Below are 42,671 nucleotides of genomic sequence, written 5' to 3' on the forward strand. Positions count from 1 at the left end.
AGTTGCGGATGCCGCTCCAGTCGCTCAAGCAGCGCTTCGTCTTCGGTTCGTCTCGGCATCGTCGGCTCCTTGTTTCAGCAATTTACCGCTCAATCCTAGCAAACAACATCAGTACTGTTCGCACCCGGCAGCGCCGCCGGGTGCGGCGACGCCTTGGGAGGTGCGCTCAGACCAGGGTCACAGGCCCATGATCGTCGCAATGGTCGCCATGCGGGTGATGCAGGCGCCCGTCCACGATGTAGTCCACGTGATCGCCGTGCGGGACGGCCTCGTGGTCGCAGCCGGGGCCGTGGATATGGCCACTGTCGCAACAGGCGGTGATGCGGTGGTCGCAGCCGTCGGGGTTGGTCTCGCTAACCTCGATGACGTGCTCATCGTAGTGCGTCTTGCCGTCCACCGTGTGCGGATGGTGCAGGTGGCCGTCGTGCAGGTAGTCCACGTGGTCGCCGTGGCGAACGGGCTGGTGGCCGCAGCCGGGGCCGTGCTCGTGGTCATGATGCGGATGGGTCTTGCAAGGCTCGGTCATTGCTCAGGCTCCCAGGGTCTGGTGCTTGGACAGGTGTCATGCCGGGGCCGGACGCAGGTGCTGGGCCCGGCGATCACTTTGATGAATCGACCTATTGGGACCTGTTCTTGATAAGCGCCCGCGGGGGAGCGGCCCCCGGTGCCCAGAGGTCGTTGCCCACACGTCGGTGCGAGCCGGCCCGGCATACACACCCGACAAGCCTAGACCAAGGCACAGACGGCTGCGCTGTCTGCGGTCAAGTGGGTCGGCAGCCGTTCAGGATCAGCCGCCCTGAAGACGCTCGATGCGCTGCTCCAGCGCCTTGATGGCCGCGTCCCGCTCGGCGCGCAGTGCCTCCAGGTCCCGGCGCAGCCGGCCGGGGTCCAGGTCCCCAGGGCCTCTGTCGCCGGCGTCTCTGTTGCCGGAGTCTCCGTCGCCAGTGTCTGGGTTGCCGGGCGCGTTTGCGGTGAGGGCGCGGCTCGCCCGTGCGAGCAGCGCCTGTGCCCCTTCGGCGTCGCCCTGGGCGTCGGCGAGGCTGGCCGCGAAGATGTCGAGCCCGGCGGGAACCGCCTGGCGTTGCTGCGGCGCAAGACGCGCGAGGTAGGGGGCGTCGGCCACGGGCGCCGCCGCCAGCACACTGCGGAAGAAGTCGATCAGCGGCTCACCGACGAGCCAGCCGCGGCGGCCGGCCGCCTCGGCGCGCTGGGCGCGGGCCGCACTGAACTGGAGTCGGGGGCGATCGTCCGTGTTGAGCGGATAGCCCGCCAGCAGGTCGGCGGCGCGGCCGAGGTTGCCGGCGTAGTAGAGCAATAAGGGCGGGGTGTCGGGATCGGGCAGGACCGAGTCCTGTGGTCCCCGCGCATCGCCGGCGACGGCGTCGGCGCGCAGCGCCCGCGCCCGGCGCAGCACCGCGGCGGGCTCCAGCGGCGCGGCATCCAGGCGGCCGACCAGGGCGACGATGGGTCCCTCCGGCAGAAAGTCGCCGCGCCAGAGGGTCACGTGCGGAAAGACGGCCGTGAAGGTCCGCGCGATGCTGCCGAGCTCCTGCGCCGTCACCTGATACAAGGGCACCCACTGGGCGAACAGCCCGCCCGGCGCCAAGCGCTCGGCGACGTGCTGGAAATGCTCCAGGGAGTAGAGCGCCGCGTTGCCGCGCTTCCAGGGCACGAACAGGTCACCGATGATCACGTCATAGGCTTCATCCGTGGCGCCCAAGTGGTGGCGGCCGTCTTCTGCCAGCAGCCTGACCTGCGGGTCCTCGAACAGCCCGTTCGCATAGGGCCGGAAGTACTCGGCGGCCAGGTCGATGACGTCGCCGAGCAGCTCCGCCACCACCACCTCCTTGACCGGGTGCGCCAGGGCCGCGCCGGCGGTGATGCCGGTGCCCATGCCGAGGAAGAACACCCGGTCCGGCGCCGGATGCAGCAGCAGCGGGAAGTGCGCCTGGCGCTGCTGAAGGCCATGCCCGCGGGTGCTGCCCAGGGTGTAGTGATTGTCCACCTTGATGCCGAGGTGCTCGCCGCGGCGCACGACGGCCACGGTGCCGGCGCCGCCCTCGCGTGCTTCCAGCAGGGTCTCGGCACGCTGCACCGAGTCCGTGCGCACCACCGGCAGCCGGCCTGCATCCAGCGCCGAGAGCAGCAGCAGAAAGCCCAGCACCGGCGCCAGTACCAGCATTGGCGCAAGCCAGGGCCGTGCGCATAAGCCCGCCGCGGCGGGGGCGACCGCCAGGGTCGTCAGCAGCATCGCCGCGGCCAGGTAGAGCCCCGCCAGCCATTGGATGGCGCGCCACAGGCCGAGCCATTCGAGCAGCAGGAAGCCCGCCGCCAGCGAGCCCAGGATGGCGCCCAGCGTGTTCAGCGCCAGCAGGCCGCCAACCTGCTCGCCGGGGCTGCGCGCGCCGGCCTCCGCCGCCTTCCATAGGTACGGGAACACCACGCCGAGCACCAGTGTGGGGCCGGCGAGGATGGCCACGGCAGCCAGGCCGAGGGTGCGCAGGTAGTCGGGCCAATCGCGGCCGGCACCGAGGTAGCCAAGCCCGTCGGTCAGCCAGAAGAACAGCTGCGGCGTGAGCGCCACCAGCAGCGCCGCGCCACACAGCAGCCCAACCAGGGTCGGCACCACCGGCAGCCGTCGCCGCGCCAGCCAGCCGGCGACGAACGACCCGGCGGCCAGGGCAAGCAGGAAGACCACCAGGATGACGGCGTAGCTGTAGACAGAGTTTTGCAGCACCTGCGCGAACATCCGCGTCCACAGCACCTCCAGCGCCAGCGCGACGAAACCGGACAAGAACGCGAGCCCGCGCAGCCAGGCCTGTGGTAGCGCCTCCGCAGCTAGGGCGACCGCCGGCACCTGGGGCGGAGATGCCTGCACCCCCTCGAGCATCTGTGCCGAGCCCCGGCCACCCAGCCACCAGGCGCTCAGCGCGATGCCGCCGGCGAGCGCCAACGCCAGCAGGTAGCTGCCGTCGTAGCCCAAAATCGGTGGCAGCAGAAAGGCGGCACTCAGGGCGCCGATGGCCGCGCCCGCGGTGTTCACGCCATAGAGCAGCGGCACCAGGCGCCCGAGCGCCGCGGGGTGGCGCACCAGCCAGGCGCTCAGCACCGGCAGGGTGCCGCCCATAAACAAGGCGGCCGGCGACAACAGCACCAGCGCGAGCAGCAGCTTGATGCCCACCAGCAGGCCCGGCGCCGGCTCGGCCAGGTGGCTGTAGAGCGTGCCGTACTGGGCGGCGAAGGCCGGCGCCAGCAGAAAGTAGCCGAGTCCTGCCACCAGGACGCCCACCTCCAGAAGCGCGTAGGAGCGCAGCGGCCGGGTGATGCGGCGGCTGCGCCGGCCCCAGTAGGCGCTGCCGGCGGCGAGCCCCAGAAAGAAGGCCGCCAGGGTGGCGGCGGCCGCCTGTGCCGTCGCCCCGAACAGCAGCGACAGCTCGCGCATCCACACCACTTGCAGCACCAGCGCGCTGAAGCCCGAAAGGAAGAACAGCCCGAAGACGGTGACCATCGCGCCGCGCCTGATGTCTCGCATTTGCTACATGCAGCATTTTGGTTAAGTATGGTATAACATCCTAGCAAGACTTCAGCCTGAGCGATCCCCCGACGCGTGTCCCAAGGCGCCACCTCCGCCGTCCTGCCCAGCTTCCGGCGTCGCCAGCAACCGCTTGCGGGCCTGTTGCTGGCCTGCGTCTTGCTGCTGGCACAGACGTTGCTGGCCGCCCATGGCATCGAGCACCTGGCGCATGCGGACGAGGACCTGTGCGAGGTCTGCCTGGCCGGTGCGCCCCTGGGTGCCGCACTCGCTGCGGCCCCACTCGACAGCGCGCCCGACGCCATCCCGCCCGTGCGGCAGGCGAGCAAGCTCACCCGCCCTGCTCTCCAAGCGCCCTTCAATCTTCACCCCGCCCGGGCGCCCCCCAAGCCGACCCGCGCTGAGCCCAGCCTGTGAGCCCAGCCTGCGAGCCCAGCCTGCGGCGGCGCTGAGCCGCTGCCGCAGGCCCCCTGAGACCAGTCGAACGCCATCGTGCCGGCGCCCGCAGACGCCGTGCCGGCGCGGTGGGTGGCGTCTTTTCCATTGGAGTGCACAATGAACCAGTCCGTCACGCGGGCCGCCCTGCTCGGCGCCCTGCTCACCCCGGCCGCCGCGGTCACCGCCGGCGATGCCGACATCGACGCGCTGCGCGCAGAGCTCGAAGCCATGCGCAGCCAGTACGAAGGCCGTATCCGGGCGCTGGAGTCGCGCCTGTCCGACGCCGAGCAGGCCGCCGACGTGGCGCGCCAGGCGGCGGGTGCCGATGCCCTGTCGCTGCCCATGACGGCACCGCGGGTGCTGCGCAGCCAAAGCCAGGCCTCCGGCCAGGTGCCCGCCGGCAGCCGCAGCGCCGGGCTGTTCGACGCCGTGACCTCGGGCACGGCCTTCAACCCGCAGATCTCGGTGATCCTGGACGGCAACTACTACCAGGACGACACCGAGGACGGGAACGGCGCCGCACTGGTGGGCGAGGCTTTGCAGGCCGGCGGTGGCGGCCATGCCCATGACCACGGTGCGGGTGGACACGACCACGGCGATGGCGGCCACGCCCATGCCGTGGCAGAGCCCGGATTCAACCTGCGCTCGGCGGAGCTCTATTTCAGCGCCACTGTTGACCCGTATTTCGATGCAGCGAGCTATATCACCATCAGTGGCGACGGCGATGTCACCCTGGAAGAGGCCTACTTCCAGACCCGTTCCCTCCCCTATGGCCTGCGGGTCAAGGGCGGCAAATTCCTGAGTGACTTCGGCTATGCCAACAACCAGCACCCACACCAGTGGGACTTCGTCGACCAGAACCTGCCCTATCTGAATCTGCTGGGGTTCCACGGTATTCAGGACACGGGTGTGCAGCTCACCTGGCTGCCGGAGCTGCCCGTTTACACCCTGCTCGGCGCCGAGGCGCTGCAGGGCGACCAGGAGGTCTTCGGCGCCACCCTCGGCGACACCGACCAGACCGAGCTCAACTTGGGCGACACGGACTCGGGGCCGCGGCTGTTCACCGCCTTCGCGAAGGTCGCGCCCGAGATCGGCCGCAACCATGCGCTGCAGATCGGCGTGTCCTACGCGCATGCCACCCAGCATCAGGCCGTGCACGAGCACACCCATGCCGTGCATGAGCATGAGCATGACGAGCATGACCACGGGCACGACGAGCATGAGCACGAGCACGAGCACGAGGCCGAGCATGCCCACGCGGACGAGCATGCCCACGACGAGCATCACGACGACATGCATGACCACGGCGACGGCATCACGGAGGAATTGCACCGGGCTGGCCTCGCCGGCGATGCGGACCTCTGGGGCATCGATCTGGTGTACAAGTACGACGCCCCCGGCGCCTACGGCCAGGGCGATGCCACCTTCCAGACCGAATACCTGCGCTCCAGCAAAGACCTGACGGTGCGCTCCAGCGCGCACCCCGAGCGCATCGGCAGCAACCGCACCTTCACCACCGACGGCCTCTATGCCCAGGCCACCTACGGCTTCCTGCCCAAGTGGAAGGCTGGGCTGCGCTACGACGTGCTCGGCCTCACCAACGAGGTGAGCGGCGGGCGCAGCGACAGCTTCGGCAGCTCCGAGCGCTGGACGGCCAATGTCACCTGGAGCCTCTCGGAGTTCTCGCAGCTGCGGGCGCAATACGCCTACAACGACATCCTCGTGGGGGAAGGCGACCATGGGGAAGAGCGGGAGCAGTTCAGCGCCTTCTACCTGCAATTCCTGATGAGCTTGGGGAGTCATGGGGCGCATGAGTTTTGAGTACGGAGTACGGAGTACGGAGTACGGAGTACGGAGTGCGGAGTACGGGATGCGCAGTGCGGGGTGCGCGGTGCGCGGTGCGCGGTGCGCGGTGTGCGGTGCGCGGTGCGCGGTGCGGGGCGCGGAATGGGTGCTCGGCTTGGTTGGGACCGAGTGCCTTTGCTTGGCCTGATGTGACTTTGGTGTGACGGAGGTTAGTGATGAGACGACTTTTGACTGGGTTATGGGCTGGCCTGGCGCTGCTGGCGGCGCCGGTGCTGGCCTTGGACGTGGTGGCCACGAGCCCGAGCATGGGGGCGTTGGTGCGGGCGGTGGCGCCGCAGGCGCAGCTGACGGTGCTGGCGGGGCCTGATCGGGACCTGCACGCCCTCCAGGCCAAGCCCAGCATGATCCGGGCGTTGCGCAGTGCGGATCTACTGGTGGCCGTGGGCGCCGAGCTGGAGATGGGCTGGCTGCCGGCGGCGTCGTCGAGCGCCGCCAACCCGGACATCCTGCCGGGGCGCGAGGGGTACTTCGAGGCCGCCGCGCAGGTGCCCCTGCTGGACGTCGGCGGCCCGGCGGATCGGGCCATGGGCGACGTGCATCCGGCGGGCAACCCGCACGTGGACCTGGACCCGGTGCGCATGGCCCAGGTTGCCGAGGCGCTGGGGGCGCGCATGGCCCGGCTGCATCCGGGCAATGCCGCGAGCTACCGCGCCAATGCCCGGCGCTTCGCCAAGGCCGTCGAGCAACGCCTGCCGCAATGGCAGGCCGAGCTTGCGGACGCCCCCGGCGCCGTGCTCTATCACCGCGACGCCATCTATCTGCTGGAGCGCTTCGAGGTGCCCTTGCTCGGCACCATCGAGCCGGTGCCGGGCGTGCCGCCGAGCGGGCGGGACCTGCGGGCGCTGGCCGGCAAGCTCCGCGGCGGCGAGGGCATCATCATCCATGCGCCCTACCAGTCGCCGAAGGGCCCGCGCAAGCTGGGCCGGGAGCTGGGCTGGCCGGTGGAGACCCTGCCGCTGTCGCCGCCGGTGAGCGCCGACGGCGACGGCTATCTGCGCCACATCGACCGCTGGGTGAGCGCCGTTGCCAGTGCATGAATCGCTGGCGCCCGATCCGCTGTCGCCGGGGCCGGCGTCTGCCGGTGGAGCGCCGCCGGAGGCCGTGCTCCAGCTGGAGGCATTGGTCGCCGGCTGGCGGCGGCCGGTGGTGGGGCCGGTGTCGCTCGCGCTCGGCCGCGGCGAGGTGGTGGGACTCTGGGGCGCGAACGGCAGCGGCAAGTCCACGCTGCTCGCCGCCATCGCAGGGCAGGCGCACCGCTTCGACGGCCGGCTCCGGCTGGCGGGCGGCACGGGCGTCGCGGTGCAGCCACAGGCACCGGTTCGCCTCGACCCGCTGCCGGTGACAGGCAACGAGCTTCTCACCGTCGCCGGCGCGGACCCGCACGCCGCCGGCCTGCCGCCGACCCTGGCGGCGCTGCTGCCGCAGCGTCTCGACCGCATCAGCGGCGGCCAGCACCAGCTGCTCTGTGTCTGGGCGGCACTCGCCGGCCCCGCAGGCTTGGTGCTGCTGGACGAGCCCACCAACAATCTGGACCCGATCCACACCGCGGTGCTGGCCGAGATGCTCGCCCACCGGCGAGCGGACCGGGCGGTGCTGCTGGTGAGCCACGAGCGCGCTTTCCTGGAGGCCCATTGCAGCCGCATCCTGGCGCTGGACGCAGGCGGCGCACTGGCCGCGGAGCACCGGCCCGCGGCGCCGTTGACGGCAGGCGATGGCGAATGGACCTGAGCGCCCTCACCGACCCGATCTTTCTGCTGCCATTTCTGGTGGGCCTGCTCTTGGCAGGCGTACTGCCGCTGCTGGGGGCCCTGCTGATGCTGCGGGACGAATGGCTCGCGGCGCTCGGCTACGCCCACCTCGCCGCCGCCGGCGCCCTGCTCGGGCTCGCTGCCGGCGCGCCCGCCGTGGTGGGCGGCCTCGCCGCCGCGGCGGGCGGTGCCGTCGCCAAGGGGGCCGGCGGCGCCCGCGGCAATGCCGTCTACGGCTTCATGATCCTCGGCGGCTGGGCCGCACTGCTGCTCATCGGCGCCAACACAGCCCTGGGCGAGCAGCTCGGCCATGCCCTGATCGAGGGTCAGCTCTACTTCGCCGGGCCCGCCGATCTGACGGCAGCCCTCGCGCTGGCGCTGGCGGCGGCCATCGCCCTGCCCTGGCTGATCCCGCGCCTGCTGCGCGCCCGGCTGCTGCCGCAGCACGATGCGGCCAACCGCTTGCCGGCGCGGCGCTGGCACCTGGGCTTTGACCTACTGGCGGCGTCCGGCATGGCGGCGGGCACCGCGAGCATGGGGCTGATGGCCGCCTTCGCGCTGGTGCTGGTGCCGGCCTGGATCAGCTTTCGTGTCGCGGCAAGCTGGCGCTCGAGTCTAGTGTGGTGCACGATGCTCGGCTGCATCTGCTATGCCGTCGCTTTCGCAGGCGCGCTGGTGCTGGACCAGCCCTTCTCGCCGGTGCTCGTGGCGGTATTGTTGGCCGCCGCCGCAGGGACCGCCGCCACCCGGCACCGCGCGCTGCCTCTGCGGCACGGCCAGCGCCCGCAGCGCGGCGCCCCCAACCCATGAGCCAACCCTGACAACGGAGATCTCCAGACCATGACCTCAGCCACCTTGCGCTTTCGCGGCCTGCTGCTGCTCCTGATGGCAGCCTTGCTCCTTGCATGCGCAACCGTCAACGCTGCGGACGAGGCAGCCGACGGTGCACCGCTGTTTATCAACCTGATCACCGATGATCCACACCGCGCACACATGGCGCTGCATTTCGGTCAAAAGCAGCTGGAGCTCGGGCATCCGCTCACCGTGTTCCTAAATGATCGGGGGGTGCTCATTGCGGCCGAGCAGGGCGCCGAGCGCTTTGGCCTGCACCAGGAGATCATCGGCGAGCTGGTCACCGCCGGCGCCAAGGTCATCGTCTGCCCCATGTGCATGAAGCACTACGGCGTCGCCGAGGTGGACCTGCTGGACGGGCTGGCCGTGGGCAACCCAAAGCTCACCGGCGGTGCGCTGTTCGCACCCGATACGCGCACCCTCACTTGGTGAGCCTGGGGTAAGCGCACAATCGGCCGGCGCCGCTGCCGGGGCTGAAAGCCCGCAGCGGCATTGCCGGCCCCTTGCAGCACCCCGACGGCGTCTCTAGCATCTCGGGCTGACCCACCACCCGAGGTGCTGCCATGTCCTTCGACCCAACCCAGGCGCCCGTCGTCTTCGGCGAGGCGCTGTTCGATTGCTTTCCGGACGGCAGCGAGGTGCTCGGCGGCGCGCCTTTCAATGTCGCCTGGCACCTGGCCGCCTTCGGCGCGGCACCGGTCTTCGTCAGCCGCGTGGGCGAAGACCCGCTCGGCGCCCGCATCGAGGCGGCCATGCAGCGGCTGGGCATGACCACGGTCGGCCTGCAGCGGGACCCTGCCCATTCCACTGGTACCGTGCAGGTCAAGCTCGAAGGCGGCGAGCCCTCCTACGACATCGTCGCCGGCAGCGCCTACGATTTCATCGATGCCGGCGCCCTACCGACGCCGCCGACGGGCGGCCTGCTTTACCACGGCACCCTGGCGCTGCGCAATGCTGACTCGGCGGCGGCGCTGGGGCGCTTGCGCGCCGACACCAATGCCGTGTTCCTGGACGTTAACCTACGCCCGCCCTGGTGGTCCCTCGAGCAAGTGCAAACCCTATTGAGCGCTGCGCGCTGGGCGAAGCTGAACACCGACGAGCTGGCATTGCTCGCGCCCAACGGCGACAGCCCGGAGTCCCAGGCCGAAGCGCTGATGCAGCGCCACGCCCTGGAGCGGGTCTACGCCACCCTGGGCGCAGCCGGCGCCTTTGCGCTCACCGCCGACGGCACCCTGGAGCGGATCAGCCCCGGGACCGGCATCGAGGTGGTGGACGCGGTCGGCGCCGGAGACGGCTTCGCGGCCGTGCTCATCCTGGGCCTGCTGCGGGGCTGGACCCTGGGGGACACCCTGGAGCGCGCCCAGACCTTTGCATCCGCCATCGTCGCCCGCCGCGGGGCCACCATCGACGACCCCGACTTCTACGCCGGCTTTTTGGATCTTTGGAGCGTAGCCTAGTCGCCGACTCGGTCATCCCTCGACCCGGCATCGTTGTCGGTATCGGCCCTGCACAGAACCGCGAATACGACAACGACAACGAGCCGAGCCTGCCACCACCCCCCTTGCGGCCGCGTCCCGGCAGTGGAGCCGCGGTGCCCGCGGCACCGCGCGCGGCGGGGCATGGGCTCGGCGGCAACCTCAACACGAGCTCCAGTGATGGAAACCGAAGTTCCCAACGCCCGCATCCCGGCCCTGGCGACCTTCCTGCAAGAGCACCGCAGCCAGGCGCACCGGGTGCTGCACCACATTATCGGCCTGAGCCGGCCCTTTTTGCTGCGCAGCGACCTGACGGACGCCATCGACGACCTCTGCGCGGATGACCCAGCGCTGGCGGACACCGCACTGGCCCGCGCGCTGCACCAGTGCGAGGAGGCAGCCATCGATGCCTCCTGGATCTATCTGGCGCTGCGCCGCCGCGTGGCGCGCTGGGACTATCTGCGCATCCACCTGGAGGCCATGGACCTGCAGCAGGTCAGCGTCGGCGAGTATCTGGGCTTCAAGGAGCACCTGGCCACCGGCGGGCACGAGGACCCCTTCGGCCTGGAGATCGACCTCGCGCCCTTCTACCGGGACCAGTACAAGCTCAAAGAGTCCAGCTCCATCGGCCGCGGGGTGGAGTTCCTCAACCGCCGCCTTTCCAGCCGGCTGTTCGAGGAGATCGGCAAGGGCGATCAGCGCCTGCTTAGCTTCCTGCGCATGCACAGCTACCGCGGCCAGCAGCTGATGCTGAACGACAGCATCATGAGCGTCGCCGAGCTGCGCAATGCCCTGCGCCAGATGCTGATTCCGCTGCGCCGGCGACCCACGCACACCCCCTACGAGGACGTCGCGGCGGACCTGCGCAGCCACGGCTTCGAAGCCGGGTGGGGCGCGGACGTGGAGCGTATCCGCGACACCATGGGGCTACTGCTGGACATCCTGGAGGCGCCGTCGCCGCGGGCGCTGGAGGAATTCCTGGGCCGGGTGCCCATGATCTTCTCCATCGCCATCCTGTCGCCGCACGGCTGGCTCGGGCAGTCGAACGTGCTGGGGCGCCCGGACACCGGCGGCCAGGTGGTCTACATCCTGGACCAGGTGCGCGCCCTGGAGCGGGAGATGCACCGCCGCCTCGCCGAGCAGGGCATCGACATCGAGCCTCGGGTCATCGTGCTCACGCGCCTGATCCCGGAGGCCGAGGGCACCCTCTGCAACCAGCGCCTGGAGCCCATCGCCGGCACCCGTAACGCGGCCATCCTGCGGGTACCCTTCCGCAACGAGGCCGGCGAAGAAATGCAGCATTGGATCTCGCGGTTTCGCATCTGGCCTTACCTGGAGCGCTATGCCTTGGACGCCGAGCGCGACCTGCTGGCCGAGCTGGGCGGGCGGCCGGATCTGATCATCGGCAATTATTCTGACGGCAACCTGGTGGCGTCCTTGATGTCGCAGCGGCTCAACGTGAGTCAGTGCAACATCGCTCATGCCCTGGAGAAGACCAAGTACCTGTACTCGGACCTGTATTGGCGCGACAACGAGGACCGCTACCATTTCTCCGCCCAGTTCACCGCGGACCTGATCGCGATGAACACCGCGGATTTCATCATCACCAGCACCTACCAGGAGATCGCCGGCACCGACGACAGCGTCGGCCAGTACGAGAGCTACGCCCGCTTCACCATGCCGGGTCTGTTCCGGGTGGTCGCCGGCGTCGATGTCTATGACCCCAAGTTCAACATCGTCTCGCCCGGCGCCAACGAGGACATCTATTTCCCTTACCTCGATGCCGAGCGGCGGCTCTCGCACCTGCAGCCGGAGATCGAGGAGCTGATCTACGGCGGCGAGCGCCCGGGCGAGACCCGCGGCATGCTGGCCGGCAGGGACAAGCCGCTGCTGTTTACCATGGCGCGGCTGGACCGCATCAAGAACCTCACCGGGCTGGTGGATTGGTACGGACGCTCACCGGCGCTGCGAGAGCAGGTGGACCTGGTGGTGGTGGGCGGCCACGTGGAGGCTGCAAGCTCCGGCGACGACGAGGAGCGCGAGCAGATCGGCATCATGCACCACCTCATGGGCGAGCATGGGCTGGACGGACAGGTGCGCTGGCTCGGCATCCATCTGGAGAAGCAGCTCGCCGGCGAGCTGTATCGTTACATCGCCGACCGTCGCGGCGCTTTCGTGCAGCCGGCCCTGTTCGAGGCCTTCGGGCTGACGGTCATCGAGGCCATGAGCTGCGGCGTGCCCACTTTCGCCACCTGCTTCGGCGGACCCCAGGAAATCATCGAAGACGGTATCTCGGGCTTCCACATCGACCCCAACCACGGCGACGCCTCCGCCGAGACCATCGCGGCCTTCTTTCGCCGCTGTGCCGAGGAGCCGGAGTACTGGAGCCGGCTCTCCGACGCCGCCCTCGGCCGCGTGGAGGCCCACTATACCTGGCGGCGCTATGCCGAGCGCATGATGACCCTGGCCCGGGTCTACGGCTTCTGGAAATACGTCACCGACCTGGAGCGCGCCGAAACGCGCCGCTATCTGGAGATGCTCTACGGGCTCCAGTACCGCCCGCTGGCGGCGGCCATGGAGGGCTGAGCCCGAAAACATGGGTTAGGCGCACGCGCTACACTGAAGTCGTGTATCACCAGTGGAGGCGACTATGGCCAACTTAACCATCAGCGTCGCGGGCGACGTCCTGAAACGCGCCCGGATGCGGGCCTTGCAGGAAGATACGTCGGTCAATGCGGTGTTAGCCGGGTATTTGCAGGACTACGCACGCGCGGACGACGTGCGTCGCGATCGGCTGGAGGCCCTTGAGCGCATCATCGCCTTGGCTGATCAGGCCAACACCGGCAGCGGCGGTCGCAGCTGGACGCGGGACGGCTTGGTGGTGGAGACGGCTCTTGCGGAGGGCGCCGGGCGGCTTGTCTCCGAGGACCTGCACGATGGCTGGCAAGTCGAGGGTATGCGCGTATGGAACCCGTTCCGGTGACACCCCACCGCCAGCAGACCAGCGAATTTTCGAGATCTTCTACGGGCTGAAGGACCAGCCGCCAGAAGGCGGCCATGGAGGGCTGAAGCCGCGGGGCGTCAGCCAGGTGCCGCTGCCTCCGGCGCCCGTGCCCGCAGCAGCGCATCGGCGCGGTAGAGGCCGATCAAGGTCTTGGCGTCGGTGATGGTGCCATCGGTGCAGCGCGCCAGCGCGTCCACCAGCGGCAGCCAGTGCACTTCGATGACCTCGTCCGCCTCGTGACCCAGATCGACCTCGCTCAAGCCCCGCGCCAAAAACAGGTGGATCACCTCGGCGAAGACGCCGGGCGAGGAATGCATGCGCCCGAGGGAGTCCCAGCTCACAGCCACCAGGCCGGCCTCCTCCGCCAGCTCACGCTCGGCGGTGGCCGCCGGCGGCTCGCCGAGGTCGATCTTGCCCGCCGGCAGCTCCCACAGCCAGCCGCCGGCCACATGCCGGTACTGACGCAGCAGGCAGACCCGGCCGCGGTCGTCGATGGCCACCGCGGCGGCGCCGCCGGGGTGTCGGATCACCTCCAGCTCCACGTCACGGCCGGTCGGCAGGCGCACCCGCTCCAGGCCCACGTCCACGACCTTGCCCTGGAACACGGTGCGGCGCTCGTCCTCGGCGGCGAGGTCGGTCACTGGGGAATCGATGGGCGCCATGGGGACCTCCTGCGTCCCGTTGGAGACGGATGCGAGCCGAAAGCCCATGCTACCAGCCTACGGCGTCCGGGAGTGGCGATGTTGGCACGACGCCGGCCTGGTCGCGTGCGTCATGGGCCACCGGTGTCATGCGCTTGGGGCGATGATCCAAACGGAAGCGCTCGCCGGGCCGGGCGATGCGCAGCCCCTGGGCGGCCAGCTCCCGGCCGGCCTCCGGCGACTCGTAATGGTAGAGCACCATGCGCGCGAGCTGCTCCGGCTTGTACTCCCGCCGCAGGTCTTCAAGCCCGGTGTGCGACGGATTGCCGTGCAGGGCGCAGTCGTGAAAGATCCATTCCCCGCGGGCGGCATGGCGGTTCAGGATCTCCGGTATGGGGCGGGTGTCGCCGCTGTAGAGAAACAAGCCTTCCAGCGCCAGTCCGAACGCCGACATGTGCTGATGGTGGCGCACCGGGAAGACCGTGAGCTGCAGCTGGCGGTGCCAGAAGCATTCCGACACGGGCACCAACTGGAACACGTCCCAGAAGTTGCTGCCGCCCTCGGCCAGGAGGTTCGGATAATCCGCTAAGCGGCGCTGCAGCGTCGGAATCAGCGCCACCGGTACATACAGCTTCACCGGCGCAACAGCGGGGCCGGTGGCGAGCTTGTAGTAGAGCCCCTCGAGTCCGCCGACATGATCCAGGTGCGCATGGGTGATGAACACCGCGGGCGGCAGCCGACGGTAGGCCGTGGTGAAGGCGTCGAGCGTCGCCGGGCCGCAGTCGATGAGCAGCGCCGGGGCGCCGTCCATTTCCAGCACGGCGGCGGAGGAGCCGAGCGAGAGGGCGCGGGCATTGCCCACGCCGAGAAAGTGCAAAGCGAGGTCCGTCATGGGTTGAAACAGCTTGCGGCGGCGGCCGCGGTTAGCCGCATCGACGGCGACTGCCATCGGGCGGCGAAAGAGTGCGTGCACCAACGGCAGCGCCCAAAGTCTGGTGAGATGGGGTCCGCGGCGGCGCTTTGCGCGGGGTCCCACCCTGTGACCGCCTCGGTGCTTGCGAGTGCCCGGCCGGAAGCCCGCGGGGCAGGCGGATGCCGCAGCCCGCGGGCGGACTCCGGATATGGGTGCGCAGCATACCGGTTGAGGATGACATGGAGATTGCGGCGCCCATGCGCATCCGTCCCGGCGCAAGCAGCCCAGCCACGGCGGCGGGCGACTCCCGCGACCGGGCGTCATGGACGATAGTGCTGCGCGCGCCCAGCTATTCAACACGGGACCTGGTCTGCGTGTGGCCCCTGGCGCGGACATCCGTCATCCGAGGCCGCGCGCATCGCAGCCGCCGTCATCCGGGGCGGGGTATCGCCGCGCCCCCCGGGGAGGCGTCTCGACAGGGCCTATGGGCGGCGTTCATCATGGCCGAGCTGTGCGGCAGGTAACCTATTCGTAACCGCCCGGCAATAAACTCCGCGGCCAAACGGCAGCAGCTTGTACGGGAGCGATATGGCCACGGTACTCATCGTCGATGACGAGCCCGATATCCGGGAATTGATGCGCTTCGCGCTGGAAGAAGGCGGCTTTCGCGTGCTGGAGGCAGGGCACGCCGACGAGGCGCGCAAGCTGCTCAGCGAGCATCCGGACCTGGTGCTGCTGGACTGGATGCTGCCGGGGCGCTCCGGCCTAGAGCTGGCGGAGCAGCTCAAGCAGAATCCGAAAACCCGCAGCATGCCCATCATCATGATCTCGGCACGCGGCGAAGAGGAAGACCGCGTGAAGGGTCTGGACACCGGTGCCGACGATTACATCACGAAGCCCTTCTCGCCGCGGGAAATGGTCGCCCGGGTCAATGCAGTGCTCCGGCGCGCCAGACCCGGAGAGATCGCCGACGAGATCGAGATCGCCGGCCTGACCATCGACAACGTCAGCCACCGTGTCAGCGCCGGTGGCAAGACCATCGACATCGCACCCACGGAGTACCGCTTGCTGCACTTTTTCATGACCCATGCCGACCGTGCCTTCAGCCGCTCGCAGCTGTTGGACCAGGTTTGGGGCGACCGGGTGTACGTTGAGGAGCGCACGGTAGACGTGCATGTGCGCCGTCTACGCAAGGCGCTGGAGCAAACCGGTCACGAAAACCTGCTGCAGACGGTGCGCGGCGTCGGCTATCGGTTCTCGAGCAAGTGACCACGGTGCCCACTCCCACGGTGGCCACTCCCACGGTGGCCACTCCCAGAGCAGCGCGCCCGGGCGTACCACCTCCGGCGCTCGCCCGACTTCGGGGGCAGCGCTGACATGCGCGCCGACGCCGTCGGCTTCGAGCTGGCCGTGCTGCTCACCGGCGGTGCACTCGCCGGGCTATTGCACCTAGGCGGCCTGCCCCTGGCAGAGGCGCTATTGCTGGTGCTCACGGCCTATCTGCTTCGGCACCTGTATCTGCTGTGGCGGCTGGCGCGGTTCATCCGCCGTCAGCACCGCCTCGCGCCACCCTTCCCCTTCGGTCTGTGGGGAGAGCTGTACCGCGCCGTGGGGCGGTATCAGCAGCGCTCCCGTAAGAACCGCAAGCGCCACCTGCGCTTCCAGCGCCGCTTCCGCGAAGCCGCGAATTCCGTGCCGGACGCCTTGGTGGTGCTCAGCAAGAGCCAGCGCATCGAATGGGCCAATCCCGCCGCCGCGGCACTCCTGGGCGTGCATTGGCCCGCCCACGAGGGGCGGCTACTGACCGACGTCTGTGCGCAAAACGGTCTGGGTGATTACTTGGACGCCGGCGACTACGCTCGGCCGCTGGAAGTGGCTGCCGACCACGACCAGTCCATCATGATGTCCGTGCGCGTGGCGCCGTTTGGCGAGCGCAAGCGCCAGCGCCTGGTGGTGGGCCGTGACATCACCAAGGTGTTCCACCTGAACATGATCCGCCGCGATTTCGTGGCCAATGCCTCCCACGAGCTGCGCACGCCACTGACGGTCATCGCAGGCTTCGTCGAGAATCTCGCCAGCTCCGCGCTCACACCGGAGATCCACAGGCGCCCGCTGTCGCTGATGGAGAATCAGACCAACCGCATGCGCACCATCATCGAGGACCTGCTGACCCTCTCACGGCTGGAGCTCGAAGATACGGCGAGCAACCTGGAGCCCGTGAACATACCGCAGGAGATCGAACAGGTGGTGGCGGATGCCCGCACCCTGAGTGCAGGCGATCACGCGATCGCGCTGGACCTCGACCGCGACCTGATGCTGATCGGCAACCAGTCAGAGCTGCGCAGCGCCATCTCGAACCTCGTCTTCAACGCCGTCAAGCATACGGCCGCCGGCAGCAAAGTGCGCGTCCTGTGGCACGACGAGCCGGGCGGGCCTGTGTTTCAAGTCGCGGATGACGGGCCCGGCATCGCCCCCGAGCACATTCCCCGTATCACCGAGCGCTTCTACCGTGTGGACAAGGCGCGCTCCCGAGCCTCCGGCGGCACTGGCCTCGGCCTCGCCATCGTCAAGCATGTCCTGAGTCATCACGACGCCTTGCTCAGCATCGCCAGCGATCCCGGCCAGGGAACCACCTTCACCTGCCGCTTCCCGCAGGAGAGCCGCCTGCGCCGGCACGATCAGCTGCCGCAAGCGCCGGCGCTGCGCTCGGGCTGACAGCCCGGCGCCGCGACGGCGCAGCCCTTGCCGCCGCCAGCCCCCGAGTGGCTCAGCTGCTTGCCCAGTCGTTGGTCTTCCTAGCCGGCGGCCTGTGCCGGCGTCAGGGCCTTGATGGACAGCGCGTGCAGCTCGCCGCTGGCGATCTGCGGCTTCACGGTGTCCATCACGAGCCGTTGTTTCTTGATGGGCGTGAGGCCGTCGAAGGCATCGCTGACCACGACGGCCTCGAAGTGGGCTCCGTCACCGGTCACGGTGACCTCGGCGCCCGGCAGTCCGGCGCGGATGAGGTTTGCAACTGCTTCTGGCTCCATGGGATTGCTCTCTCGTTGTCGTTGGGACGACGCTGCGCACGCCGTCGCCGTGAGCGCCTCAACATGGGGCAACCCCGGCTCGGGTCCAACCGATAGCCGCTCAGGCTCGCCGCAGCGACCGCCGGGTGCCGGCAGGGGCTCCCGAGCAGCCGCTCCGTGGCGATGGCGACATGCTGGTGCGCGCGGCGATGCCCATGCGGCTCGCCGGCAGAGGGTTGAGGGAAACGCCGATGCATTGGCGTTTCCCTAGTGGGGCAGGACTTCCGACCATTTTCAGCGACGCAAGTCGTCGGCAAATGCAGGAGTCCGGAAAACCGCCCCGTTCGGGCACGAGTCGGGCCGGTTCAATTTTTGGGCTAGGCGAGGCCGATCAATCGGTATGCCCTTTAGGCGGGCGACGCTGTGAGAGCGGCGCCCGCGCAGACGACGCACCCCGAGGACGCGCCCCGACGACGCATCCCAGCGCCGATCAGTCCTTCATCGCCTGCAGGTAGTTGGCCTTGAACGCCTCGCGATCATCCTTGACAGAAGGATCATAGCCCTGCGCCGTCATTTTCTCTTTCATCCACTTCGGCAGCACGCCGCGCACATAGACATTGCTCGGGTTTTCCGGGTCCACATAGCGCGTGTAGCTGCGATTGCCCTTCTTGGCGCCGCCGCCTGCCCGCTTACGCTTGGGTGCCACCAGCTCCAGGATTTCTTCGGTGTCGTAGCCGCGGCTATCGATCATCTCCCGGATCTCGTGCGCGAGCTCCGCTTTGGCCTCGTGCCAGCGTTGGTACAAGGCCTTCTCCAGATCGACCTTGTTCTGCTCGACTTGCTGCAACTGTGCCTGCAGCTCATCGACACTCAAATTCTTATATTCCAAGACAAACCTCCAAGGTTAGGGATTCAGGCCCAAACAGGGCCTAGAGTGGGCATGGTGCGCGGTAGGCCTGCAGCCGGCGGGGTGTTAGAAATCCCGCGCGGACTGGCCCGCATAGCAGCGCAAGTCAAATGCGGCAGCGATGGGTATCATCATCGCGTGCACGCCTTCGCGCGACAGCGTGCGATTGACACTCCGCAATGACGCCCTACCCGCATTCGGCGCCCGTCGGCAGCGGCGGGCGTCAATGCACAACAAGGCATGAGTAGAGGAGAGGCCTCGGCCTGACGGGGAAGGCCCGGGCAGAGCGCCAGCCATCATCCTCTCGCGGTGGTCCGCTGCGCATGCGTGCATACCGGCACTTCGCACATTGTCTACACGTCGAGACTTTATAGCACAGCAAAAAAAAGTCAATAGCCGATACAGAAATTAATAGCGTCGTGGCCGAACCGGCGCTCAATCATCGCGATTGGATTTTCAATACAAAGGCGCAAAGAGCCCAGAGAATACTGCGCCGAAGGTCACGACAGGAAGCTCAATGCGACGGCGGCCCACCAAGCCGTCGCCGGCGGCGCGCCTGCCTGCTCAGTTGAATCGGCGCCGCATGCGAGTCGAGGCGGCCACATGATTGTCAAAGCCCGGCGGGCGTCGAGCTCGGTACGGCGCTCAGAGGAGAAACAGCGTGGCCAAACCCAGAAAGGCGAGGAAGCCCACCACATCCGTGACGGTTGTGAGGATCACACCACCTGCAAGCGCCGGATCGATACCCAGGCGATCCAGCAGCAGCGGCAGCAGAGCGCCGGAGATGGTAGCCGCCAGCAGGTTGATGGTGATGGCGACGGCAATGATCAAGGCGAGATCGATACTGCCGAACCACAGCCAGGCGATAGCGGCCACCACGAGGGCCCAGGCGGCGCTATTGATCAGCGAGACCGCCAGCTCTTTGCCGAGTAGCCAGCGCATATTCGTCGCGCTGAGATGGCCGAGCGCGATGCCGCGAATGGCGAGCGTCAGCGTCTGTGTACCGGCGATGCCTCCCATGCTCGCCACCACCGGCATCAGCACCGCCAGGGCCACCACCTGCTGGATGGTGGCCTCGAAGCGGCCGATCACCCAAGCGGCGAGAAAGGCCGTCAGCAGATTGACGCCGAGCCACAGTGCGCGGCGGCGCGCGCTCAGCAGCACCGGCGCGAACATGTCTTCGGTCTCGCTCAGACCCGCCTGGCCCATGAACTGATGCTCGGCCTCTTCACGGATGAGGTCCATGACATCGTCCACTGTGACCCGCCCCAGGACCTGGCCATCTTCGTCCACCACCGGCGCGGAGACCAGGTCAAGGTGCTCGAAGCGACTCGCGACATCGCGTGCGTCGAGTGTCGCCACCATGGGCTGAACCTGCAGCGTCATGACCTCGGCGACGGAATCGTCCGGGTCATTGGTGATCAGATCCGTCAGGTATAGGACGCCGAGATAACGGCCCTGGCGATTGACGACGATGAGGTTGTCGGTGAGATCGGGCAGACCCTCCTTCAGTCGGCGCAGATAGCGCATCACCACGTCCAGGGTCACCTCCGGGCGGACGGTGACCATGTCGGTATTCATCAAGCCGCCGGCGGTGTCTTCCGGAAAGGCCAGCGCCGTCTCCAGACGCTCGCGCCGCTGCTCGTCCAGGGAGCTCAGCACCTCACGGGTGATGGTGGCAGGCAGATCCTGCACCAGGTCCGCGAGGTCGTCCGTCTCCAAGCCATCCAGCGCCGCGAGAATGCGGCTCGGGGCCATGTCCCGCAGCAGCTCGTCGCGCAGGTCGTCATTGAGGTAGAGCAGCACCTCGCCCTCGACCTCGTCATCCACCATGCCCCAGACGACTTTGCGCTGCTGCGGCGGCAGCGACTGCAGCACATGCGCCATTTCCGACGGGTGCAGCGCATTGAGCATGCGCGTCGCCTTCACCACGGAGCCGGATTTGAGCACCGCGTGCAAGGCATCGAGGCGATCCGCCTCTGGGTCGGGCATGGCTTCGGCGTTCATGGCGGCTCCGACGGCGGGCAGCGTTGGGGCCACGGTTGCACGCAAGCGCTCCCGCAGCCGAGCCGAGCAGTTTAGCAGCCGGGAGGGTGCCGCCGCAGGCTGGCCCGAGCGACGCGCCGGGAGGGATCGATCAGTCGCGCATACAGGCTTCCAGCTGCTCCAGCAGGGCCTGCGCGGGCATCTCGTCGAGCTGGTCGAGCATGCTGGCGACCGCTTGCGTCAATGCCCCGACATCACAATGGCGCACGCGGTCCTTGACCTCCAGCAGCGAGCCGGGCTGCATGCTGAGCTCCCGAAGACCGAGTCCGAGCAGCAGGGGCGTGAAGCGGGGCTCACCGGCCATCTCCCCGCACATGCTCACCCGCGTGCGCGTGCTCGCAGCGGCATCGATGATGTGCTTGATGAGCCGGATCACCGCCGGATGCAGGGGGTCGAAGAGGTAGCTGACGGTGTCGTCCACACGGTCGATGGCGAGCGTGTACTGAATCAAGTCGTTGGTGCCGATGGACAGGAAGTCGAGCCGCTTTGCCAGTGCCCCCGCCATCAACGCCGCCGCGGGCACCTCGATCATGCCGCCCACGGGCATCAGGGGGTCATAGGCGAGGCCATCACGGCGCATCTGGCGGCGCGCTTCATTGATCAGGCCGAGCACGGCGTTGACCTCGGCCATGCCTGAGATCATCGGGATCATCAGCCGCACCGGGCCGTGGGCGGACGACCGCAGAATGGCCCGCAGCTGCGGCAGAAAAAGCGCCGGCTCCTGCAGGCACAGGCGAATGGCGCGCAGGCCAAGCGCGGGGTTGCTGCGCGCAGGGCGGAAGTTGGTGTCCGGGATCTGCTTGTCTGCGCCCAGATCCAGGGTGCGGATCGTCAGCGGAATCCCGTCGAGTCCGCGAATGATGCCGAGGTAGGTCTCGAGATGCTCCTCTTCGTCCGGCAGTGCATCGCGGTTCATGTACAGGAATTCGGTTCGGTAGAGACCGACTCCGGCGGCGCCGTTGTCGCGGGCGCCGGCAACGTCCTCGGGCAGCTCCAGGTTCGCCAGCAGCACCACGGGCACGCCGTCGCGGCTGGCGGAGGGCTTGCGCACCAGCCGGCGCAGCTCGCGGCGATGGGCATCGAAGCTCGCAAGACGCCCCCGGTAATGCTCCAGGATGGCCGGCTCCAGCTCTGTGAGCACCGTGCCGGTCTCGGCGTCCACCACCAGGAGCTCGCCCTGGCGCAAACGCTGCACCGCATGATGGACACCCATCACGGCGGGAATGTCCAGGCTGCGGGCCAGGATAGCGGTGTGGGACATGGGCCCGCCGTGCTCGACGACGAAGGCCGCCACACCGCGGTGGCGCAGCAAAATGGTGTCGGCCGGGGTGAGATCCTCGGCGACGATGACCCGGCCGGCAACGTCGGCATCGGCGAGCACGTCGGTGTCGGCCTCGGCGCCGAGGAACGCCTGAATCTGGCGTACCACGTGGTCCACGTCGTCCCGGCGCGTGCGCAGGTAGGCGTCCTCCATGCGGTCGAAGATCGCCACCAGCGTGTCGCGCTGTGATTGCAGCGCCCAGCTGGCGTTCACCGAGCGCTCCTTGATCAGGTCGCGGGTGGCGTCCACCAGCGCCGAGTCGGTCATCATGAGCAGATGCGCATCGATGAATTCGGCGATGTGCTTGGGGGTGCCGGCCGGGATCTGCCCGCGAATCCCTTCCAAGTGGCGCCGTGCACAGGCCAGGGCCGCGTCCAGCCGCTCCAGCTCCTTGGGTACTTCGTGGGCCGGAATCTCCGCCGGTGCCAGCGACGGCTCGCGACTGAGCAGGAAGGCGTCGCCAATGGCGACCGGCCGCGAGCCGTCGATGCCGACACCGTGCAGCGAGAGGGTCATTCCGCCTCTCCAAAGCGCTCGGCCACCAGCTGCGTCAACGCCTCCACGGCGGCCGCCTCGTCGGTGCCGTTCACTTCCAGGCGAATGCTGGTGCCGCAGGCGGCGGCGAGGGTCATGATGCCCATGATGCTCTTGCCATTGACCCGACGGCCGTTGCGCTCAACGGCGATATCGCTCTCGAACGCACCCGCGCATTTCACGAATCTCGCCGCCGCGCGCGCGTGCAGACCCAAGCGGTTCACAATCTCGAGGTCTTTGCAGATCATGGCAACTCAGGTGTGACCGGTGGGACCGCAGCCGCCCGCGCGCGCCTGCGTGGGTGCTGTGCAGCCGGCAGACGGGCACTCCAAGACCCCGTCACGGGCACCGCTCAAGGCCTTATCTGCGATTGCGTCGAGCGACAGCTCGGGGTAATTGAGCACGCGCACCAGCATCGGCAGGTTGACCCCGCTCAGGATGCGCGTATGGCCCTGGTCGCACAAGCCCGCGGCAATATTGGCGGGGGTGGAGCCGAAGAGATCCGTCAATACCAGCACGCCGTCTCCGGCGTCCAGTGAGCGGGCGCAATCCCGGGCCTGCGCACCCATGCGCTCGGGGTCATCGCCATTACCAATGGCCATGGCCTCGGCGCGCAACGGACAGCAGCCGAGCATACGGGTGGCGGCGGCGAGCAGCTCCGCACCGATGCCGGCATGGGTGATGATCAACAGACCGACGCTCACGGCAGCTCCCGGTGGCGCACCAGCACGCGGTGGCCGTTAGCGCCGAGGTGCTCCCCCAAGGTCTCCACAACATAGACCGAGCGGTGCTGTCCGCCGGTGCAGCCCACGGCAATGGTGAGATAACTGCGCCCATCGGTCTCGAAGCTCGGGATCCAGCGGTCCAAGAAGTGCTGCAGATCCGCGCACATCTCACTGACTTCCGGGGCGCGCGCCAGAAACTCGATCACGGGGGCATCCCGACCCGTCAGCGGGCGCAGCGCTTCCTGCCAGTGCGGGTTCGGCAAGCAGCGCACGTCGAAGACGAAGTCCACGCCTTCCGGCACGCCGTTCTTGAAGCCGAAAGACTGCAGCAGCACCGATGCCTGCACGGCGCCGCCGAGGCGCTCGCGGATCAGGTCCCGCAGCTCGTGCACGTTCGTGTGGGTGGTATCGATGCGGATTTCGGCGATGCGCCCCAACGGCTCCAGCAGCTCGCATTCGCGCTCGATGGCCTCGGCCAGGGAGAGCCCGCCGCCGGTGAGCGGATGCTTGCGCCGGGTCTCGCTGAAGCGTTTGATCAACGTGTGGGTATCCGCGTGCAGGAAGATGACGCGACAGTCGATCCCCTGCTCGCGCAGCTCCTCGGTGAGCCGCGGCAGATCCGCGAGGAAATCCGGCTGATTGCGGGCGTCGATGCCGACGGCAGCGCCGTGACGCGTCTCGGCGCTGGTCCCGAGGGGAGTGCGCTGCAATCCGAGCGCGAGCTCACGCAGCAGGAATAGCGGCAGATTGTCGATGCAGTAGTAGCCGAGGTCTTCGAGCGTGCGCAACGCGACGGTCTTGCCGGCACCCGACAGGCCACTGACGATCAGTAGATCCATGATTGCGCACAGGATGCTCGTGGTGACAGGTGGCTGGTGCCCGCCCTCGGACTGTCGCACTCACCGACTGCTGGCGATGGCCCTGGCCTGGCGGTCTTCCAAGTCCACGCCCGCATCATAACCGCGGATGCGCAGGATCTGGTTACGCACCGCGGTCTCCAACAGCACCGCCAGATTACGCCCGGGCGCCACCGGCAAGGTGATTTCCGGCACTGCCACGCCGAGGATGGTGCGGGTGGACAGGCTGCCCCGGAGCCGGTCGATGCTCGCCAGGCCATCGTTATCGAAAGACCGCATATGGACGATCAGGTTCAGTGTCTCGTGCTGGCGCACGGCCCCTTCGCCGAACATAGCCCGTACGTTGAGCACGCCGAGTCCGCGCACTTCCAAAAAGTCCCGCAGCAACGCTGGACAGCTGCCCTCCAGTACCTCGGGCGCAATGCGCGCGAGCTCCGGGGCATCGTCGGCGATGAGCCGATGACCGCGGGCGATCATCTCCAGCGCCAGCTCGCTCTTGCCGACGCCGGCATCGCCGGTGAGCAGCACCCCCAGCCCGAGCACTTCCAGCAGCACCCCATGCACCGTCGTGCGCTCGGCCAGCGCATGGGTCAGAAAGTACTGCAAACGGTCGACGATCTCCGCATCGCGGGCCGCAGAGCCGAGCAGCGGCGTGCCCGTGCGCTCCGCGTAGGCGAAGAACACGGGGTCCGGGGTGATGTCCGAGGCGAAGATCACCGCCGCCGGCCGCGCCGAAAACAGCCGCTCGATGGTCTCATCGTAAGCGGGCTTACTGAGATCCGAAAGATGCAGCATCTCCGCCTCACCGAGCACCTGCAGGCGGTTCGGGTGAATGCAGTTGAGCGAGCCCACGAGGCTCTGCGCCGTCTGTCCGCCCTGCTCGCTCAGCAGCGGACAGGACTGCGCCGGCGGCGGTGTCAGCCAGCGCAGCTTGAGGCGCGGACCGATGTGCTCGACCAAGCCTTGCAGGGAGTGGACGGGATTCATGCCACAGACCACCTGAAAGAGGGCATGTACGGCGGCAGTTAGGCGGTGAGAACCCGCTCGCGAAACACCGCGAGCACGTCGGCATCATCGGTGGCCGCGCGCAAGGCCTCGCGCACGGCGGCGTCGTCGAAGGCGGAGGCCAGGGTGGCCAAGAGCTGCAGGTGCTGCTCGTCGGTGGCGTCCGGCACCAGCAAGCCGAACGCCAGATCCACCGGCCGGTCGTCGATGGCATCGAAAGCGACGGCGTCGCGCAGCTGCACGAAGGCGCCGACGGGCGCATGGATGCCGTGCATGCGCGCATGCGGCAGCGCGATACCCTGACCCAGCCCCGTGCTGCCGAGGCGCTCGCGCTCCAGCAGCCGATCGAACACATGCGTGCTCGACAGCAGCCCGTCGCCGTCCGCCAGCAGCGCCGCCAAGGTCTCGAGCAGGCGTTTCTTGCTCGTGACCTCGCAACCGCTCAGTACCCTCGACTGTGTAATCAGATCGGCAGGCACCATGGCCCCGGAACCCCGCGCGTGCTCGTTGTCTGGTTGTTGGTCTTCATCATGACAGCGCTGTGCCCTTGCGGCCAATGGCGCCGCGGCAGCGGCGCCTGCGCCTTGTGGCGGCAAAAAACCGGAGCAGGCGGTGCCTGGCTCCGGTGCGGCTGAAGCTCGCAGGGCCGCTCGGTGGCGCTGCAATCAGCTCGGCTGCTCTTCGTCTGCCGGCGGCTCCGGCTCCATCGCGGCCTTGGCGTTGTTGTTGCCCCGATGATTCTGCCGCTTTTCCTTGTACTTGATCACCTGCCGGTCGAGCTTGTCGATCAACCCGTCGATGGCTGCGTACATGTCCTCGTGCACGGCATCGGCGAAGACGTTGCCACCGTTGACATGGATGGTCGCCTCCGCCTTCTGCCGCAGCTTCTCGACACTGAGGATGACATGGACATTGATCACGTCGTCGAAGTGCCGCGCGAGACGGTCGAACTTGGTGTCGACATAATCCTTCAGCGGCTCGGTGATATCGACGTGATGGCCAGTCAGGTTGATTTGCATAGCGTCACTCCAGTGTTACGGGCGCCACACTCGGGAGGGTGAAAACCGGATCTCCCGATCCGGCAGAGGTGGGCGCAGAGCAGTCCCGCGCCGCGCGCTGCGATGCAGCCGCGGCCTTGGACGATGCTCGAAGGGCGCTCACCGATCCCCGTACCCGAGGCTCTCATGCCAGGCGCTTGCGCTCGTTGGACGGTGGAATACCCATCGCCTCACGGTACTTGGCGACCGTGCGCCGTGCGACATTGATGCCCTGCTCCGTGAGGATACCGGCGATCTTGTTGTCGCTGAGCGGCTTGCTCGGTGTCTCGGCGGCGACGAGCTTGCGGATGAAGGCGCGGATGGCCGTCGACGAGCACTCACCGCCGGAGGCGGTGTTCACGTGGCTCGAGAAGAAATATTTGAACTCGAAGGTCCCGCGTGGTGTGTGCATATATTTTTGCGTCGTCACCCGCGATACCGTGGACTCGTGCAGCTCCAGGGAATCCGCCACATCCCGCAGCACCAGCGGCTTCATGGCCTCTTCCCCATACTCGAAGAAATTTTGCTGCAATTCCACGATCTTCGTCGCAACCCGCAGTACCGTATCGTTACGGCTCGCCAAGCTTTTGATGAACCAGCGGGCCTCCTGGAGGTGCGTCTTCAGGCAGGTATTGTCCGGGCCATCATCGGCCCGGCGGATCAGCTTCAGGTAGCCCGGGTTCACCCTAAGTCTAGGCGTTGTTTCCGGGTTCAGCTCGACCGTCCAGCTGCCCTGGCGTTTTTGCACCACCACGTCCGGGATCACGTACTCCGGGCGCACATCGGCCACCAGCGAGCCGGGGCGGGGATGCAGGGAGCGAATCAGCGCCAGCGCCTCGCGCAGCGCGTCCGACGCGAGCTTGGTGTGCCGACGCAGATCTTCGAGGTCGTTGCGCGATAACGCATTGAAATGACTCTCGCAGATGGCGATGGCCTCGTCGCGGTAAGGCTGCTCCGGCGGCAAGTAGCGCAGCTGCAACAGCAGACACTCGCGCAGGGAGCGCGCGCCGATGCCGGGCGGATCCAAGGCCTGGATGCGGTGCAGCACGGCTTCCACCTCGTCCGCTTCCACGGCCTCGTCGCCGATGGCGTCCGGATCGGCGACGGCGTCGACGAGGTCGTCGATCTCCGCGCGCAGGTAGCCGTTGGCATCGATGGCGTCCAGCAGCGCGTCGGCGATGACACGGTCGCGGGGCGCGAGTCGCGAGAGGTTCAGCTGCCACTCCAGGTGGTCGTGCAAGGTCTGCGGGCGCGAGTGCTGGGCGAAGGGGTCGAGCTCGGCGCCGCCGTCGGCGCCGGCCCCGCTGCTAGTCGCACCCGTACCTGCGCTGCTGGCGATATAGCTGTCGTAGGTGTCGCTCCAGGAGCTGTCAACGGGCAAGTCGTCGGGCATCGAGGACTGCTCGGGGCGCACTTCGCTGTCCACCTGCGCATCCTGGCCACGGCGGCTGGTCTCTAGCTCGGCGTTGTCGACCTCGGCGTCCGCCTCATCGGCGGATTCCAGCATCAGGTTGGACTCCAACGCCTCCTGGATCTCCCGCTGAAGATCGAGCGTGGACAGTTGGAGGAGCTTGATCGCCTGCTGCAGCTGCGGCGTCATCGTCAGCTGCTGGCCGAGGCGGAGTTGGATCGTCTGTTTCATCGCACCCGGTGCGGGGGGTGGTATGGGAATTGAATGCTCTTTGGGATTCTAGCCGAATCGCGGTCTTCGATCTTGGCGCACGGCTGCCACAGCGTCCAGCGCCAACGCGGGCGTCCCATGACACCTATCAGCCCGTGCCCGCAAACGGCAACCATCCGTCGGGTCATGCCGCGAACTTGCCGCGAAACGGCTCAAAGCCGGAAATCCTCGCCGAGGTAGACCGCGCGGACACGCTTGTTCTGCAACAGCTCGTCCGGGGTGCCGTCGGCGATGACCGTACCTTCGCTGATGATGTACGCACGATCGCAGATATCCAGGGTCTCGCGGACATTGTGGTCGGTGATGAGCACACCGATGTTGCGCCGGCGCAGGTGGGTAATGATGGCCTTGATGTCGCCGACGGCGATGGGATCGACGCCCGCGAAGGGCTCGTCCAAGAGCATGACCTTGGGCTCTACGGCCAGGGCACGGGCGATCTCCAACCGCCGGCGCTCGCCGCCCGACAGACTCATGGCCAGCGAGCCGGCCACATGAGCGATGCCGAGCTCGTCGAGCAACTGCTCACAGCGCGCGCGCCGGGCGTCACGGCCGAGGTCGCCCCGACTCTCCAGCACGGCGAGCAGGTTATCCCGGGCCGTGAGCTTGCGGAACACCGAGGGCTCCTGCGCCAGATAGCTCAGGCCGCGGCGGGCGCGGGCATGCATGGGCCGCAGGGTGATGTCTTCACCGTCGAGCAGGATGCGCCCGGCGTCCGCCGGCACCAGGCCGACAATCATGTAGAAGCTCGTCGTCTTACCGGCGCCATTCGGACCGAGCAGCCCCACGACGCCGCCGGCATCCACACCCAGACTCACGTCATTGACCACCTGGCGGCGCCGATAGCGCTTCGCCAAACCTTCCGCGCGCAGGGTGGTCATTGATCGCCGCTGTCGTCTCCGGACTGGCCCTCCCCCTGGGGCTCGATGCGGATCTTCACACGCTCGCGCCCGCGGGCGCTGCTGCCTGCCGTGAGCCGGTCGGTGAGACGATTGTAGACGATGCGATCGCTCCGGAACCGGTCCTCGCCTTGGATCAGCTCGGCCTCGTCGATGAGGGTGATCTCTTCACTGACGGCCTCGTACTCCATGCGCAGCGCCCGCGCCCGCACCTCTTGCGGGTCGTCTTCGAGCAGCTGACGATAGCGCACGGGGTTGCCGATGGCGATGATCTTGCGCGGCTGGCGGTTCGGCTGGTGATGCACCAGCACCTCGTCCGCCCAAATGCGCATGCTGCCCTGCTGCACCTCGACATTGCCGATATAGAGGCTGATGGACTGCTTCTCGTCGAGCTCCGCGGCATCCGCTTCGACGAACATGGGCTGCTCGCTGTCGGAGTCGAGCGCGAGCAGCGGCCGTGCCGCCAGCAGCAGCGCCGCGGCGGCCAACAGCCGGGCAGCTCGGCCCAAGCGCCCGGCTGGGGCCGGCTGGTGCATGCACTCGGTCATGGGCCGGGCACCGACGGTGCGTCGGGCGCTGCCGCGGGCTCGGCGAAGGCCAGGCGCTGGCGTACCCGCCCGAAGAAGCGGCTGCGCATGGGCGCATCGAACCAGAGCTGCATGCCATCCACCGCCGTGAGCCAGTCGTCCCCACGCTCGAGCTCGACGAAGCGATCGGTCTCTGCATAGCCGGCGTCATCCAGGACCAGCAGCTGACTGGTCATGATGCGCATGGGCGGCTGGTCCGCGGCCGCGGCGCGCTCCCCGAGGACGCGCCCTTCCAGCAGCACTTCGTCACCATCGGCGGAGACCCAGGCCTGCTCCGAGCGGACCACCCAGTCCGGCTGGCCCGGCTCCAGCAGCCGCAGCACCGGCGCATCCAGCTCGCTGCCGCCGCCCTCCGGATAATGCCGCAGCTGCGGCGCGCGCAGCCGTCGCAGCGGCTCACCGCCATCGGACATCGTGACCGCGGCCACCTGCTCCACCACATAATCCGGACGCCCGTGCTGCGGCACCGCCGGGGCGACCTCCGGCTGCCGGCCGCCGCGATACCACCAGGCGGCGAGTCCGGCCGCGGCGAGCACGACGGCGATCATCGCCTCACGCGTCGACAGGGTCATTGCGCCGCGTCCGTCGTACCGAGATAGGCAGCGACCAAGGCATCCAGCTTGCCTTGGGCGCGCAGGATGAGCTCGCACAGATCCCGGGCCGCGCCGCGCCCGCCCGGGCTCGGCGCACACCAATCGGCGTGCTCGCGCACCACTGGATGCGCGTCCGCCACGGCCGCGGCCAAACCGACCCGGCGCATCACCGGCAGATCCATCAGGTCGTCGCCCATGTAGGCACAGGCCTCGTGCGCAACGCCGAGCTGCTGCGCCAGCGCCAGAAAGGTCGGCAGCTTGTCGCGGCAGCCTTGGTGTACATGCTCGATGCCGAGGCTCTGCATGCGAATCCGCACCACCTCGGAGCGCCGTCCGGTGATCACGGCGAGGGTCACGCCACTGTCGCGGAGCATGGCCATGCCGTGGCCGTCACGGGAATTGAAGGCCTTGTACTCCTGACCGTCGTCGCCGAGATAAAGGCTGCCGTCGGTGAGCACGCCGTCGACGTCGAATACGACGAGCCGAAGGCGGCTTGCGCGTTCCAGGGGATCCTGCATGTTCGGTGGCACCCGCAGTAGGCAGATTCGCGTAATGTCTGGCCGAAAGCGTACCATAGCGTCCCGTCACGGCTGTCCGTCGACAGCCCGGAGCCACCCGCGACACCGTGCCAGCCGCAGAGCCAGACTCAGCCCCAAGCCCAGAAGGCGCAGGCGCCGCCGCCCCCGCCGTAACCATTGCCGCCGCGGGCTGGTGGGCCCTCACCGACGCCGACGCCTATTACCCGGACGATCTCCCGGAGGACTGGCGCCTCGGCTATTTCGCCAACGACCATCCCGCGGTCTATGTGCCGGCCGTTGCCTGGCAGAGCCAGTCAATCGAGAGCCTCCGGGCCTGGCGCGATGATGTCCATCAGGGCTTTCGCTTTTTCCTGGAGCACCCGGGCGCCGATCATCCGGCTGCGCCGACGACGCGCCAGGCGGCCGCCGCCCTCGGCGAGCGGCTCGGCGCCTGGGTGCGCTGGACAACCGATGCACCCGGCACTCTGCTGTGTCCGACGCCTGGCGCATCTGCGCCCTGCGGCCGGGCCGTGACCTGCCCCCGGGCACTGGCTGCCGATCTGCGCGCCGGCGCCCGCTGGCTGCGTGAGCAAGCGGATGCGGCGCCGGCGACGCTGGTCGTCCTGTCCGGGTGTAGCAGTGTGCAGCTGGCGCATTGGCACCAGATGCAGCAGCTCCTGGGGCTCGCCGAGGTCTAGCAGCGGCGCCGACGGCCGCCGCAGCGTGCGCATATGCTTGACGCGCGCGGGCGCACTCCAGAGAATGCCGGGCTGTTCTCGCCACTTGTCCAGGGAGTCTCTGCATGGGGAATGGCGTCCCCGACAGCCCCACCACAGTCACCGCAAGCTCCGACGCGCAGGCACCTGCCCCGACCGGCGGCACCGAGCCCTTGGTGCGCATCCGCGGCCTGCGCTTCACCCGCGGCGATACCCTGGTGCTCGACGGCGTCGACATGGACATTCCACGCGGCGCCGTCACCGCCATCATGGGCCCGTCCGGCACGGGCAAGACGACGCTGCTGAAGCTCATCAGCGGCCAACTGCGCCCGCAGGCGGGCAGTATCGAGGTGGACGGCCTGGATGTGCACCGCCTGGGCCGGCAAGAGCTGTATCGGCTGCGCACGCGCATGGGCATGCTCTTTCAGAGCGGGGCGCTGCTCGGCGACCTGACGGTGTTCGAGAACGTGGCCTTCCCGCTGCGCGAGCACGCGCGGCTGCCGAAGTCTCTGCTGCGACGGCTGGTGCTGATGAAGCTCGAGGCCGTCGGCCTGCGCGGCGCCGCGCACTTGATGCCGGCGCAGCTCTCCGGCGGCATGGCCAGGCGGGCGGCACTGGCCCGTGCCATCGCTCTGGACCCGATGATGGTCATGTACGACGAGCCCTTCACCGGCCAGGATCCGATCTCCATGGGCGTCCTGGTGAGCCTGGTGCATCAGCTGAACGACGCCGGCGGACTGAGCAGCATCATCGTCTCCCACGACGTACCAGAGACCCTGAGCATTGCCGATCATGTGCACGTCATCGCCAATGGCCGAGTCCTGTGCAGCGGGACGCCCGAGCACGTATCAGCACAGTCCGACCCCAGGGTACGGCAGTTCCTCGACGGCGCCCCGGATGGGCCGGTGCATTTTCATTACCCGTCGGCGCCCCTTGCCGAGGAGCTGCTCGCCGCCGGGAGCCGCCGCGGGTGGTGATCGACGCACTGGTGCGGCTGGGGCGCTCCGGGCTGACGGCGCTCGCCGGCATCGGCCGGGCGCATGTCCTGCTGGCGGGCATCGTCGGCGGTCTGCCCGAGCTGTTGCCGCGCCCGCGGCTGCTGTTGGCGCAAATCTACAACATCGGCGTGCTGTCGGTGCTGATCATCGCCGTCTCCGGGCTCTTCGTCGGCATGGTGCTGGGCCTGCAGGGCTACTACGTCCTGAACCAATTCGGCGCGGACGAGAGCCTCGGCATCATGGTGGCGGCATCCCTGGTCCGCGAGCTCGGGCCCGTGGTCACGGCCCTGCTGGTGGCCGGCCGCGCCGGCTCGGCGCTGACCGCCGAGATCGGGCTGATGAAGGCCACCGAGCAGCTCTCGGCGCTGGAGATGATGGCCGTGGATCCGGTGCGCCGCGTGCTGACGCCCCGCTTTTTCGGCGGCTTCCTTGCGATGCCGCTCCTGGCGGCCATGTTCAGCGCCCTCGGGGTGCTCGGCGGCTGGTTCGTCGGGGTGGGGCTGCTCGGCGTCGACGACGGCGCCTTCTGGAGCCAGATGCAGGCCAAGCTCGATTTCCGCGAAGACGTGATCAACGGCGTGATCAAGAGCCTGGTGTTCGGGGTGGTGGTTACCTGGATCGCGCTCTTCGAGGGGTATGACGCCACGCCCACCTCCGCCGGCGTCAGCCGGGCGACGACACGCTCGGTGGTGCATGCGGCGCTGGCGGTGCTGGGGCTGGATTTCATCCTGACGGCTTTGATGTTCGGAGATTGACGCATGGGCACGACGCGCACGATGGAGATTCTGGTGGGCGCCTTCATGGTGGCGGGCTTCGTCGCCTTGTTCTTCCTCGCCATGCGTGTCAGCAACTTGAGTGCCGCCGGCGCCGGCGACGGCTACGCGCTGCTGGCGCGGTTCGATAACATCGGCAGCCTCAAGGTGCGCGCCCCAGTGAGCATGGCCGGCGTACGCCTGGGCCGGGTGGAGGCAATCGACTTCGACCAGGAGACCTATCAGGCGGTGGTGACGCTGCGCATCGCGCCGGCCTACGATCAGATCCCCACCGACACCTTCGCCAACATCTACACGGCAGGGCTGCTGGGCGAGCAATACGTGGCGCTGGACCCCGGCGGCAGCCCGGACTACCTCGCCAATGGAGATCAGATCCAGCACACCCAGTCGGCACTGGTGCTGGAGCGCATGATCGGCCAGTTCCTCTTCAACCAAGCACAGGAGAGCTCGCAATGACACTCGCGCACAGACAAAGGCGTCGAGCTGGCGCGGCTCGGTTGGTCTGCTTTGCGGCAGACGTCCGGGGCGGCGGTGCTGCCCGGAGGCAGCGCGGCATGATTTCGACCCTGCTGGCGGCGTGGATGGCGGCCGTACTGGCGCTGCTCGCCGCGGGGCTGCCGGCAACGGCCGCCGCCGACACCGCGGCCGAGAAGCTGGTGCGGCGCACCGCCGAGGACACGCTACGCACGCTCGAGAACCGCCGCGATCAGCTGGACGGCAATCCCTCGGCCATCTACGATCTGGTCGGCAACAAGCTGGCACCGCACTTCGACTTCGAGCTCATCACCCGCTCCGCCGTGGGCCGGGACTGGCGCAACGCGAGCGCGGCCCAGCGCCGCCAGCTGGTGTCGGCATTCCGGGCCCTGTTGATTAGCACTTATGCCAAATCCCTGGCCAAGTATTCCGGTGAAGAAGTCGTCTACAAGCCCGCCCGCGCCGGCACCCGCGACGGCACCGTGGTGGTGCCCACGGAGGTGACCGGCAGCGGTGGTCCGCCCATCCCCATCGATTATCGCATGCACAAGGAAGACGGCGGCTGGAAGGTGTACGATCTGGTCATCGACAACGTCAGCATGATCTCCAACTACCGCGGCCAGTTCCGCACCATCATCGGGCGCTCGGGCATCGACGGCCTGATCCAGGAGCTGGAGGCCAAGGCCGCAGGCGCCTAGCATGGGCCGCCGGCGCAGACAGACTGCGGCGCAGCTGACGGCGCTGGGCGGCGGACAATGGCACCTGGCGGGCGACCTGACGCTCGCCGCTGTCGGCGAGCTCGCCGCCGAACGGCCTACGCCGGGCGATGATGCACAGGCCGTGCTGGACCTCGGCGACGTGCGCCAACCGAGCAGCGCCGGCGTGGCGCTGCTGCTGGAATGGCAAGCCGCGCTGCGAGCGGCTGACGCCGACCTGGTGCTGCGCAACGTGCCGCCGGCCATGGAGCGGCTCGCCGCATTGGCCAATGTCGACGCTTTGCTCGGCCTGGGCGAGCTGCGACAGTCACCGCAAGACACTGCCACGCCGGACGGTGACGGCAACGGGGTCTAATGCAGGCCGGTTCCGCGTCGCGCTGACGGCACACATCGACAGGCCGATATAGGCCCGGCCGAGAGGGAGCCCGCCCGAGCGCTGCAAGAGCCCTCAGCGCGCACGCAATTCCCGCCGGACCACCACACCCATGTCATCCCACTTAACCGACAGTCCCAGCCTTTGATGGACAAGCTCCTGATCACCGGCGGCAACCGCCTCGACGGCGAGGTGCGCGCATCCGGTGCCAAGAATGCAGCGCTGCCGATCATGGCCGCGACCCTGCTCGCCGCCGACGGCGAGTGCCTGCTGACCAATGTGCCGCACCTGCGGGACATCACCACCACCATGGAGCTGCTGGGGCGCATGGGTGCGCACCTGACCGTAGACGAGCGCATGCGCATCCACGTGGATGCCACCGATGTCACCCGCTTCGAGGCGCCCTACGACCTGGTCAAGACCATGCGCGCGTCCATCCTGGTGCTGGGCCCGCTGCTTGCGCGCTTCGGCGAGGCACAGGTCTCCCTGCCCGGCGGCTGTGCCATCGGCGCCCGGCCGGTGAACCTGCACATCGAAGGGATGCGCGCCATGGGTGCGGAGATCGTCGTCGAGAACGGCTATGTCCAGGCCCGCGCCCAACGCCTGCACGGCGCGCGCTACTTCATGGACATGGTCACAGTCACCGGCACCGAGAACCTGATGATGGCGGCGGTGCTCGCCGACGGTCAGACGATTCTCGAGAATGCAGCCCGTGAGCCCGAGGTCGAGGACCTGGCCGACTTCCTGAACAAGATGGGCGCGCGCATCCAGGGCGCGGGCACGGACACCATCGTCATCGACGGCGTCGAGCGCCTCACCGGCTGCGAGTACAGTGTGCTGCCCGACCGCATCGAGACCGGCACCTACCTGGTGGCGGCGGCCATGACCGGCGGGCGGGTGCGGGTGCGCGAGACCCGCGCCGACCTGCTGGAGGCCGTGCTTGGCAAGCTGCGCGAATGCGGCGCCACCGTCAGCACCGGCGAGCGTTGGATCGAGGTGGACATGAGCGGCCGCCGCCCGCGGGCGGTGGACATCCACACCGCGCCCCATCCGGCCTTTCCGACGGACATGCAGGCCCAGTTCTGTGCGCTGAACAGCATCGCCGACGGCACCGGCATCGTCACCGAGACCGTCTTCGAGAACCGCTTCATGCACGTGCTGGAGATGCAGCGCATGGGTGCGGACATCCGCATCGAGGGCAACACGGCCATCTGCCGCGGTGTGGACCGGCTCACCGCGGCCCCGGTGATGGCCACCGACTTGCGCGCTTCGGCGAGCCTGGTACTGTCCGGCTTGGTGGCGGCCGGAGACACCCTGGTGGACCGGATCTACCATATCGATCGCGGCTACGATCACATCGAAGAGAAATTCTCGGCACTCGGCGCCGTGATCCGGCGAGTACACTCTTGAAGAAGGGCCGAGGAAGCCAGGCTCAGTCGATTGCGACCCCACATTCCGCACTCCGCACTTCCCGATGTCTAACACCCTAACCATCGCGCTGTCCAAAGGCCGCATCTTCGAGCAGGCCATGCCGCTGTTGGCGGCGGGCGGCATCCGCGCCGCCGAGGACCCGGAGAAGAGCCGCAAGCTGATCCTGGACACCAACGACCCCCGGGTGAAGCTGGTCATCATCCGCGCCAGCGACGTCCCCACCTATGTGGAGTACGGCGCGGCGGATTTGGGCATCGCCGGCAAGGACGTGCTGTTGGAGCACGGCGGCGAGGGGCTCTACGAGCCGCTGGATCTGGGCATCGCGCGCTGCCGCATGATGGTGGCCGGTAAGCCGGATGCCCAGCTCGACGGGCGCACCGACCGCCGCCGCCAGCGCATCGCAACCAAGTACGTGCGCTGCGCCGAGCGCCATTTCGCCGCCAAGGGGCAGCAGGTGGAGATCATCAAGCTCTATGGCTCCATGGAGCTGGCGCCCTTGGTGGGCCTGTCGGACCTCATCGTCGACCTGGTCGAGAGCGGCAATACGCTGAAGGCCAACGGACTGGTGCCCTTGGAGCATATCTGCGAGATCAGCTCGCGGCTGGTGGTGAACAAGGCGTCTTGGAAAATGAAGCACGCTAGGGTCACGGCCCTGCTGGAGGCACTGCGCGGCGCCGTGACCCAACAGGCAGCCTAAGCCCGCCAAGAGATGCCAGAGCCGTCACGCGCTGCCGTCACCCGGCGCCTGCAACCGGCGCCCGCAATCGGCGCCGGTAACCGGATCAGGCCGTCGCGGCCGGGCGACCCCAGGCACCGACCTGCCATCTGCAACCGCACAGACACCGGAGCATTGCCATGCCCGACATCGCCCGCCTCAGCACCGCCGATGCCGACTTCTCCACGCGGCTGGACGACCTGCTGGCCTGGGAGTCCGTCTCTGACCGCGAGGTGCAGCGTACCGTCGAAGACATCCTCGACACCGTCCGCACGCGCGGCGACGCCGCCCTGCTGGAGTACACCGCCCGGTTCGACCGCTGGCAGCCCGAGGCCGCTGCGGCACTGGCCATTCCAGCCGCCCGCCTGGCGCAGGCCGCCGAAGGCATCCCGCTGGCGCAGCGCGACGCCTTGGCGGCCGCTGCCGAGCGTATCCGCACCTATGCCGAGCATCAGAAGATGCAGGACTGGAGCTACCGGGAGCCGGACGGCACCCTGCTCGGGCAGAAGGTGACGCCGCTGGACCGGGTCGGACTCTATGTGCCGGGCGGCAAGGCGGCCTATCCCTCGTCGGTGCTGATGAACGCCATCCCGGCCAAGGTCGCCGGCGTGGCAGAGCTGGTGATGGTCGTGCCGACGCCCGACGGCCAGCAAAACGAGCTGGTCCTCGCCGCGGCCCACATCGCCGGCGTCGACAAGGCCTTCGCCGTCGGCGGCGCCCAGGCCGTCGCCGCGCTGGCTTATGGCACCGAGAGCGTGCCCGCCTGCGACAAGATCGTCGGCCCCGGCAACATCTATGTCGCCACCGCCAAGCGCGCCGTGTTCGGGCAGGTGGGCATCGACATGGTGGCGGGGCCCTCGGAGATCCTGATTCTCTGCGACGGCGGCACGGACCCGGACTGGATCGCCATGGACCTCTTCAGCCAAGCCGAGCACGACGAAGACGCCCAGTCCATCCTCGTGGCCTGGGACGCGGACTACCTGGACCGCGTCGCCGCGAGCATCGACAAGCTGCTGCCCACGCTGGAGCGCCGGGACATCATCGCCACGGCCCTGAAAGACCGCGGCGCCCTGGTGCTGGCAAGGGACATGGACGACGCCGCCGACGTGGCCAACCGCATCGCCCCAGAGCACCTGGAGCTGTCCGTCGAGGACCCGCAGGCGCTGGCGGCCAAGATCCGCAACGCCGGCGCCATTTTCATGGGCCGGCACACGGCGGAAGCCCTCGGCGACTACTGCGCAGGGCCCAACCACGTGCTGCCGACCTCCGGCACCGCGCGCTTCAGCTCGCCGCTCGGCGTCTACGACTTCCAGAAGCGCTCCAGTCTCATCATGGCGTCTCCCGCCGGCTCTGCGGCGCTGGCCACCACCGCCTCCGTGCTCGCCCGCGGCGAGGGGCTGACGGCGCATGCGCGCTCGGCGGAATATCGGGGGAGGGATGAAGTTTGAAGGGTGAAGTGAGAAGTGAGAAACGGGGGTATAGGTCGGGTCATCGCAACGCATCCCGACCCCGCCCATGGAAGGTACTCCCTGATCGCCTGGACTCCAACGCCCTCTTATCCGTGTCCCGACTCCATGTCCCGGCGCTTCAGCGCCGCCTCTGACGCTCGCCGAGATTGACACCAATGCGGGAAATGATGCCGCCAGCCGCAATCCTCTCCACTCGGGAGCTGGCAGCATCCGCGCCGCACACTTCAACCTAAGAAGCGCAGTTCACCACGAAGCACACGAAGAGCACGAAGAAAGACAGGCGCTTGAAGGTAGGCATCGCCGTGATCTCGCTCACCCGTCGGGTGAAGGCGTGAGTATGCGTATGCTCCGGAGCCTCTCCGTGTTCTTCGTGCTCTTCGTGGTTCAAATACCGGATCTTGGTTCAAACTTCGAGCTTCTAACTTCTAACTTCTAACTTCAACATGACCCCAGCCGATCTCATCCGGGACGACATCCGGGCGCTTCGCGCCTATCACGTCCCCGACAGCGCCGGGCTCATCAAGCTCGACGCCATGGAGAATCCCTATCCATGGCCCGAGGCGCTGCGCGAGGACTGGCTCGCCACCCTACGGCATGCGGACTTGAATCGCTACCCGGACCCCCGGGGCCGCGACCTGCAGGCCGCCCTGCGCGAGGCCATGGGCCTCCCGGCCGACATGGCGCTGCTGCTCGGCAACGGCTCCGACGAGCTGATCCAGATGCTGGCGATGGCGGTCGCCCAGCCCGGGCGTAAGGTGCTGTCGCTGGACCCGGGCTTCGTCATGTACCGGATGATCGCGCTCTTCGCCGGCCTGGACTATGTCGGCGTGCCGCTTCGCTCTGAAGACTTCGGCCTCGCGCTAGAGGCGACCCTCACGGCCATCGCACGCGAAGAGCCGGCGCTCACCTACATCGCCTATCCGAACAACCCCACCGGCAACCTGTTCGACGCCGCCGCCATCGAGCGCATCATCCAGGCCAGCCCCGGGCTGGTCATCGTCGACGAGGCCTATGCGCCCTTTACGGACCAGAGCTTTATCCCGCGTCTGGGCGAGTGGCCGAACCTGCTGGTGATGCGTACCGTGTCCAAGATGGGCCTCGCCGGGCTGCGCCTGGGCTACCTAGCCGGTCCACCGGAATGGCTCGCCGAGATCGACAAGGTCCGCCTGCCCTACAACGTCAATACGCTCACCCAGGCCAGCGCCGCCTTTGCGCTGCGCCATCACGCCGCGTGGGACGCGCAGACCGCCACCATCCGCGCCGAGCGCGCGACGCTCTTCGACGCCCTCGCCGCCATCGACGGCATCACGCCCTACCCGAGTGACGCCAACTTCATCCTGGCTCGCACCGAGCCGGGCCGGGCCGGCGCCGTCTTCCAGGGCCTACTGGACCGCGGTGTGCTCGTCAAAAAGCTCGACGGCGCCCACCCGCTGCTTGCCGACTGCCTGCGCATCACCGTTGGCACGCCGCAGGAGAATGCCGCGCTGCTCAACGCCCTCGAAGCGGCCTTGTCCATCGACTGAGCAAGCCGCACGCGCTACTTCTTCGTGATCTTCGTGGTGAGCTGCTCCTTCTAGTCAAGGCCGTGCATTGCTGCTTACCGCTCTACGCGTGCCTCGGCGTAGGTCGGGCCGACGCGAGGAGGCCCGACGATCAGACACCTACAGCCAGCGGTGGGTGACGCTCCCGCCCAATCCCGACCGACGCAGGACTAATCCTCACCCCGCGGCGGCTTCGGAAACAGCACGGGTGTACGCGCCTTGTATGCCTGATACGGCGGCTCATCCCCCCAGCGCTCGTCCGCGCGCGACTCCAGCATCGGAATCCCGCTGACCCGGGTCAGCAGGAAGTAGACGAACACCGGCGAGATCAGCGTCACGTACTGCCAGCCGGACAGCGCCGGTAGCGCAATCAGCGCAATGCCCGCCCACAGGGTGATCTCGCCGAAATAATTCGGATGCCGCGACCAAGCCCAGAGCCCGGACTGGATGAAGCGGCCCTTGTTCGCCGGGTCGTTGCGAAATGCCTGCTTCTGCGCATCGGCCACCGCCTCGATGCCGAAGCCGAGCAGCCACACGGCCAGCCCCATCCAGCCGATGACCCCGAACGACGGCACCGATGCCGCCGTCATCGCCGCCAGCGCCGCGCTCAGCGTTAGAAACACCCAGAGCCCTTGCAGCGTCCAGGCCATCAGGAAGCGCACGAACGACGGCTTGATGTCATCGAAGCGGGTATCGGCGCCGGCCTTCTGAATCCGCCGGAACAAAAAGGTCCCGAGCCGCGCCGCCCAGACAACCACCAGCAGCGTCAGTAACAGGGACCGCGCATCGAGCCGCCCCGCCAGCAGCAGCGTGCCGATGACCACCGTCAGATAGGTCGCACTGCCGGTGATGTCGTAGAACTTCTCTGTCTGCGCCCGATAAGACGGCACGAACACCACCCACTGGATCACGAAGGCCACCACGGCGCCCAGCGCAAACAGGGGCACCCCGCCCACGGCCAGCCCACCTTGGCTTCCCGCCCAGGCCACAACAGCAGCCACCAGCAGAGCGGCGATGATGGCGATCAGGGCTTCGAGGATCGGCTTACTCATCGGGATCAGCGATTCGGATCATTGCTTCGGATGGGGGAAAGGTTCGGCCCGCAAGGGCCGACGACAAGCCCAATGGCCAGCTGTCTCGAACAATCCAGCACATCCTGTAAAAGCAGCCGGCCTTCCTTGGTGGCGCGCGCCACCGCAGCGCCGAAGCGTCCCCCAAGCCGCACTTTCTGGGTATTCCAGAAATCGCCGCGGCCGGCTTTGCGTGCTTTGTTGCGGGGTTCATCGGCCTCGTAAGCCTGGTAGAGCTGGAGGAGCTCGGGGCGGGAGATGAGCGAGAGATCCTGCGCCCGGCGAGCCGCCACGATGGGGCTCACCTTGAAGTGCCGGCCGAGGAACTGATACGACGCCGCACTGCCCTGTGCCTGTGGCCACACGGACCGGAGCAGCTTCGCCGGCACGAGCAGCTTGCCCGTGACCACGTCAGTGAGAGACGGGTGCGGTATTCGCGCAGCAGGTCGATCTCGCGCTCGGCGTTTCCGCTGCGGCGCTCGGTCGCATCAACATACATCCCTACGAACAGCCTCCACGATCTGCGATTGCTTCACCCTGCTTGCTTGCGTGCCGCTGTTGCTGGAGTACGAGGCGGTGCTGAAGCGCCCGGAGCACCTGCGCATCGGCGGGCGTACGGAGGCGATGACGGATGCCTTTCTGGACGCCTTATGCCTGCGCTGCGGGCCTTTGCAGCTGTTCTATCTATGGCGCCCGCGCACCCGTGATCAGGCGGACGACATGGTGTTGGAAACGGCCTTGAGCGGCCAGGCGGACCATTCGGTGACCTTGAATACGGCCGACTTTGCAGCCGCAGCGCAATTTCGGTCGACGGTGCTGACACCCACATCGTTACCCACATCTTCTTAGGCCGGGAAACCATGGGGCTGGACACAGGACCGAAAACTCGATGAGATCCCCCCATCGAAACCTGGAATGGGGAGAGGACGATGGGGGAGGAAACGGGGCACCGAGTCTGTGGGCGGACGCTGAGCGAGGCGGACCTGGCGGCGATCCGCGTTGAGATCGCCCTGGCCGATCCTCCCAACCGGGCGGAGATCGCCCGGCGCGTGTGTCGACGCCTGGATTGGCGCAACGCCAAAGGCGAAGCGAAGCTGATGAGCGCCCGGGTCGGGCTGCTGCGCTTGCATCGCAGCGGGCTGATCGAGCTGCCGGAGCCGACCACGCGCAACAACAATGGTCTGCCCTTGAAGCATGGGCCGAAGCGCTGGCCGCAAGAGCGGGCGTTCAGTGGCAGCGTCGGCGCGCTGTCGGGCTTGCGGCTCTCGCCGGTGGCCGAGAAGGCGCGCTCACGATTGTGGAACGGGCTGATCGATCGCTACCATTACCTTGGCTACAGCCCATTGCCGGGGGCGCAGCTGCGCTACCTGATCGAGTCGGAACAGGGGTTGCTCGGCGCACTGGGCTTCGGCGCGGCGGCGTGGAAAGTCGCCGCGCGCGACCGCTGGATCGGCTGGGAGCGCGAGACACGCGAGAGGCACCTGGGGCGGGTGTTGAACAACGCGCGTTTCCTTGTGCTGCCGTGGATTCGGGTGCGCAATCTCGCCTCGCGCGTGCTGGCATTGGCCGCGCGGCAGGTGGGCGAGGACTTCGCCGAGCGCTACGGCGAGCGCCCGGTGTTGCTGGAGACCTTCGTGGAAACGCCGCGGTTTCGGGGCACCTGTTACCGGGCGGCCAACTGGCAGTACCTGGGCTGCACGCAAGGGCGAGGCAAGTGCGATGTCGCCCATCGCGCCGCCTTGGCGCGCAAGGACATCTACGTCTATCCGCTCAGCGCGGACTTCCGCCGCGCCCTGGGGGTGGAGGGATGAGTGCGCTGGCCGATGAGTTGATGGAGATCGATCTGGGCGACATGCGCCTGAATCGGCGGGCACGGCGGGTGCTGCAGAAATTGGGCGAGAAACCGACCTTGAGCATTCCGAGCGCCTGTGGCGGCTGGGGTGAAACCCGCGCCGCATACCGCCTGTTCGACCACGCCGAGGTCAGCGCCGAGAAGGTGCTCGCCCCGCATATCACACGCACCGTCGAGCGCATCGGCGCACATCCGCGGGTGCTGTGTCTCGAAGACACCTCCGAGCTCGACTACACCGGCAAGAGCGATATCCAGGGTCTCGGGCCGCTCAACGACGAGACCCGCCGCGGGTTGTATCTGCACCCGACCTTGGCCGTGACGCCCGATCGGCTGGCGTTGGGCTTGCTCCATGTCCACAG

The 42,671-nt window shown here is 68.0% G+C and carries 45 protein-coding genes; 24 read left to right on the forward strand and 21 right to left on the reverse strand.

The window, feature by feature from the left end; genetic code table 11:
• Positions 1-166: 166 nt before the first annotated feature.
• Entirely contained in the window at positions 167-526 is a 360-nt protein-coding gene (locus tag CKO31_RS17230; RefSeq protein ID WP_200240001.1) for a hypothetical protein, read from the reverse strand.
• Positions 527-787: 261 nt separating this feature from the next.
• A complete protein-coding gene (locus tag CKO31_RS17235) occupies positions 788-3,532 on the reverse strand; it encodes a fused MFS/spermidine synthase (RefSeq protein WP_200239931.1) in 2,745 nt (914 codons plus the stop codon).
• A gap of 75 nt (positions 3,533-3,607) precedes the next feature.
• Between CKO31_RS17235 and CKO31_RS17240 the strand changes: the two genes are divergently transcribed.
• From CKO31_RS17240 to CKO31_RS17280, 9 genes are all read left to right on the forward strand, one after another.
• Complete coding sequence (locus CKO31_RS17240) at positions 3,608-3,949, forward strand: hypothetical protein (protein WP_200239932.1); 342 nt, start codon at positions 3,608-3,610, stop codon at positions 3,947-3,949.
• Between the two features lie 138 nt (positions 3,950-4,087).
• Positions 4,088-5,791: a TonB-dependent receptor gene (locus CKO31_RS17245; protein WP_200239933.1), complete on the forward strand. Its 1,704-nt coding sequence runs from the start codon at positions 4,088-4,090 to the stop codon at positions 5,789-5,791.
• Positions 5,792-5,991: 200 nt separating this feature from the next.
• Entirely contained in the window at positions 5,992-6,873 is an 882-nt protein-coding gene (locus CKO31_RS17250) for a metal ABC transporter substrate-binding protein (protein WP_200239934.1), read from the forward strand.
• Positions 6,866-7,564, forward strand: a complete 699-nt coding sequence (locus CKO31_RS17255; protein ID WP_322789169.1) for an ATP-binding cassette domain-containing protein — start codon at positions 6,866-6,868, stop codon at positions 7,562-7,564. Before CKO31_RS17250 ends, CKO31_RS17255 begins: the two co-directional genes overlap by 8 nt.
• Positions 7,555-8,394 (forward strand): metal ABC transporter permease, encoded by an 840-nt coding sequence (locus tag CKO31_RS17260; protein ID WP_200239935.1) that lies wholly within the window; start codon positions 7,555-7,557, stop codon positions 8,392-8,394. The genes CKO31_RS17255 and CKO31_RS17260 overlap by 10 nt, the downstream gene beginning before the upstream one ends.
• Positions 8,395-8,424: 30 nt before the next feature.
• Positions 8,425-8,868 carry a DsrE family protein gene (locus CKO31_RS17265; RefSeq protein WP_242475455.1) on the forward strand — a complete coding sequence of 148 codons (444 nt, stop codon included), beginning with the start codon at positions 8,425-8,427 and terminating at the stop codon, positions 8,866-8,868.
• A 131-nt stretch (positions 8,869-8,999) separates the two neighbouring features.
• Positions 9,000-9,893: a carbohydrate kinase family protein gene (locus tag CKO31_RS17270; protein ID WP_200239936.1), complete on the forward strand. Its 894-nt coding sequence runs from the start codon at positions 9,000-9,002 to the stop codon at positions 9,891-9,893.
• Positions 9,894-10,091: 198 nt separating this feature from the next.
• Complete coding sequence (locus CKO31_RS17275) at positions 10,092-12,497, forward strand: sucrose synthase (RefSeq protein WP_200239937.1); 2,406 nt, start codon at positions 10,092-10,094, stop codon at positions 12,495-12,497.
• A gap of 64 nt (positions 12,498-12,561) precedes the next feature.
• Positions 12,562-12,894: a PIN domain-containing protein gene (locus CKO31_RS17280; protein WP_200239938.1), complete on the forward strand. Its 333-nt coding sequence runs from the start codon at positions 12,562-12,564 to the stop codon at positions 12,892-12,894.
• A 98-nt stretch (positions 12,895-12,992) separates the two neighbouring features.
• Here the strand turns inward: CKO31_RS17280 and CKO31_RS17285 are convergent, their stop codons facing one another.
• Both CKO31_RS17285 and CKO31_RS17290 read right to left on the reverse strand, forming a co-directional pair.
• Positions 12,993-13,577, reverse strand: a complete 585-nt coding sequence (locus CKO31_RS17285; RefSeq protein WP_200239939.1) for an NUDIX hydrolase — start codon at positions 13,575-13,577, stop codon at positions 12,993-12,995.
• Between the two features lie 49 nt (positions 13,578-13,626).
• Positions 13,627-14,448 (reverse strand): MBL fold metallo-hydrolase, encoded by an 822-nt coding sequence (locus CKO31_RS17290; RefSeq protein ID WP_200239940.1) that lies wholly within the window; start codon positions 14,446-14,448, stop codon positions 13,627-13,629.
• A 609-nt stretch (positions 14,449-15,057) separates the two neighbouring features.
• Here CKO31_RS17290 and phoB point away from each other — a divergent pair.
• Together phoB and phoR are read left to right on the forward strand one after the other, a co-directional pair.
• The gene (gene phoB, locus CKO31_RS17295; protein ID WP_200239941.1) at positions 15,058-15,738 is read left to right on the forward strand and encodes a phosphate regulon transcriptional regulator PhoB; all 681 of its coding nucleotides are present in this window, start codon (positions 15,058-15,060) and stop codon (positions 15,736-15,738) included.
• A 108-nt stretch (positions 15,739-15,846) separates the two neighbouring features.
• Entirely contained in the window at positions 15,847-17,184 is a 1,338-nt protein-coding gene (phoR, locus tag CKO31_RS17300; protein WP_200239942.1) for a phosphate regulon sensor histidine kinase PhoR, read from the forward strand.
• Between the two features lie 80 nt (positions 17,185-17,264).
• Here the strand turns inward: phoR and CKO31_RS17305 are convergent, their stop codons facing one another.
• The 15 genes from CKO31_RS17305 to CKO31_RS17375 all read right to left on the reverse strand — a co-directional run bounded on the left by CKO31_RS17305 (position 17,265) and on the right by CKO31_RS17375 (position 30,184).
• Positions 17,265-17,498 (reverse strand): BolA family protein, encoded by a 234-nt coding sequence (locus CKO31_RS17305; RefSeq protein WP_200239943.1) that lies wholly within the window; start codon positions 17,496-17,498, stop codon positions 17,265-17,267.
• A 469-nt stretch (positions 17,499-17,967) separates the two neighbouring features.
• Complete coding sequence (locus CKO31_RS17310; protein WP_200239945.1) at positions 17,968-18,366, reverse strand: H-NS histone family protein; 399 nt, start codon at positions 18,364-18,366, stop codon at positions 17,968-17,970.
• A 663-nt stretch (positions 18,367-19,029) separates the two neighbouring features.
• A complete protein-coding gene (mgtE, locus tag CKO31_RS17315) occupies positions 19,030-20,391 on the reverse strand; it encodes a magnesium transporter (protein ID WP_200239946.1) in 1,362 nt (453 codons plus the stop codon).
• Positions 20,392-20,521: 130 nt separating this feature from the next.
• The gene (gene ptsP, locus CKO31_RS17320) at positions 20,522-22,267 is read right to left on the reverse strand and encodes a phosphoenolpyruvate--protein phosphotransferase (protein ID WP_200239947.1); all 1,746 of its coding nucleotides are present in this window, start codon (positions 22,265-22,267) and stop codon (positions 20,522-20,524) included.
• Complete coding sequence (locus CKO31_RS17325; protein WP_200239948.1) at positions 22,264-22,533, reverse strand: HPr family phosphocarrier protein; 270 nt, start codon at positions 22,531-22,533, stop codon at positions 22,264-22,266. The genes ptsP and CKO31_RS17325 overlap by 4 nt, the downstream gene beginning before the upstream one ends.
• A 6-nt stretch (positions 22,534-22,539) precedes the next feature.
• Entirely contained in the window at positions 22,540-22,989 is a 450-nt protein-coding gene (locus tag CKO31_RS17330) for a PTS sugar transporter subunit IIA (protein WP_200239949.1), read from the reverse strand.
• Positions 22,986-23,849 (reverse strand): RNase adapter RapZ, encoded by an 864-nt coding sequence (gene rapZ, locus CKO31_RS17335; RefSeq protein WP_200239950.1) that lies wholly within the window; start codon positions 23,847-23,849, stop codon positions 22,986-22,988. Before rapZ ends, CKO31_RS17330 begins: the two co-directional genes overlap by 4 nt.
• 60 nt (positions 23,850-23,909) lie before the next feature.
• Positions 23,910-24,854, reverse strand: a complete 945-nt coding sequence (gene hprK, locus CKO31_RS17340; protein WP_200239951.1) for an HPr(Ser) kinase/phosphatase — start codon at positions 24,852-24,854, stop codon at positions 23,910-23,912.
• A 38-nt stretch (positions 24,855-24,892) separates the two neighbouring features.
• Complete coding sequence (locus CKO31_RS17345) at positions 24,893-25,354, reverse strand: PTS sugar transporter subunit IIA (protein WP_200239953.1); 462 nt, start codon at positions 25,352-25,354, stop codon at positions 24,893-24,895.
• A gap of 183 nt (positions 25,355-25,537) precedes the next feature.
• Positions 25,538-25,891, reverse strand: a complete 354-nt coding sequence (gene hpf, locus CKO31_RS17350; RefSeq protein ID WP_200239955.1) for a ribosome hibernation-promoting factor, HPF/YfiA family — start codon at positions 25,889-25,891, stop codon at positions 25,538-25,540.
• 163 nt (positions 25,892-26,054) lie between these two features.
• Entirely contained in the window at positions 26,055-27,551 is a 1,497-nt protein-coding gene (locus CKO31_RS17355; RefSeq protein ID WP_200239957.1) for an RNA polymerase factor sigma-54, read from the reverse strand.
• A 191-nt stretch (positions 27,552-27,742) separates the two neighbouring features.
• Positions 27,743-28,468, reverse strand: coding sequence for an LPS export ABC transporter ATP-binding protein (gene lptB, locus CKO31_RS17360; protein WP_200239959.1), 726 nt, complete (start codon positions 28,466-28,468; stop codon positions 27,743-27,745).
• Positions 28,465-29,034 (reverse strand): lipopolysaccharide transport periplasmic protein LptA, encoded by a 570-nt coding sequence (gene lptA / locus CKO31_RS17365; protein ID WP_242475456.1) that lies wholly within the window; start codon positions 29,032-29,034, stop codon positions 28,465-28,467. The genes lptB and lptA overlap by 4 nt, the downstream gene beginning before the upstream one ends.
• The gene (gene lptC / locus CKO31_RS17370) at positions 29,031-29,645 is read right to left on the reverse strand and encodes an LPS export ABC transporter periplasmic protein LptC (RefSeq protein WP_200239961.1); all 615 of its coding nucleotides are present in this window, start codon (positions 29,643-29,645) and stop codon (positions 29,031-29,033) included. The genes lptA and lptC overlap by 4 nt, the downstream gene beginning before the upstream one ends.
• A complete protein-coding gene (locus CKO31_RS17375) occupies positions 29,642-30,184 on the reverse strand; it encodes a KdsC family phosphatase (RefSeq protein WP_200239964.1) in 543 nt (180 codons plus the stop codon). Before CKO31_RS17375 ends, lptC begins: the two co-directional genes overlap by 4 nt.
• 107 nt (positions 30,185-30,291) lie before the next feature.
• Here CKO31_RS17375 and CKO31_RS17380 point away from each other — a divergent pair, with 107 nt between their 5' ends.
• The 10 genes from CKO31_RS17380 to hisC all read left to right on the forward strand — a co-directional run bounded on the left by CKO31_RS17380 (position 30,292) and on the right by hisC (position 39,372).
• The gene (locus CKO31_RS17380; protein WP_200239965.1) at positions 30,292-30,882 is read left to right on the forward strand and encodes a hypothetical protein; all 591 of its coding nucleotides are present in this window, start codon (positions 30,292-30,294) and stop codon (positions 30,880-30,882) included.
• Between the two features lie 104 nt (positions 30,883-30,986).
• A complete protein-coding gene (locus CKO31_RS17385; RefSeq protein WP_200239967.1) occupies positions 30,987-31,877 on the forward strand; it encodes an ABC transporter ATP-binding protein in 891 nt (296 codons plus the stop codon).
• A complete protein-coding gene (gene mlaE / locus CKO31_RS17390) occupies positions 31,874-32,653 on the forward strand; it encodes a lipid asymmetry maintenance ABC transporter permease subunit MlaE (protein WP_200239997.1) in 780 nt (259 codons plus the stop codon). Before CKO31_RS17385 ends, mlaE begins: the two co-directional genes overlap by 4 nt.
• 3 nt (positions 32,654-32,656) lie before the next feature.
• Entirely contained in the window at positions 32,657-33,127 is a 471-nt protein-coding gene (gene mlaD, locus CKO31_RS17395; RefSeq protein ID WP_200239969.1) for an outer membrane lipid asymmetry maintenance protein MlaD, read from the forward strand.
• A 98-nt stretch (positions 33,128-33,225) separates the two neighbouring features.
• Positions 33,226-33,843, forward strand: coding sequence for an MlaC/ttg2D family ABC transporter substrate-binding protein (locus tag CKO31_RS17400; RefSeq protein WP_242475457.1), 618 nt, complete (start codon positions 33,226-33,228; stop codon positions 33,841-33,843).
• A 1-nt stretch (position 33,844) separates the two neighbouring features.
• A complete protein-coding gene (locus CKO31_RS17405) occupies positions 33,845-34,216 on the forward strand; it encodes an STAS domain-containing protein (protein ID WP_200239971.1) in 372 nt (123 codons plus the stop codon).
• Positions 34,217-34,381: 165 nt separating this feature from the next.
• Complete coding sequence (gene murA / locus CKO31_RS17410) at positions 34,382-35,644, forward strand: UDP-N-acetylglucosamine 1-carboxyvinyltransferase (RefSeq protein WP_200239973.1); 1,263 nt, start codon at positions 34,382-34,384, stop codon at positions 35,642-35,644.
• Positions 35,645-35,708: 64 nt separating this feature from the next.
• Positions 35,709-36,362 carry an ATP phosphoribosyltransferase gene (gene hisG, locus CKO31_RS17415; protein WP_200239975.1) on the forward strand — a complete coding sequence of 218 codons (654 nt, stop codon included), beginning with the start codon at positions 35,709-35,711 and terminating at the stop codon, positions 36,360-36,362.
• Between the two features lie 158 nt (positions 36,363-36,520).
• On the forward strand, positions 36,521-37,828 hold the full coding sequence (hisD, locus tag CKO31_RS17420; RefSeq protein ID WP_200239977.1) for a histidinol dehydrogenase: 1,308 nt from the start codon (positions 36,521-36,523) through the stop codon (positions 37,826-37,828).
• Positions 37,829-38,292: 464 nt separating this feature from the next.
• The gene (gene hisC, locus CKO31_RS17425) at positions 38,293-39,372 is read left to right on the forward strand and encodes a histidinol-phosphate transaminase (RefSeq protein ID WP_200239979.1); all 1,080 of its coding nucleotides are present in this window, start codon (positions 38,293-38,295) and stop codon (positions 39,370-39,372) included.
• Between the two features lie 188 nt (positions 39,373-39,560).
• Here the strand turns inward: hisC and CKO31_RS17430 are convergent, their stop codons facing one another.
• Both CKO31_RS17430 and CKO31_RS17435 read right to left on the reverse strand, forming a co-directional pair.
• Entirely contained in the window at positions 39,561-40,442 is an 882-nt protein-coding gene (locus CKO31_RS17430; protein WP_200239981.1) for a DUF1295 domain-containing protein, read from the reverse strand.
• A 5-nt stretch (positions 40,443-40,447) separates the two neighbouring features.
• Positions 40,448-40,870 (reverse strand): hypothetical protein, encoded by a 423-nt coding sequence (locus CKO31_RS17435; protein ID WP_200239983.1) that lies wholly within the window; start codon positions 40,868-40,870, stop codon positions 40,448-40,450.
• A gap of 4 nt (positions 40,871-40,874) precedes the next feature.
• Here CKO31_RS17435 and CKO31_RS27280 point away from each other — a divergent pair, with 4 nt between their 5' ends.
• The 3 genes from CKO31_RS27280 to CKO31_RS17450 all read left to right on the forward strand — a co-directional run.
• Positions 40,875-41,309, forward strand: a complete 435-nt coding sequence (locus tag CKO31_RS27280) for a PIN domain-containing protein (RefSeq protein ID WP_322789170.1) — start codon at positions 40,875-40,877, stop codon at positions 41,307-41,309.
• Positions 41,310-41,389: 80 nt separating this feature from the next.
• Entirely contained in the window at positions 41,390-42,271 is an 882-nt protein-coding gene (locus CKO31_RS17445; RefSeq protein WP_200239987.1) for a DUF4338 domain-containing protein, read from the forward strand.
• The coding region (locus CKO31_RS17450) for an IS4/Tn5 family transposase DNA-binding protein (RefSeq protein WP_200239989.1) at positions 42,268-42,671 on the forward strand (404 nt) is incomplete at its 3' end. The genes CKO31_RS17445 and CKO31_RS17450, both read left to right, overlap by 4 nt.

The organism is Thiohalocapsa halophila (assembly GCF_016583825.1).
GTDB lineage: Bacteria > Pseudomonadota > Gammaproteobacteria > Chromatiales > Chromatiaceae > Thiohalocapsa > Thiohalocapsa halophila.

What these genes read in the sequence shown, in the direction of transcription:
- CKO31_RS17250 (WP_200239934.1), top strand. Translation starts at nt 5,992, where the DNA reads ATGAGACGACTTTTGACTGGGTTATGGGCTGGCCTGGCGCTGCTGGCG.
- murA (WP_200239973.1), top strand. Translation starts at nt 34,382, where the DNA reads ATGGACAAGCTCCTGATCACCGGCGGCAACCGCCTCGACGGCGAGGTG.
- CKO31_RS17405 (WP_200239971.1), top strand. Translation starts at nt 33,845, where the DNA reads ATGGGCCGCCGGCGCAGACAGACTGCGGCGCAGCTGACGGCGCTGGGC.
- CKO31_RS17400 (WP_242475457.1), top strand. Translation starts at nt 33,226, where the DNA reads ATGATTTCGACCCTGCTGGCGGCGTGGATGGCGGCCGTACTGGCGCTG.
- hpf (WP_200239955.1), bottom strand. Translation starts at nt 25,891, where the DNA reads ATGCAAATCAACCTGACTGGCCATCACGTCGATATCACCGAGCCGCTG.
- lptA (WP_242475456.1), bottom strand. Translation starts at nt 29,034, where the DNA reads ATGACCGAGTGCATGCACCAGCCGGCCCCAGCCGGGCGCTTGGGCCGA.
- CKO31_RS17275 (WP_200239937.1), top strand. Translation starts at nt 10,092, where the DNA reads ATGGAAACCGAAGTTCCCAACGCCCGCATCCCGGCCCTGGCGACCTTC.
- CKO31_RS17265 (WP_242475455.1), top strand. Translation starts at nt 8,425, where the DNA reads ATGACCTCAGCCACCTTGCGCTTTCGCGGCCTGCTGCTGCTCCTGATG.
- CKO31_RS17230 (WP_200240001.1), bottom strand. Translation starts at nt 526, where the DNA reads ATGACCGAGCCTTGCAAGACCCATCCGCATCATGACCACGAGCACGGC.
- lptC (WP_200239961.1), bottom strand. Translation starts at nt 29,645, where the DNA reads ATGACCCTGTCGACGCGTGAGGCGATGATCGCCGTCGTGCTCGCCGCG.
- CKO31_RS17325 (WP_200239948.1), bottom strand. Translation starts at nt 22,533, where the DNA reads ATGATCTGCAAAGACCTCGAGATTGTGAACCGCTTGGGTCTGCACGCG.
- CKO31_RS17290 (WP_200239940.1), bottom strand. Translation starts at nt 14,448, where the DNA reads ATGACGGACCTCGCTTTGCACTTTCTCGGCGTGGGCAATGCCCGCGCC.
- hisC (WP_200239979.1), top strand. Translation starts at nt 38,293, where the DNA reads ATGACCCCAGCCGATCTCATCCGGGACGACATCCGGGCGCTTCGCGCC.
- CKO31_RS17235 (WP_200239931.1), bottom strand. Translation starts at nt 3,532, where the DNA reads ATGCGAGACATCAGGCGCGGCGCGATGGTCACCGTCTTCGGGCTGTTC.
- phoB (WP_200239941.1), top strand. Translation starts at nt 15,058, where the DNA reads ATGGCCACGGTACTCATCGTCGATGACGAGCCCGATATCCGGGAATTG.
- CKO31_RS17245 (WP_200239933.1), top strand. Translation starts at nt 4,088, where the DNA reads ATGAACCAGTCCGTCACGCGGGCCGCCCTGCTCGGCGCCCTGCTCACC.
- hisG (WP_200239975.1), top strand. Translation starts at nt 35,709, where the DNA reads ATGTCTAACACCCTAACCATCGCGCTGTCCAAAGGCCGCATCTTCGAG.
- CKO31_RS17355 (WP_200239957.1), bottom strand. Translation starts at nt 27,551, where the DNA reads ATGAAACAGACGATCCAACTCCGCCTCGGCCAGCAGCTGACGATGACG.
- CKO31_RS17260 (WP_200239935.1), top strand. Translation starts at nt 7,555, where the DNA reads ATGGACCTGAGCGCCCTCACCGACCCGATCTTTCTGCTGCCATTTCTG.
- CKO31_RS17445 (WP_200239987.1), top strand. Translation starts at nt 41,390, where the DNA reads ATGGGGGAGGAAACGGGGCACCGAGTCTGTGGGCGGACGCTGAGCGAG.
- CKO31_RS17280 (WP_200239938.1), top strand. Translation starts at nt 12,562, where the DNA reads ATGGCCAACTTAACCATCAGCGTCGCGGGCGACGTCCTGAAACGCGCC.
- CKO31_RS17270 (WP_200239936.1), top strand. Translation starts at nt 9,000, where the DNA reads ATGTCCTTCGACCCAACCCAGGCGCCCGTCGTCTTCGGCGAGGCGCTG.
- phoR (WP_200239942.1), top strand. Translation starts at nt 15,847, where the DNA reads ATGCGCGCCGACGCCGTCGGCTTCGAGCTGGCCGTGCTGCTCACCGGC.
- mlaD (WP_200239969.1), top strand. Translation starts at nt 32,657, where the DNA reads ATGGGCACGACGCGCACGATGGAGATTCTGGTGGGCGCCTTCATGGTG.
- hprK (WP_200239951.1), bottom strand. Translation starts at nt 24,854, where the DNA reads ATGAATCCCGTCCACTCCCTGCAAGGCTTGGTCGAGCACATCGGTCCG.
- lptB (WP_200239959.1), bottom strand. Translation starts at nt 28,468, where the DNA reads ATGACCACCCTGCGCGCGGAAGGTTTGGCGAAGCGCTATCGGCGCCGC.
- CKO31_RS17345 (WP_200239953.1), bottom strand. Translation starts at nt 25,354, where the DNA reads ATGGTGCCTGCCGATCTGATTACACAGTCGAGGGTACTGAGCGGTTGC.
- hisD (WP_200239977.1), top strand. Translation starts at nt 36,521, where the DNA reads ATGCCCGACATCGCCCGCCTCAGCACCGCCGATGCCGACTTCTCCACG.
- CKO31_RS17375 (WP_200239964.1), bottom strand. Translation starts at nt 30,184, where the DNA reads ATGCAGGATCCCCTGGAACGCGCAAGCCGCCTTCGGCTCGTCGTATTC.
- mgtE (WP_200239946.1), bottom strand. Translation starts at nt 20,391, where the DNA reads ATGAACGCCGAAGCCATGCCCGACCCAGAGGCGGATCGCCTCGATGCC.
- CKO31_RS17430 (WP_200239981.1), bottom strand. Translation starts at nt 40,442, where the DNA reads ATGAGTAAGCCGATCCTCGAAGCCCTGATCGCCATCATCGCCGCTCTG.
- rapZ (WP_200239950.1), bottom strand. Translation starts at nt 23,849, where the DNA reads ATGGATCTACTGATCGTCAGTGGCCTGTCGGGTGCCGGCAAGACCGTC.
- CKO31_RS17305 (WP_200239943.1), bottom strand. Translation starts at nt 17,498, where the DNA reads ATGGAGCCAGAAGCAGTTGCAAACCTCATCCGCGCCGGACTGCCGGGC.
- ptsP (WP_200239947.1), bottom strand. Translation starts at nt 22,267, where the DNA reads ATGACCCTCTCGCTGCACGGTGTCGGCATCGACGGCTCGCGGCCGGTC.
- CKO31_RS17285 (WP_200239939.1), bottom strand. Translation starts at nt 13,577, where the DNA reads ATGGCGCCCATCGATTCCCCAGTGACCGACCTCGCCGCCGAGGACGAG.
- CKO31_RS17385 (WP_200239967.1), top strand. Translation starts at nt 30,987, where the DNA reads ATGGGGAATGGCGTCCCCGACAGCCCCACCACAGTCACCGCAAGCTCC.